This window comes from Methylobacterium indicum, from assembly GCF_001043895.1.
In the GTDB taxonomy this organism is placed as follows: Bacteria; Pseudomonadota; Alphaproteobacteria; order Rhizobiales; family Beijerinckiaceae; genus Methylobacterium; species Methylobacterium indicum.
Window position 1 is genome coordinate 1 of record NZ_JTHF01000127.1, and the last position, 55,603, is coordinate 55,603.

Annotated in this window: 51 protein-coding genes and 2 pseudogenes (1 of these 53 cut by a window edge); 24 read left to right on the forward strand and 29 right to left on the reverse strand. The window is 70.4% G+C overall.

What is annotated here, in order from left to right:
* Positions 1–52: 52 nt before the first annotated feature.
* The 3 genes and pseudogenes from QR78_RS31995 to QR78_RS15670 all read left to right on the forward strand — a co-directional run bounded on the left by QR78_RS31995 (position 53) and on the right by QR78_RS15670 (position 3,806).
* Positions 53–1,615: an FG-GAP-like repeat-containing protein gene (locus QR78_RS31995; protein WP_082171686.1), complete on the forward strand. Its 1,563-nt coding sequence runs from the start codon at positions 53–55 to the stop codon at positions 1,613–1,615.
* A gap of 674 nt (positions 1,616–2,289) precedes the next feature.
* Positions 2,290–2,445: pseudogene (locus QR78_RS36595) on the forward strand (lysozyme); the annotation flags it as partial.
* A gap of 464 nt (positions 2,446–2,909) precedes the next feature.
* Positions 2,910–3,806 carry an ISAs1 family transposase gene (locus QR78_RS15670; RefSeq protein ID WP_053220944.1) on the forward strand — a complete coding sequence of 299 codons (897 nt, stop codon included), beginning with the start codon at positions 2,910–2,912 and terminating at the stop codon, positions 3,804–3,806.
* Positions 3,807–4,007: 201 nt separating this feature from the next.
* Here QR78_RS15670 and QR78_RS15675 read toward each other — a convergent pair whose 3' ends face one another.
* Positions 4,008–4,958 carry an aliphatic sulfonate ABC transporter substrate-binding protein gene (locus QR78_RS15675; RefSeq protein ID WP_048428478.1) on the reverse strand — a complete coding sequence of 317 codons (951 nt, stop codon included), beginning with the start codon at positions 4,956–4,958 and terminating at the stop codon, positions 4,008–4,010.
* Between the two features lie 420 nt (positions 4,959–5,378).
* Between QR78_RS15675 and QR78_RS15680 the strand changes: the two genes are divergently transcribed.
* Complete coding sequence (locus tag QR78_RS15680; RefSeq protein WP_048428479.1) at positions 5,379–6,731, forward strand: LLM class flavin-dependent oxidoreductase; 1,353 nt, start codon at positions 5,379–5,381, stop codon at positions 6,729–6,731.
* Positions 6,732–6,756: 25 nt separating this feature from the next.
* Here QR78_RS15680 and QR78_RS15685 read toward each other — a convergent pair whose 3' ends face one another.
* The 8 genes and pseudogenes from QR78_RS15685 to QR78_RS15720 all read right to left on the reverse strand — a co-directional run bounded on the left by QR78_RS15685 (position 6,757) and on the right by QR78_RS15720 (position 14,971).
* Positions 6,757–7,719: a sulfonate ABC transporter substrate-binding protein gene (locus tag QR78_RS15685; protein ID WP_048428523.1), complete on the reverse strand. Its 963-nt coding sequence runs from the start codon at positions 7,717–7,719 to the stop codon at positions 6,757–6,759.
* A gap of 176 nt (positions 7,720–7,895) precedes the next feature.
* On the reverse strand, positions 7,896–8,117 hold the full coding sequence (locus tag QR78_RS15690) for a hypothetical protein (protein ID WP_048428480.1): 222 nt from the start codon (positions 8,115–8,117) through the stop codon (positions 7,896–7,898).
* A gap of 192 nt (positions 8,118–8,309) precedes the next feature.
* Positions 8,310–9,203: an ABC transporter ATP-binding protein gene (locus QR78_RS15695; RefSeq protein WP_053220947.1), complete on the reverse strand. Its 894-nt coding sequence runs from the start codon at positions 9,201–9,203 to the stop codon at positions 8,310–8,312.
* A 70-nt stretch (positions 9,204–9,273) separates the two neighbouring features.
* Positions 9,274–10,299 carry an ABC transporter ATP-binding protein gene (locus tag QR78_RS35645; RefSeq protein WP_082171685.1) on the reverse strand — a complete coding sequence of 342 codons (1,026 nt, stop codon included), beginning with the start codon at positions 10,297–10,299 and terminating at the stop codon, positions 9,274–9,276.
* The gene (locus QR78_RS15705; RefSeq protein ID WP_048428481.1) at positions 10,299–11,156 is read right to left on the reverse strand and encodes an ABC transporter permease; all 858 of its coding nucleotides are present in this window, start codon (positions 11,154–11,156) and stop codon (positions 10,299–10,301) included. The genes QR78_RS35645 and QR78_RS15705 overlap by 1 nt, the downstream gene beginning before the upstream one ends.
* On the reverse strand, positions 11,153–12,142 hold the full coding sequence (locus QR78_RS15710; protein WP_048428482.1) for an ABC transporter permease: 990 nt from the start codon (positions 12,140–12,142) through the stop codon (positions 11,153–11,155). The genes QR78_RS15705 and QR78_RS15710 overlap by 4 nt, the downstream gene beginning before the upstream one ends.
* 4 nt (positions 12,143–12,146) lie before the next feature.
* Positions 12,147–13,790, reverse strand: a pseudogene (locus QR78_RS15715) (ABC transporter substrate-binding protein).
* A gap of 380 nt (positions 13,791–14,170) precedes the next feature.
* A complete protein-coding gene (locus QR78_RS15720; protein WP_048428483.1) occupies positions 14,171–14,971 on the reverse strand; it encodes a MetQ/NlpA family ABC transporter substrate-binding protein in 801 nt (266 codons plus the stop codon).
* Between the two features lie 394 nt (positions 14,972–15,365).
* Between QR78_RS15720 and QR78_RS15725 the strand changes: the two genes are divergently transcribed.
* Positions 15,366–16,952 (forward strand): ABC transporter substrate-binding protein, encoded by a 1,587-nt coding sequence (locus QR78_RS15725; protein WP_048428484.1) that lies wholly within the window; start codon positions 15,366–15,368, stop codon positions 16,950–16,952.
* Between the two features lie 4 nt (positions 16,953–16,956).
* On the opposite strand, the gene QR78_RS15730 is transcribed toward QR78_RS15725, so the two are convergent.
* Together QR78_RS15730 and QR78_RS15735 are read right to left on the reverse strand one after the other, a co-directional pair.
* Positions 16,957–17,388 carry a YeeE/YedE family protein gene (locus QR78_RS15730; protein ID WP_048428485.1) on the reverse strand — a complete coding sequence of 144 codons (432 nt, stop codon included), beginning with the start codon at positions 17,386–17,388 and terminating at the stop codon, positions 16,957–16,959.
* Positions 17,388–17,816, reverse strand: coding sequence for a YeeE/YedE family protein (locus QR78_RS15735; protein ID WP_048428486.1), 429 nt, complete (start codon positions 17,814–17,816; stop codon positions 17,388–17,390). The genes QR78_RS15730 and QR78_RS15735 overlap by 1 nt, the downstream gene beginning before the upstream one ends.
* Before the next feature lie 275 nt (positions 17,817–18,091).
* Between QR78_RS15735 and QR78_RS15740 the strand changes: the two genes are divergently transcribed.
* The 11 genes from QR78_RS15740 (at position 18,092) to QR78_RS15790 (ending at position 30,765) form a co-directional block, all read left to right on the forward strand.
* Complete coding sequence (locus QR78_RS15740) at positions 18,092–18,298, forward strand: hypothetical protein (RefSeq protein ID WP_048428487.1); 207 nt, start codon at positions 18,092–18,094, stop codon at positions 18,296–18,298.
* A 27-nt stretch (positions 18,299–18,325) separates the two neighbouring features.
* Complete coding sequence (gene cysE, locus QR78_RS15745) at positions 18,326–19,195, forward strand: serine O-acetyltransferase (RefSeq protein WP_048428488.1); 870 nt, start codon at positions 18,326–18,328, stop codon at positions 19,193–19,195.
* Between the two features lie 409 nt (positions 19,196–19,604).
* Entirely contained in the window at positions 19,605–20,996 is a 1,392-nt protein-coding gene (locus QR78_RS36505; RefSeq protein ID WP_048428489.1) for a family 2B encapsulin nanocompartment shell protein, read from the forward strand.
* A complete protein-coding gene (locus tag QR78_RS15755; protein ID WP_048428490.1) occupies positions 20,983–22,917 on the forward strand; it encodes a family 2A encapsulin nanocompartment cargo protein cysteine desulfurase in 1,935 nt (644 codons plus the stop codon). Before QR78_RS36505 ends, QR78_RS15755 begins: the two co-directional genes overlap by 14 nt.
* 96 nt (positions 22,918–23,013) lie before the next feature.
* Entirely contained in the window at positions 23,014–23,445 is a 432-nt protein-coding gene (locus QR78_RS15760; protein ID WP_048428491.1) for a VOC family protein, read from the forward strand.
* Positions 23,446–23,636: 191 nt separating this feature from the next.
* Entirely contained in the window at positions 23,637–24,497 is an 861-nt protein-coding gene (locus QR78_RS15765; protein ID WP_082171684.1) for an ABC transporter permease subunit, read from the forward strand.
* Complete coding sequence (locus tag QR78_RS15770; protein ID WP_082171683.1) at positions 24,494–25,189, forward strand: ABC transporter ATP-binding protein; 696 nt, start codon at positions 24,494–24,496, stop codon at positions 25,187–25,189. Before QR78_RS15765 ends, QR78_RS15770 begins: the two co-directional genes overlap by 4 nt.
* 28 nt (positions 25,190–25,217) lie before the next feature.
* Positions 25,218–26,231 carry an NrtA/SsuA/CpmA family ABC transporter substrate-binding protein gene (locus QR78_RS15775; protein WP_048428492.1) on the forward strand — a complete coding sequence of 338 codons (1,014 nt, stop codon included), beginning with the start codon at positions 25,218–25,220 and terminating at the stop codon, positions 26,229–26,231.
* Positions 26,232–26,266: 35 nt separating this feature from the next.
* Positions 26,267–27,631, forward strand: coding sequence for an NtaA/DmoA family FMN-dependent monooxygenase (locus tag QR78_RS15780; RefSeq protein ID WP_048428493.1), 1,365 nt, complete (start codon positions 26,267–26,269; stop codon positions 27,629–27,631).
* A gap of 10 nt (positions 27,632–27,641) precedes the next feature.
* Positions 27,642–28,886 (forward strand): acyl-CoA dehydrogenase family protein, encoded by a 1,245-nt coding sequence (locus QR78_RS15785; protein ID WP_053220945.1) that lies wholly within the window; start codon positions 27,642–27,644, stop codon positions 28,884–28,886.
* Positions 28,887–29,178: 292 nt separating this feature from the next.
* Positions 29,179–30,765, forward strand: coding sequence for a rhodanese-like domain-containing protein (locus QR78_RS15790; protein WP_048428494.1), 1,587 nt, complete (start codon positions 29,179–29,181; stop codon positions 30,763–30,765).
* 60 nt (positions 30,766–30,825) lie between these two features.
* On the opposite strand, the gene QR78_RS15795 is transcribed toward QR78_RS15790, so the two are convergent.
* Positions 30,826–32,049 carry an acyl-CoA dehydrogenase family protein gene (locus tag QR78_RS15795; protein ID WP_048428495.1) on the reverse strand — a complete coding sequence of 408 codons (1,224 nt, stop codon included), beginning with the start codon at positions 32,047–32,049 and terminating at the stop codon, positions 30,826–30,828.
* Between the two features lie 332 nt (positions 32,050–32,381).
* Here QR78_RS15795 and QR78_RS15800 point away from each other — a divergent pair, with 332 nt between their 5' ends.
* Positions 32,382–33,254 (forward strand): MetQ/NlpA family ABC transporter substrate-binding protein, encoded by an 873-nt coding sequence (locus tag QR78_RS15800; protein WP_048428496.1) that lies wholly within the window; start codon positions 32,382–32,384, stop codon positions 33,252–33,254.
* Between the two features lie 36 nt (positions 33,255–33,290).
* Complete coding sequence (locus QR78_RS15805; RefSeq protein ID WP_048428497.1) at positions 33,291–34,676, forward strand: LLM class flavin-dependent oxidoreductase; 1,386 nt, start codon at positions 33,291–33,293, stop codon at positions 34,674–34,676.
* A gap of 92 nt (positions 34,677–34,768) precedes the next feature.
* Here QR78_RS15805 and QR78_RS15810 read toward each other — a convergent pair whose 3' ends face one another.
* The 9 genes from QR78_RS15810 to QR78_RS15850 are packed head-to-tail and all read right to left on the reverse strand — an operon-like array spanning position 34,769 to position 43,871.
* A complete protein-coding gene (locus QR78_RS15810) occupies positions 34,769–35,320 on the reverse strand; it encodes a c-type cytochrome (RefSeq protein WP_048428498.1) in 552 nt (183 codons plus the stop codon).
* On the reverse strand, positions 35,310–36,533 hold the full coding sequence (soxC, locus tag QR78_RS15815) for a sulfite dehydrogenase (protein WP_048428499.1): 1,224 nt from the start codon (positions 36,531–36,533) through the stop codon (positions 35,310–35,312). The genes QR78_RS15810 and soxC overlap by 11 nt, the downstream gene beginning before the upstream one ends.
* A 13-nt stretch (positions 36,534–36,546) precedes the next feature.
* Positions 36,547–37,311 (reverse strand): ABC transporter permease, encoded by a 765-nt coding sequence (locus QR78_RS15820; protein ID WP_048428500.1) that lies wholly within the window; start codon positions 37,309–37,311, stop codon positions 36,547–36,549.
* A complete protein-coding gene (locus tag QR78_RS15825) occupies positions 37,308–38,138 on the reverse strand; it encodes an ABC transporter permease (RefSeq protein WP_425284138.1) in 831 nt (276 codons plus the stop codon). Before QR78_RS15825 ends, QR78_RS15820 begins: the two co-directional genes overlap by 4 nt.
* Positions 38,135–39,202 carry an ABC transporter substrate-binding protein gene (locus QR78_RS15830; protein WP_048428502.1) on the reverse strand — a complete coding sequence of 356 codons (1,068 nt, stop codon included), beginning with the start codon at positions 39,200–39,202 and terminating at the stop codon, positions 38,135–38,137. The genes QR78_RS15825 and QR78_RS15830 overlap by 4 nt, the downstream gene beginning before the upstream one ends.
* A gap of 28 nt (positions 39,203–39,230) precedes the next feature.
* Positions 39,231–40,277 (reverse strand): PhnD/SsuA/transferrin family substrate-binding protein, encoded by a 1,047-nt coding sequence (locus QR78_RS15835; protein ID WP_048428503.1) that lies wholly within the window; start codon positions 40,275–40,277, stop codon positions 39,231–39,233.
* A gap of 5 nt (positions 40,278–40,282) precedes the next feature.
* Positions 40,283–41,638: an LLM class flavin-dependent oxidoreductase gene (locus QR78_RS15840; RefSeq protein ID WP_048428504.1), complete on the reverse strand. Its 1,356-nt coding sequence runs from the start codon at positions 41,636–41,638 to the stop codon at positions 40,283–40,285.
* 25 nt (positions 41,639–41,663) lie between these two features.
* The gene (locus tag QR78_RS15845) at positions 41,664–42,500 is read right to left on the reverse strand and encodes an ABC transporter ATP-binding protein (RefSeq protein WP_048428505.1); all 837 of its coding nucleotides are present in this window, start codon (positions 42,498–42,500) and stop codon (positions 41,664–41,666) included.
* Between the two features lie 9 nt (positions 42,501–42,509).
* Positions 42,510–43,871 carry an LLM class flavin-dependent oxidoreductase gene (locus tag QR78_RS15850; protein WP_048428506.1) on the reverse strand — a complete coding sequence of 454 codons (1,362 nt, stop codon included), beginning with the start codon at positions 43,869–43,871 and terminating at the stop codon, positions 42,510–42,512.
* A gap of 262 nt (positions 43,872–44,133) precedes the next feature.
* Between QR78_RS15850 and QR78_RS15855 the strand changes: the two genes are divergently transcribed.
* Positions 44,134–44,586, forward strand: coding sequence for an RrF2 family transcriptional regulator (locus QR78_RS15855; protein ID WP_048428507.1), 453 nt, complete (start codon positions 44,134–44,136; stop codon positions 44,584–44,586).
* Here the strand turns inward: QR78_RS15855 and QR78_RS15860 are convergent.
* Positions 44,570–45,571, reverse strand: a complete 1,002-nt coding sequence (locus tag QR78_RS15860) for an FAD/NAD(P)-binding protein (RefSeq protein ID WP_053220946.1) — start codon at positions 45,569–45,571, stop codon at positions 44,570–44,572. The genes QR78_RS15855 and QR78_RS15860 overlap by 17 nt on opposite strands.
* A 280-nt stretch (positions 45,572–45,851) precedes the next feature.
* Here QR78_RS15860 and QR78_RS15865 point away from each other — a divergent pair, with 280 nt between their 5' ends.
* On the forward strand, positions 45,852–47,180 hold the full coding sequence (locus QR78_RS15865; RefSeq protein WP_048428530.1) for an ABC transporter substrate-binding protein: 1,329 nt from the start codon (positions 45,852–45,854) through the stop codon (positions 47,178–47,180).
* Positions 47,181–47,352: 172 nt separating this feature from the next.
* Entirely contained in the window at positions 47,353–48,186 is an 834-nt protein-coding gene (locus QR78_RS32890) for a protein-L-isoaspartate O-methyltransferase family protein (RefSeq protein ID WP_082171682.1), read from the forward strand.
* A gap of 73 nt (positions 48,187–48,259) precedes the next feature.
* Here the strand turns inward: QR78_RS32890 and QR78_RS34190 are convergent, their stop codons facing one another.
* The gene (locus QR78_RS34190; protein WP_125901002.1) at positions 48,260–48,508 is read right to left on the reverse strand and encodes a hypothetical protein; all 249 of its coding nucleotides are present in this window, start codon (positions 48,506–48,508) and stop codon (positions 48,260–48,262) included.
* 170 nt (positions 48,509–48,678) lie between these two features.
* On the opposite strand from QR78_RS34190, the gene QR78_RS15870 reads away from it, so the two are divergent.
* Together QR78_RS15870 and QR78_RS15875 are read left to right on the forward strand one after the other, a co-directional pair.
* A complete protein-coding gene (locus QR78_RS15870; protein WP_048428508.1) occupies positions 48,679–48,978 on the forward strand; it encodes a BrnT family toxin in 300 nt (99 codons plus the stop codon).
* Positions 48,930–49,298, forward strand: a complete 369-nt coding sequence (locus QR78_RS15875) for a helix-turn-helix domain-containing protein (protein WP_048428509.1) — start codon at positions 48,930–48,932, stop codon at positions 49,296–49,298. Before QR78_RS15870 ends, QR78_RS15875 begins: the two co-directional genes overlap by 49 nt.
* A gap of 7 nt (positions 49,299–49,305) precedes the next feature.
* Here QR78_RS15875 and QR78_RS15880 read toward each other — a convergent pair whose 3' ends face one another.
* The 6 genes from QR78_RS15880 to QR78_RS15905 are packed head-to-tail and all read right to left on the reverse strand — an operon-like array spanning position 49,306 to position 54,559.
* Positions 49,306–50,115 (reverse strand): MetQ/NlpA family ABC transporter substrate-binding protein, encoded by an 810-nt coding sequence (locus tag QR78_RS15880; RefSeq protein WP_048428510.1) that lies wholly within the window; start codon positions 50,113–50,115, stop codon positions 49,306–49,308.
* The gene (msuE, locus tag QR78_RS15885; protein ID WP_048428511.1) at positions 50,115–50,696 is read right to left on the reverse strand and encodes an FMN reductase; all 582 of its coding nucleotides are present in this window, start codon (positions 50,694–50,696) and stop codon (positions 50,115–50,117) included. The genes QR78_RS15880 and msuE overlap by 1 nt, the downstream gene beginning before the upstream one ends.
* A gap of 28 nt (positions 50,697–50,724) precedes the next feature.
* Complete coding sequence (locus QR78_RS15890) at positions 50,725–51,645, reverse strand: ABC transporter ATP-binding protein (RefSeq protein ID WP_048428512.1); 921 nt, start codon at positions 51,643–51,645, stop codon at positions 50,725–50,727.
* Positions 51,623–52,654 (reverse strand): ABC transporter ATP-binding protein, encoded by a 1,032-nt coding sequence (locus QR78_RS15895; RefSeq protein WP_048428513.1) that lies wholly within the window; start codon positions 52,652–52,654, stop codon positions 51,623–51,625. The genes QR78_RS15890 and QR78_RS15895 overlap by 23 nt, the downstream gene beginning before the upstream one ends.
* A gap of 1 nt (position 52,655) precedes the next feature.
* A complete protein-coding gene (locus tag QR78_RS15900) occupies positions 52,656–53,558 on the reverse strand; it encodes an ABC transporter permease (RefSeq protein ID WP_244276372.1) in 903 nt (300 codons plus the stop codon).
* Positions 53,559–53,569: 11 nt separating this feature from the next.
* Positions 53,570–54,559 (reverse strand): ABC transporter permease, encoded by a 990-nt coding sequence (locus QR78_RS15905; RefSeq protein ID WP_048428514.1) that lies wholly within the window; start codon positions 54,557–54,559, stop codon positions 53,570–53,572.
* Between the two features lie 134 nt (positions 54,560–54,693).
* Between QR78_RS15905 and QR78_RS15910 the strand changes: the two genes are divergently transcribed.
* A protein-coding gene (locus tag QR78_RS15910; protein WP_048428532.1) for an LLM class flavin-dependent oxidoreductase crosses the window boundary here: on the forward strand, positions 54,694–55,603 show its 5' portion. 308 nt of this gene lie beyond the right edge of the window; only the first 910 of its 1,218 coding nucleotides appear in the window; its start codon is at positions 54,694–54,696; its stop codon lies beyond the right edge, outside the window.

The following is a 55,603-nucleotide window of genomic DNA, read 5'->3' on the forward strand; positions in this document are numbered from 1 at the left end:
CGAATGAGTCAGTGCACTAGGCGGCATCGGGAACGATCTAGTCGATGGCGGTGTGGGTGACGATCTCATCACGGATGGCGGCGCGTCGCCGATTCATACCGGGAACGATACGGTTCTGGGGGGCGTGGGCAACGACACCGTCTGGTATGGCAACGATCTCGATGCCGTGACGATCTCCGGTAACGGCGGCAACGACACGCTGACCGGAGGACAGGGCGCCGACCTCATCTACGGGGACGACGGCTGGGCGCCGGGCCTGAGCGACGGAGCCGACTCGATCCGGGGCGGCAAGGGTAACGATACAATCTACGGCGGCGGCGGCAACGACACGATCCGGGGCAGCCTCGGCGAGGGGGCGGACCTTGTCCACGGCGGCGACGGCGACGATTTCATCTGGTACACCAGCGACGCCTCCCCGTTAATCTTATTCGGCGATGCCGGCAACGACGTGATCGGCGGCGGCGGGGGCAGTGACCTTGTCCGCGGCGGCGACGGCAGGGACATCCTCGTGGGCGGCGCCGGTTTCGACACGCTGACCGGTGATGCCGGCGACGACGGGCTGCTCGGCGGCGACGGCAGCGATCTCATCCAGGGCGGCAGTGGGCACGACATCGCCGCCTTCGCGTTGAGCCGCTCGAACTACGTCGTCACCCAGACCGGCACCCTCACCACCGTGCGCGCCCTCGCCGGCCAGGAGGGCACCGACACCATCGCCTCGACCGAGACCCTGCGTTTCGCCGACCAGGACCTCCAGACCCGCCGTCTGATGGGCGACCTCGACGGCGACGGCCGGAGCGACTTCATCTTCCAGAACCAGGACCGCCTCGGCCTCTGGCTCATGGACGGCATCGACGTCCGCGCGGCCACCGATCTCCCGAACCTCTCCGCCGACTGGACGGTGGTGGGACTCGCCGACACCAACGGCGACCGGCGCGACGACGTGATCCTGCAGAACGGCCAGACCCTCGCTGTCCGTACAATGCACGGCAGCAGCATCGGTGCCGAGGGCATCGTCGGCACCCTGGACAACGGCTGGCAGATCGCCGGCACCGGCGACGTGAACGGCGACGGCAAGGCCGACCTGATCCTACAGAACGGCCAGACCCTGGCGGTGTGGCAGCTCGACGGATCGACGGTCGGCGCCAATGGGATCATCGGCACGATGGGCGACGGCTGGCAGCTGGCAGGCGTGGCTGACCTCAACGGCGACGGCAAGTCGGACCTGCTGCTGCAGAACGGTCAGACCGTCGCCCCATGGTACCTCGACGGGCTCGATATGATCGCCGGAGGGACGCTCGGCACGATGGCTGAAGGCTGGAGCGTGGTCGGGACAGGCGACTTCGACGGCGATCAGCAGGCCGACATTTTGCTGCAGAACGGTCAGAGCCTGGCACAGTGGTTCATGAAGGGCGGACAGATCCAGCCTGGCCCAGTCATCGCAAACATGGGGACCGACTGGGCGTATGCCGGGGTGGCGGATATGACGGGAGATGGACGGTCGGACATCGTGCTGCAGAATGGCTCGCAACTAGCGCAGTGGCAGATGAACGGAGCGCAGATCGTGGGCGGGGGCAACGTCGGAGCTCAACTGGGGACTGGCTGGGAGCTAGTATAGGCTCAAGGCCTGGGCGATCGCCGGTATGTCTGGGATTGCCCCGGATCGGTGGTTCTTGCTCACTTTGCGTGGATGGTGGTGGATTGACTCGGGCCGATGATAGGGTCGCCCGGCTTCCCCATCGTGGGTGGCATGGACTCTCGTCCCGGGTCACGCATCGGCACGAATCGGTCGTGGGCCTGGGGGCTTGCCAGTCATGAAGTTGATGCGTCCGAGCACGCCTGTGCCGTGCTCCCGCGCTCCTACGTCGAGAAGAAGGATTGCATCCTGGCCTGCGTCCGGGATGCAATCCCGGCCCGCCGGTGGGAGTGAAAGGAGCTCCACGCGGTCTATCCTTCCATCCGTAGGAAGGTCTTCGAGCAACTCTTGGACGATGATGACTGGCGCTTTAGCATGCGTTTCGCCTGCTCAGTCGCCGAGGCCGTCGGCATTGATCCCTGGGACGACGGGTCCGCGGTGATCCTGCCGGCACCGGCTCCGCTTCCGACGATCCAGTACGTGCCCGTGCCCGCCCCGCCGCGGCGGCCGCGGAAGGCAGCCCCCTACGCTGGCCAACTCGCCCTGGATCTTGCGGCGTAGCGTACGAGGTCGTCCGTTGCACGGCGCCGGGGCACTCGTGAGCACGTAGCCCCGACACACATTGAACACGGGCCCGGGCATCCGGCGCCTTCTGCAAGAGCTCGGCGGCCCGCGAGTGGAACGCTGGCAACCCCCACGCCGCTTGTGACGCGACGCTGAGGTGGAACAGGGCGGCCGGGGTCGTGATGCCGGGCCTGACCCGTCGCCGCCAGCAGGAGCGCGCCCTTTGCCTACAGGGAGCCGACCTGTGATGGAATGGCTCCTCTCGACGGTGCCGACGGCGGGCCGCACCTCTGTTCCCGGGGGACGCCGAGGGCAGCCTGTCTGCACATCCAAGATTCGATGAGGCGGTGGCTCAGGAGCAGGCGCGCCTCGGGGCTTGAGCTGGCCGGTCCCGGCCGAGTGCCCTCGCCAGGTCGGCCGGGTGCTCGGCCCGCACTAAGAACCTATCTCACTTGGACGCACTGCCGCGCTTCATCTCCTGCGGGGGAAGCTTGGCATTATGACCTACTGGCATAGCCTCTAACCCGGGCCGTCCCCGACCGGACCGCAGGGCGATTGCATACGAGTAGATCGTGCATTGCGATGATGTGCTCGCACGGGTTTGATCGGACCGTTCCACTAGGAGGGTCCGATCATGGTCGAGCAGATCCTAACAATCTTTCGCGAGGTTCGTGATCCGCGCGATTTTATGGCGCGCTACGACTAGGGCGAGATGTTGTTCCTGGTGCTCTGCGGCCTGCTGTGTGGCGAAAAAACCTGTGTCGACATCGCCGACTTCGCGGCGGGACATGAGGAGGAGTTTCGCGAAGTCCTGATCATGCGCCACGGCACGCCGGGCCACGACACCATCTCGCGGGTCCTACGCTTGCTCGACCCGCGCGAGTTGAAGCAGGCCCTCGCAGCCTGCCTGTCCGCCATGGGACAATCTCTGCGCAGCGGCGCGGTGCTGGCCGTGGACGGGAAGGCGCTGCGGCGCGCCTACGAGGCGGGCCAGCGCCACATGCCGCCCCTGATGGTCAGCGTGTTCGATGGCCTCACGCGCCTCTCGCTGGCTCAGACCCGGGCCGGGGCCGGCGGTGAGGCCGCGGCGGCTCGCACCCTGCTCGAAACCTTGTGCCCGAAGGGTTGCACCATCACGGCCGACGCGCTCCATTGTCGGCCCGACACGGCCACGGTCATACGCGAGGCGGGCGCCCACTACGTGCTCGGGCTCAAGACGAACCAGCCGTCGCTGTATGCCAGCGCCGAGGCCGGCTTCACCCGGGCGTCCGACGCCTTGCCGCATCTGACGTGCAGCGAGCATGGGCATGGTCGGCACGAACAGCGCATCGCCAGTGTGGTGGCTGCGCCCGCGGCGGCACGCGCCAAGCTGCCGGGGCTGGTCGCGTTCGGGCGCCCTGTCGCGTGCCTGGGCCCCCGGGCGTCCATGGAGGATGTCCTTAGCCGCCCGCCCCCGGGCTCCTCTGGCCGGCTCCGTGGCACGTCAGGCGCCCGGGCAAATATCTGCCGTGGCGCGGGGCGAAGTTCGCCGATCTCGCACGGAGCGAGCGACTTGATCCCATGTGGAGAAACAAGCCTTCAAGTTCCAGATGATTGCGCTCTGAGTTGAGAAAGACCTTATACTGACCTGAAACGTCATCATTTTCTCAGGCTATCCGCTCGGGTCCGGATTGGCATCGGCTATGACAGGCCCTACGCGCGCAACAGAGAAGACCCGGGCACCATCACGGATTGCTGGGCACACCGTCTCTCTGAAGCACCGTCCGATGCAGGAACGGTTTCTCGATCCGCCCCAGAGACTTCGGACCGGTCAGCGAACAGGGGGCGCCCAGATCCCGAGGGTGGCGGTGTCAACGGCGCGCGGCAACAATCCCTCGGCGCGGAACGCATCGGCGATCGTCTGCTGCTCGGATAGGCTGTCCCGGATGACGGGTTCGACCCGATAGCTGCGATGGGCATTCGCCGCCAGAACGATCTCGGGATCGAGCTTCCAGAGCGTGGCAAGCCGTGAGGCGGCCTCGGCCGGGTTCGCCTTCACCCAGGCCCCGGTCTGCGCCAGCTTGCCGAACAGGAGGCCGAGCACCGGCCCGTTCGCCGCGACGTAAGTGTCGGCAGCGAGGTAATAGCGCTTGTAGAGCGACAGCCCGGCTCCGTCGCGCAGGACCCGCGCGCCGGCCTGCTTCTGCGCCGCCGTCAGGAACGGGTCCCAGGCGGCCCAGGCCTCGACGCCCCCGCTCTCCAGCGCGGCGCGCCCATCGGCCGGGCTCAAATAGGCCGGCATGATGCTGCGGAAGGACAGGCCAGCCTCCCTGAGGGCGGCGAGGACCAGGAAGTGGTTGCCCGCACCCTTGGTGACCGCGATCCGCTTGCCCTTGAGGTCGGCCACGGAGCGGAGGCCTGAGTCCTTCGGCACCAGGATTCCTTGCGCCTCGGGCGAGGCCGCCTCCTGGGCGAAATAGGTGATGCGCGCGCCGGCCGCCTGCGCGAAGACCGGCACCGTGTCGGCGACGTCGGCCGAGACGTCGATCGAGCCGGCGTTCAGCGCTTCCATGATCGGAAGGCCGCTGGTGAACTCGTGCCAGGACAGGCCGACGCCCTGCGCCGACAGGGCCTGTTCCAGGCTCCCGTCCTGGCGCAGCAGCGCGACCAGCGTCGAGGAGCGCTGGTACCCGATGCGCAGCGGCGTGGCGGCACGAGCGGGGCGGCTCAAGGCGGCCGAGGCGGCGAGGCCCGCGAGCACGGTTCGACGGGTGGACGACATCGGATCGAATCCTCGGGCGGCAGTGCCGGGGCGCGAAAGAGCTTACGCCTCGTCATTGTGGTGTCGGCGCCTGTAGATCATGGCCGGTCCCGACATCCAAGGGGGCGCGGGCGAAAATCCTTTGCTTCTCAGAATATATCGTCAGCCTCCTTGGCTTCTCTCGATGGCGAGAGAGCCCTGGAACCCGGAGAACGTCTACGATAGAATTTATTTCTCCTCAGGGCGAAGTGATAAGAACGATTTTTTACTCCAACCTGCGGATTTGGAATGGCCCGATCTCGCGGGCTGGCTCAGTATGGATGATGCATCCTACGCTCGACGGCGGTCGCCCCCGCTTTGGCGCGATCCCGCGCCAGCCCGATGAAGCCGACGTGATACCGTCGAGCGATCTCCCCGCACTCCCGCCGCGCCAGTCGAGCCATGATCCGCTTCAACGCCTTCGAGATGAACTGCGTCGGACATCAGTCACCCGGGCTGTGGCGGCACCCTCGCGACCGCTCTGCCGACTACAATACCCTCTCCTACTGGACCGACCTCGCCCGGCTGCTCGAGCGGGGCTGCTTCGACGGCGTGTTCCTCGCCGATGTGGTCGGCCTCTACGACGTCTATGGCGGCTCGCCCGCCGCCGCCCTGCGGCACGCCACACAGGTACCGGTGAACGATCCGCTCCTCGTCGTGCCGGCGATGGCGGCGGTGACGGAGCATCTCGGCTTCGGCGTCACCGTGAACCTGTCCTATGAGGCGCCCTACCTTCTCGCCCGCCGCTTCACGACGCTCGACCACCTGACGGCGGGCCGCATCGGATGGAACGTCGTCACGGGCTACCTCGATTCCGCCGCCCGGGCGATGGGCCTCGACCGCCAGCGCGCCCACGACGACCGCTACGACCTCGCCGAGGAGTACATGGCCGTTGCCTACAAGCTGTGGGAGGGCAGCTGGGACGACGATGCGGTCAGGCGCGACCGGGCGGCGGGCGTGTTCGCCGATCCGGCCCGGGTCCGGGCGATCCGCCACGAGGGCCCGCATTTCCGGGTCGAAGGAGTACATCTCGGCGAGCCCTCGCCGCAGCGCACCCCGGTGATCTACCAGGCCGGCACCTCGCCGAAGGGGCGCGGCTTCGCGGCCCGCCACGCCGAATGCGTGTTCGTGTCGGGTCCTTCGCCCCAGGTGATCGCCCCGCGTGTCGCCGCGCTCCGGCAGGCGGCGCTCGAAGAAGGCCGGCGGGAGGACGACATCCTGATCTACGCGCTCGCCACCATCGTCGTCGCCGAGACGGACGCCAAGGCGCAGGCCAAGCTCGCCGAGTACCGCGCTTATGTCAGCCACGAGGGGGCGCTCGCCCTGATGTCGGGCTGGACCGGGGTCGACTTCTCGACGCTCGACCTCGACGCCGAGGTCCGGCACGTCGAGAACGATGCCGGGCGCTCGGCGATGGACAACGTCACGCGGGCCGATCCGGGCCGGGTCTGGACGGTGCGAGAGGTGGCCGAGCATGTCGGGATCGGCGGGATCGGCCCAGTCTTCTGCGGCTCGCCCGCCACGGTGTGCGACGCGCTCGAGGCCTTCGTGGCAGCGACCGGCATCGACGGGTTCAATCTCGCCTACGTGGTCGCGCACGAGACCTTCGCCGACATCGTCGAGTTCGTCGTCCCCGAACTGCAGCGGCGCGGGCGCTATCAGACAGCCTATCGCGACGGCCCGCTGCGGCGAAAGCTGTTCGGGCGCGACCGGGTCGAGACGACCCACCCGGCCTCATGGCACCGCCACGCCTGAGGAAAGGCGTGGACGGCGCTTCGCCTCAGGAACGCGCCTGCCGGACGGCGTCCGCCACTTGGATCGGCCGCGGCAGCAGGCCGAGGCGCAGGAACGTGTCGGCGATGTGCTGCTGCCCGGCGATCACCTCGGGGCCGAGCGGGGCGACGCCCCAGCTCTGGCGGGCGAGCGCCTTGGCGAGGATCGGCACCGGCATGCCGACCGCCGGGCTCAGCTCGCGCGCCGCCGCCGCACTGGCCTGTTGATCTTGGACCCCGTTGGTCTCGCGGTCGACGACGGCAATGGCTGCCAGCACCGCGTCGATGGCCTGCGGCTGCGACTCGGTGAAGGAGCGCTCGCCGACGTAGAACTGATGGTTGGCCGCGAGCCCCGTCGCGTCCTGAAGGATGCGGGCGCCGCTCGACACCTCGACGGCGGCCAGGAACGGGTCCCAGATCACCCAGGCATCGACCGATCCGCCGTCGAACGCCGCGCGTCCGTCGGCGGGAGCGAGGAAGACGGGCTGGATGTCCGTATAGGCGAGACCGGCCTCCTCCAGGGCGCGCACGAGCAGGTAATGGACGTTCGAGCCCTTGTTGAGCGCGACCTTCTTCCCCTTCAGGTCGGCGACGGAACGGATCGGGCTGTCCTTGCGCACGACGATCGCCTCGCTCTTCGGGGCGGGCGGCTCGTGGGCGAGGTAGACCAGGGGCGCGCCGGCGCCTTGGGCGAAGATCGGCGGCGTCTCGCCGACGACGCCGATGTCGACGGCCTTGGCGTTCAGTGCCTCCAGGAGCTGTGGCCCGCCCGGGAATTCCCGCCACTCGGCCCGGAAGCCGAGGGGCTTGAGCGCCGTGTCCAGGCTGCCGCGGGCCTTGAGCAGCAGCATCGTGCCGTATTTCTGGTAGCCGACGCGCAGGACGCGGTCGGCCCGGGCCGGGCTCCCCGTCGCGAGCGCCGCGAGGGTCGCAGCCGTTCCAGTGGCGAAGGAGCGTCTGGTGAGCGTCATGTCGTCCTGGTCTTCCAAGAGTGAGGGGTCATGGCAGCCGTCATCCGGCCCGGACGCCTCGCACCACGGATCTTCCGGGAGACCGGGCGCCGGCGCCGGACCAAGCCTGCTTCACCGGAAGGGTGGGCCGCGCAGGTGGTCCTCAATTTCCGTCGAGGGAGAGGGTCGGGACGGGCTCAGCCGATCTGGCCGTCGAGGTCGAACTGCTTGGCGGCTGCCAGCCGTTGCGACCGCTGCCGGTCGTCGTCGGTCGCCCCGTCTCCCCGCCGGGCGCTGCTCCGGTCGCCGGCGGCGGGTTGCCGGGCAGCATCGCCGGGCTTGAGCCCGCCGACGCTTCTGCCTGAAGATGTGTCGACCTGTCCGAAAGTCTGGCGCGACCACAGGCTCATCGCAGTCATTCCTCTTCTCGAACAAGACTGGCGCAGGCTCGCTTTATAGCCATAATAAAATCGAAAAAGGCGCAAGTCGATAGATTTATATTGCTCCATAGGGCGGAATACGGAGGTGATATTTTCGAGGCGCCGTCGTTCCGGGTATTCGCTTTCCCCAGACGCGGCCGCATCGTCAGCATGGCCGCGGTGCGCCCCGGATCACGCCGCGAGAGCGACGTGGTGGCACGCGAGGCTCCCGCTGCCGGCGGCGCGCAAAGGCGGAGCCTCGGCGCGGCATTGCCCGGTCGCCAGGGTGCAGCGGGGCACGAATGGGCATCCCCCCTCCCCGCCCGGTCTCACCTCGTCGTCGCCCGCCTCGCGCGCCTCCTGCCGGCCGCGCGAATGATCGCGATGGCCGGGCACCGCGCCGAGGAGCTCCTGCGTGTAGGGATGGAGCGGGTTCCCGGCGAGCCGCGCCCGCGGCCCGGTCTCGACCAGGCGTCCGCCGAGCATCACGGCGACCCGATCGGCGACGTGGTCGACCACCGCGAGATCGTGGCTGATGAACAGGTAGGCGAGGCCCAGCTCCGCCTGGAGGTCGGCCAGCACGTTGAGCACCTGTGCCTGGACCGAGACGTCGAGGGCCGAGACCGCCTCGTCGAGGATGAGGAGTTGCGGCGCCAGCGCCAGCGCCCGGGCGATGCCGACCCGCTGGCGCTGGCCGCCCGACATCTCGTGCGGGAAGCGCCCGACGGCCTCGGCCGGCAGGCCGACCCGGTCGAGGAGGTCCCGCACCCGGGCCTGCCGCTCGGGCCGGCTGCCGAGCCCATGGATGACCAGAGGCTCGGCGACGAGCCGACCGACCGTCCAGCGTGGATCGAGCGACGCCAGGGGATCCTGGAACACCATCTGGGCGCTCCGGCGCAGCGGCCGCAGGGCGGCGCGCGAGAGCCCGGTCACGTCGGTCCCGGCGAGACGGATCGTGCCGGCGGAGAGCTCGACGAGGCGCAGGATCGCCCGCCCGAGGGTCGATTTCCCGCAGCCCGATTCGCCGACGAGGCCGAGCGTCTCGCCGCGGCGGATCGACAGCGAGACGCGGTCGACGGCCCGCATCCGCCCGTGCGGCGACGCGTAGTCGACGCTGAGGTCGTGCACCTCCAGAATGGTGTCGCAGAGCGTCGGGTCAGGCGCAGGCGGCACGGGCGGGCTCCTCCGGCTCGGTCGTCTCGGCCACGCGGTGGCAAGCGGCTTCGCCGCCGGCCACCGGCCTCGGGCCCGGGCGCAGGGTATGGCAATCGGGCAGGACGCTCGCGCAGCGGGGCGCGAAGCGGCAGCCCGCCGCGCCGCGCTCGGCGAGACCCGGGACCCGGCCCGGAATCTCGGCGAGGCGGGGGCGCGGCCCGGTCCAGCCCGGACGCGGGCGCGCCGCGAGGAGCGCGCGTGTGTAGGGGTGGGCCGGGGCGGCGAAGAGGTCCCGGGCGTGACGCGTCTCGACGGCGCGGCCGGCATACATCACCAGCACCCGGTCGGCGCGGTCGGCGACGACGCCGAGGTCGTGGGTGATCAGGACGAGCGCCGCGCGGGTCTCGCGCTGGATCTCGCCGATCAGGTCGAGCACCCGCGCCTGGACGGTGACGTCGAGGGCCGTGGTCGGCTCGTCGGCCACCAGGACTGCCGGCCGGCAGGCGAGCGCCATCGCGATCACCACCCGCTGGCGCATGCCGCCCGAGAGCTGGTGCGGATAGGCCTCGAGGCACCGCTCGGGCGACGGCAGCCGCACGCGGCGCAGGAGATCGAGGGCCCGTCCGCGGGCGGTTCGCCAGGAGACCAGCTCGTGCGCCCGCACCGCCTCGGCGACCTGCTCGCCGATCGTGAGCACCGGGTTGAGCGCGGTCAGGGGCTCCTGGAAGATCATCGCGATGCGGCCGCCCCGCTGGCGCCGCCAGATCTCCGGCGATGACCGCGGATCGGCGCTCGACAGCTCGGTGCCGGCGATGCGCAGCCGGCGGGCGGTCGCGGCGGCGTTGGCCGGCAGCAGCCCGAGGAGCGCGAGCGCCGTCGCGGACTTGCCGCAGCCGGATTCACCGACGATGGCCAGCGTCTCGCCGGGCCGCACCGCGAAGCCGAGATCCTCCACCGCGGGCAGGCGCGTGCCCCTCGGGCCCGGGAAGGAGACGGACAGGCCGTCGACGTCGAGGACGGGATCCATCAGCGGCGGGTCCGGCGAGGGTCGAGGGCGTCGGCAAGGGCATCGCCGAGAAGGTTGAGGCCGAGCACCACCGCCACGATGGCGAGGCCCGGGAGCGCCGCGACGTACCAGTCGGTGCGCAAGACCTCGCGGCCCGCCCCGACCATGCCGCCCCAGCTCACCACGTTGGGGTCGCCGAGGCCCAGGAAGGCGAGGCTCGATTCGGTGAGGATCGCGGTCGCGACGAGGATCGAGGCGGAGACGAGGACCGGGCCGAGCACGTTCGGCAGGATGTGAAGGAGGAGGATGCGCGCGTCGCCGGCGCCGAGCGCGATCGCGGCCTGCACCATCTCGCCGTCGCGCAAGGCCAGCACCTCGGCCCGCACGATCCGCGCGAGGCTCGGCCAGGCGGTCACCCCGATGGCGAAGGTGATCGTCGTGAGCGAGGGCTGGAGCACCGCGACGATCGCAAGGGCGAACAGGAACGGCGGGATGGTCTGGAACAGTTCGGTCGTGCGCATCAAGGCCTGGTCGAGCCGGCCGCGATAGAAGCCCGCCAGCGCCCCGGCGCCGACGCCGATGCCGAGCGTGATCGCCGTCGCGACGACCCCGATCAGGAGCGAGACGCGGGCGCCGTAGAGGAGGCCCGCCGCGAGGTCGCGCCCGAGCATGTCGGTGCCGAGGGGATAGCTCGATTCGGTGCCGGGCCACAGGAACGGCGCCGCCACCATGTCGAGGGGATCGCCGGGGCGGACGATCTCGGCAGATAAGGCTGCGAGGCCGACGAGGGCGAGGACAACCGATCCGACTGCTCCCGACGGGCGCCGCAGGATCCGCAAGCCGAGCGGGACCCGCGCGGAACTGAACGAACCGCTCATCCCTGGAGCCCGATGCGCGGATCGAGCCTCGCATAGGCGAGGTCGACCGCGAGGTTGGCCAAGCTGACGAGGATCGAGGACAAGAAGAGGATCCCGAGCAGGAGGTTGAGGTCGCGCTGAAACAGCGCCTCGAAGGCCAGCCGGCCGAGCCCGGGCCAGGAAAAAACGGTCTCGACGAGGACTGCGCCGCCGAGGATCGAGCCGACCTGGACGCCGATTGTGGTGACGACGGGCAGCGTCGCGTTGCGCAGGACGTGGCGGCGCGCGATGCGGCCCGAGCGCAGGCCCTTGGCGCGCGCCGTGCGGACGAAGTCGCGGTCCTGCACGTCGAGGACGCTCGCCCGCATCAGGCGGGTATAGGTCGCCATGTAGAACAGGCCCAGCGTCGTCGCCGGCAGGACGAGGTGGTGGGCGACGTCGAGGAGGGTGGCGAGCGCGGACGGGCTCGCCTCGACGCTCCGCATGCCGCCGACCGGGAACCAGTCGAGCCGGACCGCGAACACCACGGTCAGCATCAGGCCGACCCAGAAGACCGGCGTGGCGTAGAACAGCAGGGCGACGCTCGAGATCAGCGCGTCCGCGACACCGCCGGCGCGGCGCGCCGCGAGGAAGCCCAGCGCTCCCCCGACCAGGACCGCGAGCCCGATGCTGGCCACCATCAAAAGCAGGGTCGCGGGCAGCCGGTCGAGGATCAGCACCGCCACCGGCAGGCCCTGGCGGTGCGAGAAACCGAGATCGAAAGTGCCGAGCCGCAGGAGGTAATGGCCGAACTGCACCGGCAGCGGCTGGTCGAGGCCGAACTGATGGCGCAGGGCGGCGAGGTATTCAGGGGTCGCCGAGCCGGATTCGCCCGCGAGCACCTGCGCCGCATCGCCCGGCGCGAGGTGCAGGAGGAAGAAGTTCACGGTCCCGATGCCGAGGACCACCAGCGCCATCTGGGCGAGCCGTCGCGCCCAGAACCGTCGCCCCGTCGTCGCGCGCGCCATCGGCCTAGTTGCTCTTGGGGTCGGTGCCGCGGGCGCTGGTTTCCGTGTCGAACCAGGCGTTCTTCAACGAGCCGTAGATCTGGTCGCCGCGGGTGACCACATCCTTCAGGTTGGCCGCGTGGAGCGAGAAGAAGCGCAGCTCGATCAGCGGGATCGACGGCAGGTCGCGCTGCACGATCTGCTGGAACTGCTTGAAGATCGCGACCCGAGCGGCCGGGTCCGGCTCGCCCTGGGCCTTGGCGATCAGCCCGTCGATCTCCGGGTTGCGGTAGCCCGAGCCGTTGGTCCAGGGCGTGTTCTTGCCGATCCAGCCCGACCAGTAGGCGCGCGTCACCCCGACCTGCGGGTCGGAGAAGGCGGCGAACCACGCGCTCGCGATGTCGAAGTCGCGGTCGCCGTAGACGCGCCTCGTGAAGGCCGCGGTGTCCTGGCTGCGGATGGTCACGTCGATGCCGACGCGCTTCAACGCCTGCTTCAGGTACTCGCCCGTCCGCTTGAAGTCGTCGCCGTAGGGGATGAAGTCGTGGGTGAGCGAGAAGCGGATGCCGTCCGGCCCACGCTTGAACCCGGCCTCGTCGAGCAGCGCCTCGGCGCGCTTCACGTCGAACGGGTATTGCGGCACGCTGTCGTCGTGGAAGGTGGCGAGCGTCGAGGGGACCGGGCTGATCGCCGGCTTGCCGAAGCCGTACCAGACGATGTTGGCGATCGCCCGCCGGTCGATGGCGTGCGCGATGGCGCGGCGCACCCGCACGTCCTTGAGGTGGGGCTCGTCGACGTTGAGGTCGAAGAACAGCCAGGGCGAGAGCCACTCGTAGCCGCGGGTCTCGAGGGCGAGGGTCGGCAGCTTGCGGAGCCGCTCGGCATCCTTCAGCGGCACAGGGCTGAAGGCGGCATACTGAACCTCGCCCTTCTCCAGGGCGGCGGCGCGGGCGGCTGCGTCCGGAATCACCCGGAACACGATACGATCGAGGTACGGCTTGTCCTTGTCCCAGTAATCGGGATTGCGCGTGAGCACGATGTGGTTGCCGCGGCTCTACTCCTTGAACACGAAGGCGCCGGTGCCGACCGGCTTGTTGTTGTAAGGATTCGAGAGCACGTCGGTGCCCTCGTAGAGGTGCTTGGGCAGCACCTGTGCCCCGTTGGAGTTCAGCGAGCTCAGGATGGCGAGGGACGGCTCGGACAGGCGCAGGATCACCGTGTGGTCGTCCGGGGTCTCGACCGCCCGCACGCGCCCGAAGGTGGCCTGGTTGCGCGGGTGGATCGTCTTCCAGACGTTCTCGAGCGTCCACTTCACATCGGCTGCCGTGAAGGGCTGGCCGTCGTGCCACTTCACGCCGCGGCGCAGATGGAACGTGATCGAGAGTGCGTCCGGCGCGACCTCCCAGCTCTCGGCGAGCGCCGGCCGCGGCTTGAGGTCGAGGTCGTAGTCGACGAGGCCGTCGAAGACGTTGCCGCTGATGAAGCCGGTCGGCGCCGCGGTGTTGATCGCCGAGGTCAGCGTCACCGGCTCGGGCTGGACGATGGCGGTGAGCGTGCCGCCGCGCCGGGGCGTCTGCGCCGCGGTGGGGCCCGCGAGCGCGAAGAGGCTCAGCGAGAGGGCGGCCCCGATGAGAAAACGACGCCTCGACATGTCCGTGCTCCCGATCATCCGGGCGGTCCGAAGCGTTCGTCACTTCAAACGGCCGAGGTCTGATTTGCGCCTGAAAGATCTGTGCAAACAGTTGCGCGGTCAACAAGATTGTTCTTTTTAAAGAACAAGATTGCGGAGAGATCTCTTCGCTCAAGGTGGGACGGGCGAGAAGAAATGTCCGGCCGGCGCTGCCTGAACGGCTCTCGCGCCCGACGCCGGCCATCTTGGCGGGAGGCGTGCTGCCGCCCCGGCCGTCGCGAACGAGGTACCCCGAGCAAAGGGCCGGGGATCCCTCCTCGGCTTGGCTGTGCCCGGTCCAGCCCCCGCCCTGCCAGGCCGGCCGCGCGGTCGTCGATGGATCAGCGTGGGTCCTCTCGCGGCGCGGAGGGCGGAGCCGTTCAGCCGCCGTGAACCGGCACGACGGAGCCGCGGTACTTCGCGCGGATGAATGTCGCGACCTCGGGCGAGGCGAGGAGCACCGAGAGGCGCTGCACCCGCGGGTCCTTCGCCAGGGCCTGCGTGGTGACGAAGATGTTGGCATAGGGGTTGTTCTCGGCCTTCTCGAGCGCCAGCGCGTCCTTCGCCGGGGTCAGGCCGGCCTCGAGCGCGTAGTTGCCGTTGATGACCGCGAGCGTCACGTCGTCGATGGAGCGCGGCAACTGGGCCGGGGCGACCTGCACGAGGGCGATCCGCTTCGGGTTGTCGGCGATGTCCGACGACGTCGCGAGCTGGCCGTCCTTGAGGCCGGCTTTCAGGGTGATCAGGCCGTTTGCCTGCAGCAGGTTCAGGGCGCGGCTGAGATTCGTCACGTTGTTGGGCAGGGCCACGGTGGCGCCGGCCGGCACGTCGGCGAGGCTCTTCACCTTGCGCGAGTAGATCCCGAGCGGCTCGATATGGGTGGCGGCGGTCACCGCGAAGGTCGTGCCGAGCTGGGCCTCCTCGGTGCGCAGATAGGGCGCGTGCTGGAAGAAGTTCGCGTCGGCGTCGCCGTTGAGGATCAGGGAGTTCGGCCGGATGTCGCCGGAGATCTCGATGATCTTGATGTCGAGATCGGGGGCGAGCTTCTCCTTCACGAAGCGCAGGATTTCGGCATGCGGCACCGGGGAGGCGACGATCCGCAACGGCGCGGCGAGAGCGGCGCCGGAGAGGAGCGAGAGAGCCGCGGCAGCGAGCAGGGTGCGTCTGGCAAAGGCGAGCATGGTTCCGTCCGGTGGAAGATGTCCGAAGAGCGCCGCGGCCGACCTTCCGAGCCTGCGCAACGCGGGCGTTTCGTTCTTCATAAAGAACAATTGGCCGTGGGCCATGGAGTGGAGCTTGTCGCGGAAAGCGGGTCACGGGACAAGATCACACGGTCAAGAAAGTCATCCGGGGGCAGAAATTGAAAGAAATACGCCGCGTCGATGATCGGGAGAGGGAGTCCGTCTCCCGCTGGCGTGTTCTTCAAAAAGAACATTCTCGTTGACTTCAGGCCGCACCGAAGCCGAGCATGCCGATCCCGGGCCGCGCCCGAGCCCGATGCGCCGGGGCCGCCACGGCCAGCCCCGCACCGGCCGAGCGCACGGCCTCCCGCTCTCCTCAAGCTCCAGGCCACCCATGCCCGATCGCCGCCAAGCCCTCGCCCTCCTGTCCTCGACGCTGCTCCTGCCGCTCGGCGCCCGTCTTCCCCGCGCAGAAGAGGCGGAGCCGCGGCGGGGCGGCACGCTGACGCTCGTCGAGGTCGGCGAGCCGACCACCCTCGTGCCGCTCACCGACTCGAACACCCGCACCCGCAACCTCAGCACGAAGGTCACCGAGGGCCTGCTCCGCTTCGACGCGAACTTCGCTCCGCAGCCGCTGCTGGCGACCGCCTGGAGCATCAGCGAGGACGGCCTGCGCTACCGCTTCTCCTTACGCCCGAACGTCCGGTGGCACGACGGCAAGCCGTTCACCGCCGCCGACGTGCGCTTTTCGCTCCTGGCCCTGAAGAAGATCGGTCCGCGCGGACGCATCACCTTCGCGAACCTCGTCGAGGTCGAGACCCCGGACCCGCTGACGGCGATTCTCATCCTGTCGAAGCCGACCCCGTATCTCCTCAAGGCGCTCACCGCGGCCGAGTCGCCGATCGTGCCGGCCCACGCCTATCCGGGCGAGGCCTACGGTGACAGCCCGAACGGCAGCGCCCCGATCGGGACCGGGCCCTACATCTTCGTCGAGTGGGCGCGGGGCAGCCACGTCGTCCTTCGCCGCAACCCGGATTACTGGCAGCCCGGCCGGCCCTTCCTCGACCGGATCGTTGTCCGCTTCGTCGCCGACACGATGGCGGTCTCGACGGCGCTGGAGGCCGGCGAGGCCGATGTCAGCTACAGCGTGGCGCTGCCGGAGCTGGAGCGGCTGCGGGCGAACCCGCGTCTTACGGTGACGACGGCCTCCGACGACTACCTCAACAACGCGCAGGTGCTGGAATTCAACCTCGACCGGCCGGTCCTGGCACGCCGGGAGGTCCGCCACGCCCTCGCCGCTTCCATCGACCGCCGGATCATCACCGGCACGATCTTCTACGGCCACGCCGAGGCCGCCGGCTCGACGATCCCGGCGGCGCTCAAGGCCTATAACGACGAGGCGCCGTTCGCCTATCCCTTCGATCTCGCCCGGGCGAACCGCCTGCTCGACGAGGCCGGATTGCCGCGCGGGCCGGACGGCACGCGCTTCGCGCTCCGGCTCACCTTCCTGCCCGGGCCGACCTTCAGGAAGACCGCCGAGTACCTGCGCGGCGCATTCTCGCGCGTCGGCGTCAAGGTCGAGATCGTTGACGGCGACCTCGCCACCTTCATCCGCCGCGTCTATACCGAGCGCGATTTCGACTTCAACCTCAACGGCATCAGCCGCCTGTTCGATCCGACCGTCGGCGTGCAGCGGCTCTACTGGTCGGACGGGATCAAGCGCCCCCTGCCCTACCTGAACGCAGCCCATTACAACAATCCGGCGGTCGACGACCTCTTCCGCCAGGCGGCGACGGAGGTCGACGAGACGCGCCGGCGCGAGATCTTCCGGCAAATCCAGGTCATCGTCGGTGCCGACCTGCCGGCCGTGGCTCTGGTCACGATCCCGACCGTCGCGGTGCAGAACGCCCGGGTGCGGCGCCTGTTCAACGGCATCGATCTCGCCGCTGGCGACTTCTCGGAAACCTGGCTCGCGCCGTAAGGGGCTACCGGGACGGCAGCCCGCGGCGCAGGGCGCCGTGCGCCGCCATCCCGACGAGCATCGCGGCGACGAACACGATGACCGGCCTTAACCCGGTGGAGAGCGCCGCCACCGCCGGCCCGGGACAGAAGCCCGACAGGCCCCAGCCGATGCCGAACAGGGCGGCGCCGAGGACGAGGGGCCGGTCGATCCGGGTCCGGGTCGGCCAGTCGAACGCGTCTGCCAGGAACGGCCCGCGCAGGCGCCGCGCCAGCGCGGTGCCGAGGCTCGAGGCCGTGACGGCCCCGGCGAGCACGAAGGCGAGGGTCGGATCCCAGGCGCCGGTCACGTCGAGGAAGCCCCGCACCCGGGCGGGATCGAGCAGGCCGGACAAGGCGAGCCCGATCCCGGACAGCAGGCCGGACAGAAGGGCGGCGGCGAGGCGCAACATCGGCATCACGCCAGCACCCGCCCGAGGGCGACCGTCAGCATCCCGCTTCCCAGGAACACCGCGACCGCCACGGCCGAGCGCGGCGACAGGCGGGCGAGGCCGCAGACCCCGTGGCCGGAGGTGCAGCCCGAGCCGAGCCGCGTACCGAAGCCGACGAGCAGCCCCGCGAACGCCAGCACCGGCAGGCTCGCCTCGATCCACATCACCGGCCAGCCACCAGCGAGCAGCGCGAAGACCGGCGGGCCGAGGACGAGGCCGGCGAGGAAGGCGCATCCGGTGCGCCAGGCTTCTCCAGCAGGCCCCTCACCGGCCGGCCGGGCGAGACCGGCGACGAGACCGCTGATCCCGGCGATGCGGCCGTCGAGGAGGAGGAACAGGGCGGCCGAGAGGCCGATCTGGAGCCCGCCGGCGAAGGCGGAGGCGAAACTGCTCATCAGGGGATCCGGGGTCGGGACGACGGCGCTGCCGGACCTCCGGCGGCAGCACGCCTGCCGTCGCGGAGGGAAAACAGCTGAACAAGGCTTGCGGCCCACGGTATTTTCGTAGAATATCAATTGAAATCAACAGCTTAGCGAAGCAAATGCTCTTGTCTGCGCCGTTCGCGATCATGGCCTTCTCCGGCCTGGCCGGAAACGAGGGAGGTTCTTCCCACCCGGTGGCCCGCGGCGCACGGCAGGCCTCTTTGCAAGACCCATCGGAGGATCACGCCATGGCTTCAGCGACGATGGCCCGGGGCGACGAGGTGGTGTTCGACCGGCTCGACCTCGCGGATGCGTTGGGGATCTGGCGCAACGCCAAGGGGCGGGTCGTCGGCATCCACGGCCAGAACGGCCGCACGCCGACCATCGACGTCGCGTTCGACGGCCACGAGACCCTTCGGCGCTACCTGCCGGACCTCTTCCGGCGCGTGCAGTAATCGTCTGTCACGGAGGTTCCCCTCGACATGGATTCGGTCCTGCCGCCCGCCCTGCGGGCGAGCGCCTCCGCGTTCCGTCCCACTCCCTTGCGGGTGACGAGCCACAGCACGACGGAGGCCGACCTCTGGGCCGAGCTGCGCGCCGAGGCGGAGGCGGCCCTGATCGAGGAGCCGCTCTATGCCGGGATCATCCAGGCGACGATCCTCGACCAGCGGGGTCTCGCCCAGGCGCTGGCCTACCGCCTCGCCCACCGGCTCGGGGACGGCGACCTCGCCCGGCTGGCGATGCGCGACCTGTGCCTCGCCGCCTTCGAAGCCGACCCGCAGGCCGGCGCCCACGCGGTGCGCGACCTGATCGCGATCCGCGAGCGCGACCCGACCTGCCGGCGCTATCTCGACCCGTTCCTGTTCTACAAGGGGCTGGCCGCCCTCGAAGGCTACAGGGTGGCGCACTGGCTGTGGCACCAGGGCCGGATGACGCTGGCCCTCCACGTCCAGAGCCGGATCTCGGAGGTGTTCGGCTGCGACATCCACCCGGCGGCCCGGATCGGCTCGGGCGTGTTCATCGACCACGCCACCGGGGTCGTCATCGGCGAGACCACGGTGATCGCCGACGACGTGTCGATCCTGCAAGCGGTGACGCTCGGCGGCAATGGCAAGGAGAGCGGCGACCGGCACCCCAAGATCGAACGCGGGGTGCTGCTCAGCGTCGGCGCCAAGGTGCTCGGCAATATCCGGGTCGGGGAAGGCGCCAAGGTCGCGGCCGCGGCGGTGGTGCTCCACGAGGTTCCGCCCCACACCACCGTGGCGGGCGTGCCGGCCCGGGTGGTCTCGCGCATCCCACGCAACGAGGAGCCGGCCCTGACCATGGATCAGTTCTTCGGCGACGGGATCTGACCGGCGTCGAGAAGTCTGTTCCGGAGACGGTTCGTCGCGCGGGCGCGGCAAGACCACGATCGTCTAGAATTAGATTCTCCATCCTTTGCAAAAAGGAGATTATTTTTATTTTTTAGATTACGATAGGAAAATCTGAATACATTTGTACATAGATAAACAGAAAAATATTCTATTGACCCCCGCGCCCGACAACCGGTATCGCTACGTCAGCGAGACGGCAGAACGGTTTGGCACTCCTCAGTGACCGCCGCGCTCGCTGATGTAGAGATGCTGCGCCGGGCAAGACCGTCGACCGACGATGTCTTGCTACGACTTGCCGTCCTGTGAGGGTGGCGATGATTGCCGGCGTCTCTCTGTGCGCAATGCCGGGCCGCGATCAGGTCCTACGGCAACACGGAGACGAAACACGATGAGCGGACCGGGTTTGAGCGTCAGCGCCTCAGCCGCACGCAACCTTGCCACCGCGACCGTCACCTCGGTCCAGAATGCGGCCAACACGCCGCGCTTCCTGCTGCGGCTCCTGCCCTTCGTCGACGTCGCCGGCGGCGTCTACCGGGTCAACCGCCGCGCCGTCGTGCTGGCGAAGGCCGGCCGCATCGACCTCGCGACCGAGGGCGACACCCGTTCGGTCAAGGCCGGATCCCTGCGCGCCGTGCCGCTGTTCAGCCGTCTCGGGGACGCCGAACTGGCGGCTTTGGCGGGCAAGTTCACGCAGAGCCGCCACCAGGCCGGCGAGGTCATCGCCGAGGAGGGCTCGACCGGGCGCAGCCTCGTCGTGGTCGCCGACGGCACCGTCGAGCTGACCCTGTCGGGCCCCTACAAGGGCCGCCTGCGCCAGGGGCTCGCCACCCGCGGCGACCATTTCGGCGACGGCGACCTCGTCGGCGAGCCCGGCCCCGCCCCGGCCGTCAAGGCGCTCTCGGCGGTGACCCTGCTCACCCTCGACCGCGCGGCGATCGAGGACGAGGCGATCGCCTCGCGCATCGCCCAGCACCGCGAGGAGCGCGACCGGCTGAAGGGCCACACCAATTCCCACGGCGAGCAGGGTATCGAATTGCTGGCGGTCCATGCCGGCGAACCGCGCCTGCCGACCACCTTCGTCGATTACGAGATCGATCCGCGCGAGTACCACCTCTCGACGATCCAGACGATCCTCAACACCCATACCCGCGTCACCGACCTCTACTCCAACGAGATCGATCAGCTGCGCGAGCAGATCCGCCTCACGGTCGATGCCGTGAAGGAGCGCGAGGAGTGGGAACTGCTGAACAACTCGCAGTTCGGCCTGCTCCACGAGGTGGCGCCGCGCCAGCGCATCCCGACCCGCGGCGGCCCGCCGACCCCGGACGACCTCGACGAGCTGCTGACCCTGGTGTGGAAGAAGCCCGCCTTCTTCGTCGCCCATCCCCGCGCCATCGCGGCCTTCGGCCGGGAGGCGACCCGGCGCGGCGTGCCGCCGGTGGTGGTCCACCTGTTCGGCGCGCCGTTCATCACCTGGCGCGGCGTGCCGCTCGTCCCCAGCGACAAGCTGCCGATCGACATCGACCCGGTGACCGGGGCCCAGACCACGTCGATCCTGCTGCTCCGCGTCGGCGAGGGCGAGCAGGGCGTGGTCGGCCTGCACAAGTCGGGCGTGACCGGCGAGATCGAGCCCGGCCTGTCGGTGCGCTACATGGGCACCAACGACCACTCGATCGCCTCGCACCTCGTGACCCGCTACTTCTCGGCCGCGGTGCTGGTCGAGGACGCGATCGCCCGTCTCGATAACGTGCTGCTCGGCAACTACCATGACTACGCCTGAGGTCGGCTTCCCCTCCGGGACGCCGGCCGAGCTCGCCCATGCGGATCTCGTCGGGCGCCTCGCCCGCGAGATCTACGGGCAGGGTCAGGCCGCCAGCGCCCCCGTCGCGCCGGCTTTGCCGGCGGGACCTCAGGTCCCGCAGGCGCTCGACGCGTTCCCCTCCGCTCCGGCTTCGGCCGGGGCCACCCCGTCGGGCATCGAGCCCGGCCTCTCGGCCCTCGGCGCCCGCTCCTTCGGGGCGCCGCCGGTCGGCCTGCCGGGCGTGAGCGGTCCGTCAGTCGCCAAGCCGCTCGGCGCCAATTCAGGCCCTGCCAGCGCGAACGTCCTCGATCTCGGCGCCATCGCGCCGGTGCATCCGCTGAGCGACCCGCTGCGCCCCAAAAGCCTGCCGGAATACGCGGTGCCGAGCCTCGCCGAGGTCGCCGCCGGCCTGCCCGGCGGCACCGACCTCTACCGGCAGATCGCCGCCGACCATCCGCGCGCCACCGCCTTCGCGCAGGCGGTGGCGCCGGCGCTGTTTTCGGCGGATCCGGTGCGGGCCGGCGGGACCGTGGTGCCGTCCACCCCCTCGGCGGAGTCCGATTATTACTTCCTGAACCCAGCCCCGGCGCGCGGCGGCAAGCCAGCGGCCCGGCCGCGGGTCGAGCCGTCGCGGCACGACGGCCCGGCCCCGCGGGCGCTCGCCCTCGGTTCGAGCCCGGTTGCGGCGCCCTTCGACGTCGAGCGCGTGCGCCGGGATTTTCCGGCCCTGCACCAGAGCGTCAACGGCCACCGGCTGGTCTGGCTCGACAACGCCGCCACCACCCACAAGCCGCAGAGCGTCATCGACGCGACATCCGAGTTCTACGGCCGCCACAACTCGAACATCCACCGGGCCGCCCACACGCTGGCGGCCCGCGCCACCGACCTGTTCGAGGGCGGCCGCGAAAAAACCCGCCGCTTCCTCAACGCGCCGAGCAAGGACGACATCGTCTTCCTGCGCGGCACCACCGAGGGCATCAACCTCGTCGCCAACTCGTATGGCCGGGCCCATATCGGCCCGGGCGACGAGATCATCGTCTCGACGATCGAGCACCACGCCAACATCGTGCCCTGGCAGTTGCTGGCGCAAGCCACCGGGGCGACGATCCGGGTGATCCCGGTCAACGACCGCGGCGAGATCATCTTCGAGCAATACGCCGCCCTTCTCTCGGGCCGCACGAAGATCGTCTCGGTGACCCACGTCGCCAACGCGCTCGGCACGGTGAACCCGATCGCTGAGATCATCGCGCTCGCCCATGCCTACGGCGTGCCGGTGCTGGTCGATGCCGCGCAATCGACTCCGCACATCCCCATCGACGTGCAGGCGCTCGACGCCGATTTCCTGGTCTTCTCCGGCCACAAGGTGTTCGGGCCGACCGGCATCGGCGCGCTCTACGGCAAGAGCCACCTGCTGGAAGCGATGCCGCCGTGGCAGGGCGGCGGCCACATGATCGAGGACGTCACCTTCACGCGGACCGTCTACAAGGGCGCGCCGGAAAAATTCGAGGCCGGCACCCCGGACATCGCCGGCGCCGTGGGGCTCGGGGCCGCCCTCGACTACCTGGAAGGCGTCGGCCTTCCGGGCATCGCCGCCTACGAGCACGACCTGCTGGACTATGCCCAGGAGGGGTTGTCCGAGGTGAAGGGCCTGCGCCTGATCGGAACGGCGCGGGAGAAGGCGAGCGTGATGTCGTTCGTGATCGACGGGTACGAGAACGAGACGGTCGCCCACCATCTCGACCGGCACGGCATCGCGGTGCGCTCGGGCCACCATTGCGCCCTGCCGGCATTGCGCCGCTTCGGCGTCGACCAGTCGATCCGGGCCTCGCTCGCCTTCTACAACACCCGCGAGGACGTCGACGTGTTCCTCAAGGCGCTGCACACCCTGCCGCGGCGCTGAGGCGTCGCGTCGCCCGGTCGCTCGCGCGGCGACCGGGCGACGCTCCGGGGCGCGATGCGAGACCATCGCCGATCCTCGACAGCGAAAGGTGCGGCCATGACCGGGAATCTCTACCGCAGCCCGATGTATCGCCGTGTGAACGACACGCGGGGCAGGCCGACCCGGACCTTGATACGCGTGTTCGTTTCGCCGGGATCCCTCCCGGCCACGATCGCATACTACGAGCGGCTGCAGGGGCTCGCGCACGATGCCTTCTTCCCGTTTCCGCAAGTCGGCCTCTACCTCGCGATGGTCGGCTCGTTCCTGATCATCGAAGGCTCCAACGAAGACCTCGCCCCGTTCCGGCAGACGACGGGAACGCTTTTGGTCGATGACGCCGAGCCGTACTACGCCAGGTTCCTGGCCGAGGGCGCGGAGATCCTTTGGCCGATTCGCGACGTTCCCACCGGCCGGGCGTTCAATGTCCGCCATCCCGACGGCAGCGTCATCGAGTACGTCCACCACCGGCCCGATCGCGAGGGGCGCTGACGCAAACGGGCCAGCTGTCGCGGGCTCGCCGGGCGGCAACTCGTCGCTCCACGATGCCAAAGGCCGACCTCTCCTCTCGCTTTTAGTTTACAAAATCGATCTACTAAGTTACCAGTACGCCATGTTCGGGTGCGGCCGACAGGCCGCAAGCCGCGCTGGTCGCCGAGGGCGCAGGCGCGAAGCGAGGTTCCATGGCAATCGACTTGTCCACCCGGGCGCCTCGGACCGTGCCGAGCGGATATCGGGCAGGACACCTCGCAAGGGGCCCACGGTCCTGGAGCGCGCGCGAGCTGCTCGTCCTGTCCTGGCTCGCGCCCCTCCTGTTCGCCCTGGCCTGGGAGGCCGTGTGCCGGTTCGGCGGCATGAACGAGCAGGTCATGCCGGCCCCGAGCGCGGTGCTCGCCACCGCCTGGACCCTCGTCAAGGACGGCTCGCTGTTCGTGCATCTCGGCTACAGCCTGCTGCGCGCCGCGACCGGCTTCCTCATCGGCGGCGGCATCGGCTTCGGGCTCGGCCTCATCGTCGGCTTCTCGCGCCTCGCCGAGGCGCTGCTCGACCGCTCGATCCAGATGATCCGGGCGATCCCCTTCCTCGCGCTGCTGCCGCTCGTCATCGTGTGGTTCGGCGTCGACGAGGCCGGCAAGATCTTCCTCGTCTCGCTCGGCGTACTCTTCCCGATCTACATCAACACCGTGCTCGGCATCCGCCAGGTCGACCCGAAGCTTCTCGAGGTCGCGAAGGTCACGGGGCTCAGCCTGCGCGGGCGCATCACCAAGATCATCCTGCCCGGCGCGATGCCGTCGATCCTGACGGGCGTGCGCTACGCGCTCGCCGTCGCCTGGCTGGCCCTCGTCATCGCCGAGACCATCGCCACCACGAAGGGCATCGGCTTCCTGGCGATGGACGCGCGCGAGTTCCTGCAGACCAACGTCATCGTGCTGACCATCGTCATCTATGCGGCGATCGGCGTGATCGCCGACGGGATCGCCCGGGCCCTGGAGCGCCGGCTGCTCGCCTGGCACCCGAACTACGCCAGGGAGGAACGCCGATGAGCGCCGCCGTCACCGTCCGGGCCTTGCGCCGCCGCTACGGCGAGCGGGTCGTCATCGAGGGCCTGGATCTGCGGATCGAGACCGGCGAGTTCGTCGCCATGCTCGGCGAGAGCGGCTGCGGCAAGACCACGTTGCTGCGGGCGCTCGCCGGCCTCGACCCGGTCGACGGGGGTCGGATCGACGGCCCGGCCCAGCCGGCGGTGGTGTTCCAGGAGCACCGGCTTTTGCCCTGGGCCCCGCTCTGGCAGAATGTCGCCCTCGGGATCGAGACGCCGGAGGCGAAGCCCCAGGCGGTCGCGGCCCTGCGCGAGGTGGGGCTGGCCGGTCGCGAGAACGATTGGCCGCGCAACCTCTCGGGCGGGCAGTCCCAGCGGGTGGCGCTCGCCCGCGCCCTCGTGCGCGAGCCGCGGCTCCTGCTCCTCGACGAGCCCTTCGCGGCCCTCGACGCGCTGACCCGCATCAAGATGCACGCGCTGATCAAGGACCTGGTAGCCCGCCACCGTCCCGGCGTCCTCCTCGTCACCCACGACGTCGACGAGGCCATCGCCATTGCCGACCGCATCCTGGTGATGCGGGCTGGCCGGATCGCCGCCTCCTACGACGTCGCGGCCGAGACCGAGGCCGGATCCGATCGCCTCCGCGGCAAGCTCCTCGGCGAACTCGGCGTCACGCTCCACGACCGCGCCGCCTGATCCCCAGAACATACAGGACGTCCTCGTCATGACCCGCTCAGACGTTCCCGGTCTCGACCGGCGCCGGCTCATCCAGGGCGCCGGGCTGGCGCTCGGAGCCGCCACCCTCGGCCTCGACCCGGCCCGGGCGCAGGGCCCCGGCACTCCCGGGACCCGCAACACCGACACCGTCCGCCTCGGCTGGGGACGCGGCGGCCTGCCGCTGATCGCCCGCGAGCGCGGGGAGTTCGAGAAGGGCCTTGCCGACCAGGGCATCACGGTGAAATGGGTCGGCCCGTTTCCCAACCACGCGCCCTCGCTGCAGGCCGTGGTCGGCGGCAGCGCCGATTTCGGCTTCTGGGGCAGCACCACCCCGGCGCTCGCCGCCATCATCGCCGGCTCGCCCCTCGTCTTCACCAATTACAACGTCTACGCGCCGCGCTCGACCGCGATCATCGTCAAGAAGAAGTCCGGCATCGACTCGGTCAAGGACCTCGCCGGCAAGAAGGTGGCGGTGAACCGCTCGGGGCTGGGCGAGTTCCTGCTGGTCGCGGCGCTCGAGAAGCACGGCGTCGACCGCAAGAGTGTCGAGTTCGTGTACCTCAACCCGCCGGACGCCTCGCCGGCCTTCGGCCAGGGCCGGGTCGATGCCTGGTCGATGTGGACCCCCGCGGTCGACATCGCCCGCGACCTCTACGACGCCAAAAACATCTTCTTCGAGGGCACCGACCTCGATTTCCTGATCGACTACTCGTCCCTCGTCAGCTTGCGCGACTTCACCACCAAGAATTCCGCCGTCGTGCGCGCGGTGATCGACGCCTATGGCCGCGAGGGACGGTGGATCAGCGACAACCCGGTCGAGGCCGAGACCATCGCCCAGAAGGAGGGCAAGTACGGCGACGCGGTGCGCGACCACCTCGCCGGGCTCAAGCGCCAGAACCGCTTCTACGAGGCCGACGACGCCGTCTTCCTCGCCGGCTTCCAGAAGGCGGCCGACTGGCTCGCCGACCGGGCGATCCTGCCGAAGCGGGTCAAGGTCGCCGACCATTCCGTCCGGGTCTGACCCAACTCCTCCCCTTCTCCGCCCGGAGCGCGCCCATGCCCTCTCCAAAACCCGTCCGCCTCGGCGTCAACGTCCTCGCCTCCGGGCGCCACGACGCCGCCTGGAAGACGTTTTCGGACCCGGCCTCGTTGTCCACCGACATCGACGCCTTCCTGCGCATCGCCAGGGTGGCGGAGAAGGGCAAGATCGACGCGCTCTTCCTCGCCGACGGGCCCGGCGGCCTCGTCGACGAGGCCTTGCACCGGCCCTGGCGCGCCCTCGACCCGGTAACGCTGCTCGCCGCCCTGTCGCAGGCCACCAGCCATATCGGCCTCGTCGCCACGACCTCGACGATCTTCGGCCATCCTTACGCGGTCGCCCGCCAGATCGCCTCGCTCGACCACATCAGCAAGGGCCGGGCGGCCTGGAACATCATCACCAGCCAGACCCCGGTGGCGCTCGCCGCCTACGGGCTTCCGCACGGCTTCGACCAGGACGAGCGCTACCGGCGCGCCACCGAGTTCGTCGAGATCGTCACCGGCCTGTGGGATTCCCTGCCCCGGGAGGCGGTCGTCGCCGACCGCGACCGTCACGTCTTCGTGGACAAGGCGCGGGTTCGACCCATCGCCATCGAGGGTCGCCACTTCAGCGCCCGCGGCGCGTTGTCGGCCCCGGTCGGGCCGCAGGGGCGGCCGGTGATCTTCCAGGCCGGCCAGTCGGAGGACAGCAAGGCCTTCGGGGCGCGGTATGCCGACGCCCTGTTCACCGGCCAGCGCCTGATCGGGCCCGCGAAGAAATTCTACGCCGACGTGAAGGCGCTCGCCCGCAGCCACGGCCGCGATCCCGACCAGCTCCTCGTCATGCCGGGCCTGTTTCCGATCGTCGGCAGCACGGAAGCGGAGGCCCTGCGGCGCAAGGCCGATCTCGATGCCGGCCTCGACATCGCGTTCCTGCGGGCCGAGCTCGCCCGGCACTTCGCCCTCGATCCCGACGACCTGCCCCTCGACGCCCCCCTGCCCTACGCGCTCATCGAGGCGGCGGAGCCGCGCGTGCCGATCGCCTCGCGCTGGCCGCGCAAGCAGATCCTCGCCGAGGCGGTCGAGCACGGCTGGACGGTGCGCCAGGCCGCGCTCAGCAACATCGTCGGTGGCCACCGGATGATCGTCGGCCCGCCGGAGGTCATCGCCGCCGACATCCTGCACTGGCTCGATAGCGGCGCGGCCGACGGGTTCAACCTCAACATCGACGTCCAGACGAGCGGGCTCGAGGACATCGTCGACGCGGTGCTGCCGCTGCTGCGCAAGGCAGGGCGGTTCCGCGACGAGTATACCGGCCGGACCCTGCGCCACCATCTCGGCCTCGATCCCTACCTCGACCCGCGCGACGCCGCGCCCCTGCCCCGCACCGGCACCGGCCGATAGGAGTTCCGCGATGATCCAGGGACGGACCCCCGATCCGGCCGCCGCCACGCGGCCGGACTGGAGCCCCATCACGCGCCGCCTCGACCTCGACGCGCTCTTCTCAGGGTTCGCCGAGGGCGCGGCCGCCCGCGACGTCGCGCGCCGCCCGATCGTCGCCGAGACGGCGGCGCTGAAGGCGCGCGGCTTCGGCGCGGTGCGGCTCTCCCGCGAGGCGGGGGGCGCCGGCGTGAGCCTGCCAGAATTGTTCGCGCTCGCCCGCGACCTCGCCAGCGCCGATCCCAACATCGCCCACGTCTTCCGCAACCACTTCTTCGCTATCGAGCAGCACCGCAAAACGCCCGACGCCCCCTTCTCGGCCCGCATCCTGGCGCTGGCGGGCGAGGGCCGGATGTTCGGCAACGCCGTCTCCGAGGCCGGCGGAGGACCGGCCGGCAGCCGCAACCAGGTGCCGGGCGCGCGGCTCACGCGCGACGGCAACGGCTACCGGGTCTCAGGCCGCAAGATCTACTCGACGGGCAACCTCTACGCCGATCACCTCTTCGCCTCGGCTTTGGACGAGACGAGCGGGCGGACCGTGCAGTTCCTGGTCTCGACCAAGGCGCCGGGCGTGACCCTCGACGACGACTGGACCGGCTTCGGCCAGAAGCTCACCGGCTCGGGGACCACGGTGTTCGAGGACGTGGCGGTGTCGCCAGGGGATCTGTTCGCGCTGCCGGAGCGGGCCGAGGGCGGGCCGCATCTCTACGGCTTCACCTTCCACCAGGTCTACCTGACGGTGGTGATCTCCGGCATCGTCACCCGCATCCTCCAGGACGCCCTGGCGCTGGTCCGGGGCCGGTCGCGCAACTACTACCACGCGCTCGCCGAGCACCCCTCGCACGAGCCCGAGATCCAGGCGGTGATCGGCCGCATCGCCGCCCACCGGGCCGCGATCCTCGCTGTGACCGACCGGGCGGTCGACGCGCTCGATCGTGCCTGGGCGCGGGCGGCGGAGCCCGACGCCGAAGCACTGTCGATCGCCGCCAGCATCGCGGCGGCCGAGGCCAAGATCGTGACCGACGAGGTCGCGGCGACGCTGGCGAGCCTGCTCCTCGACGTCGGCAGCGGCAGCGCCGTCGCGACCGAGCGGGCGCTGGACCGCCACTGGCGCAACCTGAAGGTCATCGCCGCGCACAACCCGCGGATCTACAAGGAGCGGGTGGTCGGCGACCACTACCTCAACGGTGCCCTGCCCCCGACCGGGGCGTTCTTCTGAAGTTTCAGTATTCCCCTCACCGAAAACTGCACCCGGCATCCTACCCGCGCACCTCATCCTGAGGTGTTAGCCGATCAAGGATCGGCCGACCTCGAAGGAGGGCCCCAGAAGTCTCGCGATTCCTGGAGCCCTCCTTCGAGGCCCACTGATGTGGGCACCTCAGGATGAGGCCGTGGGCGGGATTCGGGATCGAAACCGCGTACAGACCGCTCACGTTGCTCGCCCGGACGATGCCAGTCCCGCCGGACGGCCTGGATCGCCGTCGATCACGCCACCACGAGACCCCGACTCCATGACCAGGACCATCACCGCGCGAGAGCTTCGCGCCCACTGGGCCGAGGGCCGCGAGATCGCTCTCCTCGACGTGCGCGAGGAGGGTCCGTTCGCCGAGGCGCATCCGCTCTTCGCCCTCAGCGTGCCGGTGAGCGAGATCGAGACGAGCCTGCCGGCCCTGGTGCCTCGCCTCTCGGCCCCGATCGTGGTCTACGATGCCGGTGAGGGCTACGCCGCGCGGGCAGCCAGGCGCATCACGGCGCTCGGCTACCGCGACGTCGCGGTCCTGGAAGGCGGGCTCCAGGCCTATGCTCGCATCGGCGAGGTCTATCGCGATGTCAACGTGCCCTCGAAGGCCTTCGGCGAACTGGTCGAGGCGATCCGGCACACGCCGTCCCTGCCGGCGGCCGAAATCCGGCGCATCCTCGACGAGGAGACGGACGTGGTGGTGGTCGATGCCCGCCGCTTCGAGGAATTCTCGACCATGAGCATCCCGGGCGGGCGCAGCCTGCCGGGCGGTGAACTCGTCTATCGCATCCGCGAGGCCGCTCCCTCCCCCGACACCCTGGTGGTCGTCAATTGCGCCGGGCGGACCCGCAGCATCATCGGCACCCAGAGCCTGGTGAATGCCGGCCTGCCGAACCGCGTCGTGGCGTTGCGCAACGGCACGATCGGCTGGACCCTGGAAGGGTTTTCCCTGGCGACGCGCCGCACCGAGCAGGTCGCACCGCCGTCCGAGGAGACGCGCGCCTGGGCCCGCGAGCGCGCGGCAGCATGGGCCACCCATGTCGGGGTGACGGTGATCGGGGCGGAGGATCTGGCCCGGTTCCGCGCCGAGGCCGAGACGCGCACGCTCTACACCCTCGACGTGCGCGACCCCGCCGAGCACGCAATCGGCCACCCGGCGGGCTTCGCCTCGGCACCGGGCGGGCAGCTCGTCCAGGCGACCGACGAATGGCTCGGCGTGCGCGGCGCCCGCGTCGTGCTCTACGACGACGACGGCGTGCGCGCCCGGATGGCGGCGTCCTGGCTCGTCCAGATGGGGTGGGACGCCAGCGTCCTGGCGGAGGGTGTGGCACTTCCCGATGCCTTCCCGGTGCCGGCCTCCCCCCGAGTGCTCCCTCCGGCGGAAGCCGCGCTGACGCCGGACGACCTCGCGGGCCTGACCGACGCGACCATCGTCGATCTCGCCCGCAGCCCGGCCTATCGCCGCGGCCACGTCCCGGGCGCCTGGCACGTTTCCGGGCCGGCGCTGGCCCGCGATCTCGCCGCCCTGCCGGGCGACGGCCCGATCGTCCTGACGTCACCGGATGGGCGGGTCGCGGCGGCCAATCTCATGGATGCGCGAAGAGCGACGACCCGCCCGGTGCTGCTGCTGGCCGGCGGCACCCGGGCATGGACGGAATCGGGGCGACCGCTCGTGACGGACGGGCGCTTCGTGTCGGAGCCGATCGACGTCTACAAGCGGCCCTACGAGGGCACCGACAACGCCCGGGCCGCCATGCAGGGCTACATCGACTGGGAGTTGCAGCTCGTGGCCCAGCTCGCCAATGACGGGATTGCGCGGTTCCACGTCGCCCGTGCGCCCGACGCGCCGCGGGCGTAGCCGACCGACGCCCGCCCCCGCAGCCCGTCGCGCCCGTGACCGGGCGCGACGACGGGCGTCTCACGCCTCGCCGACGCGATACTGCCGCGGCGGGGCCGCGCCGTTGACGGCGAAGTCGCCGACGGTGCGGTCGCGGTAGATGCGGGGGTTGTGCGTCGCGATGGTGCGGGCGTTGCGCCAGTGCCGGTCGAGGGCGAGACCGCGCCGGGTCGACGACGCGCCGAGCGCGTCGAAGAGCTGCGTCGTGGCGTCGAGCACCAGCCCGGTCACCACCGTCACCGCCTGGTTGACCTCGACATCGGCCACCGTCGCGGCGACGGCCGCCCCCTCCGCGTCCCCGGCCCGATCGGCCTCCCACACGCGCTGAAGCGCCTCCGCCGCCTTGAGCGCGATGGCGCCGGCAGCATAAGCCGCACCGCGCACCCGGCCGACCACCTGGAGCACCTGCGGGTCGTCGGCGGTGCGGGCGGCATTGCCGTGGCTGTAGACACGGGTGCGCTCGGCGACGAGGCGGGCGACGTCGCCGGCCGCAGCCCGGCCGATTCCGGCCAGCGTCGCGAGGTGGACGAGCTGGTAGAATGCCACGGCGTAGCGGAACCGGCCGGGATCCGGGTTCACCCAGGCCGCCTCCACGTCGACGCCAGTGAACTTGGCGGTGCCGCTCGCGGTCAGGGCCTGGCCGAAGCCGTCCCAGTCGTCCAGCACCTCGACCCCGGCGGCGCGCCGCGGCACCGCGGCGCCGACCGGCTGGCCGGCCTCGTCCACCGCCGCGAGGTGGATCCAGTCGGCGAAGAGCGAGCCGGTGGTGTAGAACTTGGTACCGTCGAGGACGTAGGCGTCGCCGCGCCGCTTGAGCACGGTCTCGAAGCTGCCGACCTTGGCGGTACCGGTTTCCGACACGCCGCTGCCGACCGTCTCGCGCGCGGCGATCCGTGGCAGCCACTGGCGGCGCCAGTCCGGATAGGGTGAGTTCAGCACGTCCTCGGTGAAGCCGAAATGCGCCCGCAGCGCGTTCGTGATGTTGGGATCGCCCTCGGACAGCTCGATCAGGAGCCCGAACAGCTCCGGCAGGCTCGCGCCGTGCCCGCCCTCCTCGGGCGGCAGTCGCAGGGTGGTGAAACCCGCCTCCTTCAGCGCCGCGAGTTCGGCGTGGGGCAGGCGTCGGTCGTGGTCGCGCGCGGGCGCTCCCGCTCGGATCTCGCGAAACACCGGCCGGAAGCGCTCGGCCAGATCCTCGTAGCGGGCGCTCGGGCCTGCACCCCACCCGGCCTGGATCTGCGTCATGACGGTCGTCCCATCCTCTCGGCCGGCGCTTCCCATTCGGGGCCCCGTCACGCCGAACTCTGTGCCGACGCCCTCCACATCCGTTCTTTTAAGAGAACGAACTGCGGGCGATCGGCCCTGCGATAGGGACCTTTTCGCCGGAAGTGGCGCGCCAGACAAGCATTCATGGCCGATTGCCCGCGCATTCTGGTGTATTCGAAACAATCATGCTGCGTCTGGGCGACTACGAAGAAGCCTTCCTCCGATCTTGTAGTTCTACAAAAAGAACATTCTCGTTGACAGGGACCGGGGCACGGCCGAGCCTGTCGCCTCTCCCCTCACCGGACCTCACGATGACCGCCGATCCGCCCTCACACCGTCCGCGCGGCCGTTCCCTCGTTGCCGCTCTTCTCGGGCTGGTTGCCCTGCTCGCGACCGCCGCCGCTCCGGCCCTCGCCCAATCGGGCACCCCCATCAAGGCGTCGATCGAGAAGCGCGACCTGCGGGTCGGCTTCACGCCGGGGCCCTACGAGGACGCGTTCAAGGCCGGTGCCGCGCCTGTCCTTGGCGCGCAGGGCTACCGCATCGCCTACGCCCATTTCAGCACCGGGCTCGAGGTCAACAAGGCGGTGGCCTTCGACGAGATCGACGCCAACGTGATGCAGCACAGCGTCTACCTGAAGGCCTATAACGAGCGGAACGGCACCGATCTCGTCGGCATCGTGCAGGTGCCGACGCCGCCGATGGGGCTCTACTCGCGCAAGCACAAGACGCTCTCGGCCGTGCGCCCAGGCGCGACCGTCGCGGTGCCGAACGATCCGGTGAACCTGGAGCGGGCGCTCAAGATCCTGCGCGATGCCGGCTGGATCGGGCTCAAAGCCAACGCCAACCCGGTCGACGTCACCGAACTCGACGTGATCGCGAATCCGAGCGGCATCCGCATCGTGCCGCTGGAGGCCGCCCAGGCGCCGCGCGCCCTCGACGACGTCGATTTCGCGGCAATCCAGGGCAACTTCGCGATCTTCAGCGGCCTCAAGCTCACCGAGGCCCTGGCGCTCGAAAAGATGACCGCGCCGTACATCAACGTGGTGGCGGTCCGCCGGGGACAGGCGGAGACGCCGTGGGCGAAAGCCATCGTAGCGGCCTACCGCTCGGACGCGTTCCAGGCGGCGATCCGAGCCGACCGCTTCTACGACGGCTTCACCCTGCCGGACTATTTCCGCTGACCCCGCGCCGGTGATCCCGCACCTGGAGGCCTCACCATGACGAAGCCGATCCGCGTCAACGGGTTCGCGATCCACAGCCCGGTCCATCTCTCGCCCGGCCTGTGGACGCACCCGCGCGACCGCTCGCTCGAGTTCAACACGCTGGGCTACTGGACCGACGTGGCCCGGCTCCTCGAACGCGGCCTGTTCGAGACCCTGTTCATCGCCGACGGAATCGGCATCCACGACGTCTATGGCGGCACGGCCGCGGCGGCCCTGCGCCGCGCCGCGCAGGTGCCGAAATACGATCCGATGCTGCTCGTCTCCGCGATGGCGGCGGTGACGGAGCATCTCGGCTTCGGCATCACCGCCTCGGTGTCCTACGAGCCGCCCTTCACCCTGGCGCGGCGCTTCTCGACCCTCGACCATCTGACGGAGGGGCGCATCGCCTGGAACGTCGTCACCGGCTACTCGGCGGCGGCCTCGCGGGCGGTGGGCCGCCCCGGCATCACCGCCCACGACACCCGCTATGACATCGCCGACGAGTTCCTCGACGTGGTCTACCGCCTCTGGGAGGAGAGCTGGGAGGACGGCGCGGTGTTGCGCGACCGGGAGCGCGGCCTGTTCGCCGATCCGGAAAAAATCCACCGCATCGAGCACGCGGGCGAGCATTTCCGGATGGAGGGCATCCACCTCGTCGATCCCTCGCCGCAGCGCACGCCGTTCCTGTTCCAGGCCGGCGCCTCGAATCGCGGCCGCGACTTCGCCGCCGCGCATGCCGAGGCGGTGTTCCTGAGCGACCCGTCGAAATCCGCCATCAAGGCGACCGTGGCCGACACCCGCCGCCGCGCCGCAGCCTGCGGGCGCGATCCAGCCGGGATCCTGTTCTTTGCTTTGATGACGGTGATCGTCGGGCGCACCGAGGCGGAGGCGCATGACAAGCATCGCGACTACCTCGCCCACGTCGATCCGGAAGGCGCGCTCGCTCTGTTCTCGGGCTGGACCGGCATCGACCTCGCGCCCTACGACCTCGACGATCCGTTCCCGGTGATCCGCAAGGAGAACGCGATCGCGTCGCTGGTCGAGTCCTTCGCCCGGCCGGAAAAGGCCTGGACGATCCGCGAGATCGTCACCCACAACGCCATCGGCGGGCGTGGGCCCGTGCTGGTCGGCTCGGCCGCACAGGTGGCCGACGCGCTCGAAGCCTGGATGGACGAGACCGACATCGACGGCTTCAACCTGAGCTACGCGGTGACGCCCGAGGGCTACGGCGACTTCATCGACCTCGTCGTGCCGGAACTGCAAAGCCGCGGCCGCTACAAGACCGCCTACGCGCCCGGCCCCTTGCGGGAGAAGGTTTTCGGGGCTGGCCGCAGGCTGCTGCCGGCGAGCCATCCGGCGGCGCGGTTCCGGCGGGGGGTGGAACGGGGAATCGAGGCGTAGGTCGTCGAAGACCCCCAGAGGGAAGGACAGCGTCACGGCCCGAGCCGTGACGCTGTCTCGTGCCGTCGGCTTCGCGCCGTTCACCGCGCCCTTCAAGGCCTCTGCACGTCCGGCCGGGCATCCGGCACGAAGCCGACCCGGTTCGGCATCGCCACGGCGGGGACGCTCCTCGCGTCGAGGACGGCATCCGCGGGCACGATTCCGTTGAGGTGCAGGAGGTAGGCCGAGACCGCGTAGACCTCGGCGTCCGACAGGGATTGCGGCGCGTCGAACGGCATCGCCCGGCGGACGTAATCGAACAATGTCGTGGCGTAGGGCCAGAAGCTGCCCACCGTGCGCACGGGCTTCGCGGTGGCGAGCGTGCCCTGCCCGCCGACCAGCCGGTCGGCCGCTCCGCCCTGGCCGGTCTCGCCGTGGCAGGCGGCGCAGCGGGCGGCGAAGACCGCGCGTCCCTCCGCGACGCTGCCGTGGCCGGGCGGCAGGCCGGCGCCGTCGGGGCGCACGTCGATATCCCACGCCGCGATCGCGTCGGGCGTCGCGGGCCGACCGAGGCGATGGGGGCCGAGGGGATCGGCCGAGGCCGGGCCGGCGAGGATCAGGCAAGCCGCGAGGCCGGCAGCTCCCAAGATCATCTCACGCCACATGCCGCACGCTCCCACCGGCCGCGACCTGCCAGCCGTAGATGCCGTTGAAGTGGTAGATCGAGTTCGTGCCGCGGGCCGCCACCAGCGCCTCGCGGCTCGGCTGGCGATAGCCGGTCTCGTCGGTGGCGCGGCTCTGGATCAGGGCCGGACCGCCGTCCCAGGACCAGGGCAGGCGGAAGCGGGTGAGGCAGCGCGACAGCACCGGCTCCTGCAAGGTGGCCGGGCGCCAGGAGGCGCCGCCGTCGACCGAGACCTCGACACCGGTGATGCGCCCGCGGCCCGACCAGGCGAGGCCGGAGATCTCGTAGGCGCCGGGTTCCTTGAGCTGGTGCCCACCGGACGGCGTGGTGACGACGGACTTCGCCTCCATGGTGAAGGTGAACTGGCGCGCCGTGCCGTCGGGCATCAGGTCGGTGTATTTCGAGGTCTCCTCCCGGGTCTGGAACGGCCGGTCGCCGAGCTTGATCCGGCGCAGCCACTTGATGCTGAGGTTGCCCTCGAGGCCGGGCAGGAACAGCCGGAGCGGATAGCCCTGCTCCGGCCGCAAGGCCTCGCCATTCTGGGCGTAGGCCAGGATCGCGCCGTCGAGGGCCGAGAGCGGCAGGCTGCGGGTCATCGCGGCGGCATCCGCTCCTTCCGCCAGCAGCCAGGCGGCTTCCGGCCTGACGCCGACCTCATCGAGGAGCGTCGCCAATTCGACGCCGGTCCACTCGGCGCAGCTGAGGAGCCCATGGGTGTCCTGCACCGTCCAGGCCGGGTTGGTTTTCTGCCAGGCCGGGGTGTTGCCCGAGCATTCGAGAAAGTGCAGCCGCGACACGCTGGGGAAGCGGGCGAGGTCGTCCATGGTGAGGATCAGGGGCCGTGCGACGAGGCCGTGCATCACCAGGCGGTGCTGCTCGGGATCGATCGCTGGGACCCCGCCGTGGTGGCGCTCGAAATGCAGCCCGTTCGGGGTGATCGTGCCGTGGAGGTGCTGGTGCGGCGTGCCGGTCGAGGCAGCGCCCGGGAAGGCCGGGGGCGTGCGCGGCTTGCGGGCGAGCCGCTCGAAGGACGAGGGCACGCCGTAGCCGGGGCTCGCGACGCCCCTGCCCGGCTCGCGGGTCCAGGCCGGCACCTGCAACGGACCCTCGGCGGCGAGCGCGCCACCGCTGACGCCGAGCGCCCCGGCGAGGAAGCTCCGGCGCCCGAAGAGCGGGACGGAGGATGGTGGCATGGGAAACGTTCCTTCAGGCGGTGCGCCAGCGCAGCGCGCGGGCGGCGAGCGAGGCGGCGGTGGCATTGAGCAGGAAGCCGACGAGGCCGAGGATCACGACGCCGAGCATCACCAGATCCATCTGGAAGCGCTCGCGCCCGGCGATGATCAGGCCGCCGATGCCGGGGCCGACCGCCATGAAGTATTCGGCCCCGACAGTGGCGAGCCAGGAATAGATCAGCGCCAGCTGGAGGCCGGTGGCGATCGAGGGCAAAGCGGAGGGCAGGAACACCCGCAGCAGCATCTGCCGGCGTGAGAAGCGGAGCGCCCGGCCGACCTCGACGAGCTGCGGCGAGGCACTGGCGACGCCTTCTTTCGTGTTCACCACCACCGGCACGAAGGCGGCGAGCGCGATGAACACCACCTTGGCGCTCTCGGCGAAGCCGAACCAGATCGAGATGATCGGGATCCAGGCCAGGACCGCGATCTGCTTCACGGCATGGAACGTCGGCCCGAACAGCCGGGCGGCGAGCGGCGACAGGCCGAGCAGCGCCCCGAACGCGGCGCCGGCGCTCGCACCGATGGCAAAGCCGAGGAGATCGCGGGCGAGGCTCGCGGCGAGATGCCGGACGAGGCCGCCGGAGCGGATCTCGGTGAGCGCCGTCGAGAGAATCGCCTCCAGCGGCGGCAGGAAGCGCGGATCGACGAGGCCGGTGCGGCTCGACGCCTCCCAGGCGACGAGCAGCAGGAGCGGCAGGACGAGGCCGCGGCGCAGGCGGGTGACGGAGGATGTCGTCATCGCGCGTCGATCCGCCAGAGCTGGAGCCGCGCCTCGATCCGGGCGAGGCCCGCATCCATCGCCACGCCGACGAGGCCGATCAGCGCCATCGCGACGATCATCGTGTCGAGCCAGAACATCTGGCGGCCCCAGACCAGGAGGTAGCCGAGCCCCTCCGCCGAGGCGAGGAGCTCGACGGCGACGAGCGCGGTCCAGGCCTTGGTCAGGCCGTAGCGGATGCCGGTGAAGACCGGCGGCACGCTCGCCGGCAGGATCAGCCGGCGCAGGGTCTGCACGCGGGTGAAGCGGTAGGCCCGGGCGACCTCGCGGTAGCCCTCGGGGATCGCCCGGATGCCGGAAGCCGTGTTGAGGGTCACCGGCACCAGGGCCGCCTTGGCGATGACGACGATCTTCAGGGTCTCGCCGATGCCGAGAAACAGCATCAGGAGCGGGATCCAGCCGAGGGTCGGCACCTGGGCGAGCGCCGTGAACAGCGGCTGGACAGTGTCCTCGACCCGACGCGACAGGCCCATGGCGGCGCCGAGGAGGAGACCGAGGCCGGCCCCTAAGGAGAAGCCCGCGAGCACCCGCAGCCCGCTGATCCCGGCATGCTGGGCGAGCTCGCCGCTGCGGACCATCTCGACGAGGGTCTCGGCGACGATGCGCGGCGCGGGCAGGATCTGCTCGGGCAGCCAGCCGGACGCAGCCGCGGCGGCCCAGGCGACGAGGAGCCCGAGCGGCACGACGAGGCCGAGGGCGATCGACGCCAGATGGCGATGCACGCGGCGATGGAGAGAGGCGGCGAGGCCGCGGGCGGGCCAGGCGATGGCAGTCACGGGCGCCGTCACGACAGCGGCTTTCCGTCCGGCCCGAGCCGGGGCCACCGGGTTTCGAGGCCGAGTTCCTTGAGCGCCCGGTCGAGGTAGCGCGGCTCGAACCAGCCGGCGACGTCGACGTCGCGGCGGATCAGCCCGTAGGCGCGGGCCTGGCGCGCCTGAACCCGGTACTGCTCGACCAGGAAGGGATCGATGATCGGCGAGTTGCGGGTGCGCAGCGGCTGGTCGGCATAGTCGAAGCGGTAGACCGAGTCCGGCGTGCCCGAGCGCGCCCAGATCGCCAGGACCTTGTCGCGGTTGGCCTCGTCGGAGGCGAAGTGCGAGGCCTGGACCAGGGCCTTCACCACCTTGGCGACGAGATCGGGATGCGCCTTCTCGAAGGCTTCCGTCACCAGCACGCCGGCCTGACGCTCGAAGGCCGGGTCGTCGCCCTTGGTGGAGTAGACGATTCTCGCGCGGCCCTGCTGCTCCAGCGAGATCAGCCCGAAATTGCCGAAGGCCGCGTCGATGTCGCCCGAGGCCAGGGCGGCGTTGGTGGTGGCGACGTCCATGTTGAGCACGCTGAGATCGCGCTCGGTCAGGCCGTTGGCGGCCAGGACTTTGACGGCCGCCAAGTGGTTGTTGGTGCCGCGGAAGATCGAGACCTTCTTGCCCTTGAGATCCTTGACCGAGCTGATGGTCGAGTTCGGCGGCACCGCGAGGTAGAGCGGGGCGTGGGCGCCGGTGGCAAGCACGATCTTCGTCTTCAGACCGCTCGCCCGGCCGATCACGGAAGGCAGGTCGCCCTGGAAGGCGAAGTCGAGCTGGCCGTTGGCGAAGGCCTCGTTCACCGCCGGCCCCGCTCCCTTGAAGAACGACCACGCGACCGTGACGCCGGGCTCGTCCTTCAAGGCTTCCTCGACATAGTGCTCGGAATGGGCGAGCGCCGCGGCGCTGCCGCCGGCGAACGGGCGGTTGTCGGTCCCGATCGACGCGAAGCCGAAGCGGATCGTCACCGGCTCGGCCCGGGCGACCGCCGGCGCGAGCGCCAGGGCGAGCGTGACGGCCGCGAGGGCGCGGCGGGTGAAGCGGATCATCGGGCGTGCTCCGGTCGTTGCGGTCGTGTCAGGAGCCGAGGGGCCGGCCGTCGGCGCCGTAGCGGGTCCAGGTGCCGGCGAGACCGAGGTCGCGGATCGCCGCATTGAGGTATGTCGGCTCGAACCAGCCGGTGACGTCGACGGCGCGGCGCACGAGGCCCAAGTCGCGGGCCCGCGCCGCCTTCTCGCGGTAGGTGTCGATCAGGAGGTCGTCGATCAGCGGCGACAGTCGCTCGGCGAGGCGCTGGCCGTCGTAATCGGCCCGGAACACCGCCGCGGGCGTGCCCGACTTCTCCCACAGGGCGAACACCGCCTCGCGGTTGGCATCATTGGAGGCCCAGGCCGCGGCGCGCACGCTCGCCTTGACCACCCGGGCGACGAGGTCGGGATGGGCCCGCTCGAAGGCGCCCGCAACGAGCAGGTGGTTGCTGGGGCCGGCGCGGGGATCGCCCTTCGAGCTCCAGGCGACCCGCGCCTGGCCGCGCTCGACCAGGGTGAGGAACAAAGCCTTGCCGAGCACCGCCTCGACGTCGCCGGCGGCGAGCGCCGCCAGCGCCGAGGCATCGTCGAGGGCGTAGACCTGAAGGTCGCGGCTGGTGAGCCCGGCCCGCCGCAGGGCGCCCTCGCTGGCGAGATGCGTGCTGGTGCCGCGGAACTGCGCCACCTTGCGGCCCTTGAGGTCGGACAGACCTTTGATCGATGAGGCCGGGGTGGTGACGAGATAGAGGGCGTCGCGGGCGTTGGTCGCCATGACGATGCGGGTGTCGAGGCCGGCGGCCCGGCCACTCAGCGACGGCAGGTCGCCCATGAAGGCGAAGTCGAGCTGGCCGCCGGCGAGCGCCTCGTTCACCGCCGGGCCTGCGCCCTTGAAGAACACCCACTCGACGGCGAGGTCCGGGTCGCCCGCGATTTCGCGCTCAATGTAGCGCTCGGCCGCGACGATGCCGGCGAGACCCGGGACGTAGCGGGTGCCGCCGGGCGCGGGGCCGGCATAGCCGACCCGGATGGTGAGCGGAGCCGCCGCTGCCGGCAGCGCGGAGAGCAGCAGGAGGGCGAGGCAGGCGAGGAGGCGCATCGTCCTCACTCCGCCGCTTGCCGGGCCGGAGCGCGCGGCGCCCGGTGGACGGGCTTGGGCAGCCCGAGATGGTCGCGCAGGGTCCGGCCCTCGTAGGCTTCGCGAAAGAGGCCGCGCCGGCGCAGTTCGGGCACGACGTGGGCGACGAAGTCCTCGAGCCCGCCGGGCAAATAGGGCGCCATCACGTTGAAGCCGTCGGCGCCGCCGCTCCGAAAACGCTCCTCGAGCTGGTCGGCGATCTGGGAGGCGGTGCCGACCACCTGCCAGTGGCCCCGCGCCCCCGCGATGGCGAGAGTGAGTTCCCGGATCGTCAGGTTGTCGCGCCGCGCCCGCTCAATGAGGAGCTTCTGGCGGCTCTTCGGCCCGTTGGTCTCAGGGAGTTCCGGCAGCGGACCGTCGAGGTCGTACCCGGTGAGGTCGGCGCCGCCGAGGGTGGTGGAGAGGAGGCTGAGGCCCACCACCGGGTGGATGCGCTCCTGCAGCACCGCGAACTTCTCCCGCGCCTCCTCCTCGGTGCGGCCGACGACCGGGAAGATGCCCGGCATGATCTTGAGATGGTCGGGATCGCGGCCGTAGCGCGACAGGCGCCCCTTCACGTCGGCGTAGAAGTCCTGTGCTTCCTCGAGCGTCACCTGCGCGGTGAAGATCGCCTCGGCGGTGGCGGCGGCGAGTTCCTTGCCGTCCTCCGAGGAACCGGCCTGGACGACGACCGGATGCCCCTGGGCCGAGCGCGCCACGTTGAGGGGGCCGCGGACCCGGAAGTGCCGGCCGTGATGGTGGAGGGCGTGGAGCTTGTCCGGATCGAAGAACCGGCCGGATTCGGGATCGCGCAGGAAGGCATCGTCCTCCCAGGAGTTCCACAGGCCGGTGACCACCTCGGCGAATTCCCGCGCCCGGTCGTAGCGGTCGGCATGCGCCGCGTGACGCTCGAAGTTGAAGTTCTGCGCCTCGGATTCGCTCGACGAGGTGACGAGGTTCCAGCCGGCCCGGCCGCCGCTGAGGAGGTCGAGGGAGGCGAACTTGCGGGCGAGGTTGAACGGCTCGTTGAAGCTCGTGGATGCCGTGGCGATGAGGCCGATGCGCTCGGTCACCACGGAGAGGGCCGAGAGCAGGGTCAGGGGCTCGAAGCTCGCCGCCCGCGAGGTGAAGCTCAGCGAGGCGGGGTCGGTGTTCCGCACGCCCGAGGAGTCGGCGAGGAACACAGCGTCGAAGGCGGCCGACTCGGCGAGGCGCGCCAGCCGCACGAAATGGTCGAGGCTGACATGGGCGTCGGGCCGCCCGTCCGGATGCCGCCAGGCCGCCACGTGGTGGCCGTCGGTCATCAGGAAGGCGCCGAGCTTCATCTGTCGGGGTTGGGCCATGGCACGAGGCTCCGGGAGGGAAGGATCAGGCCGAGCGGGCGGCGAGCGGCAGGGTGGCGGCGGGACGGCGCCCCGCCTCCCGGGCGGTCGCGGTCTGCGGCTGCGCGGCTTGCGTCGCCTCCAGCCGGTCGAGGATCGCGTGGCGCAGGGCCGCCAGCACGGGATCGCGCCGGTCCCGGGGCTTCGAGGCCGAGACGTCCAGGATCTCGGCGATCCGGCCGGGGCGCGGAGCCATCACCACCACCCGGTCGCCGAGCAGTAGGGCCTCGTCGACGTCGTGGGTGACGAGGAGCGCCGTGATGCCCTCGTGGGCGCAGATCCGCTGCAGCTCGTCCTGGAGCCGCGCGCGGGTGAGAGCGTCGAGGGCACCGAACGGCTCGTCGAGCAGCAGCAGGCCCGGCCGGTTGACGAGCCCGCGGGCGATGGCCGCGCGCTGGGCCATGCCGCCGGAGAGCTGGCGCGGATAAGCGTTCTCGAACCCCGACAGGCCCACCAGCGCGACGTGCTCGGCGACGAGCCGCGCCCTCTCCGCCGCACTTAAGGGGGCGTTCTCGAGCCCGAGGCCGATATTCCCGGCGACGGTGAGCCAGGGGAACAGCCGCGGCTCCTGGAAGACGATGCCGCGCTGAAGGCTCGGTCCGGTGACCGGGCGCCCGTCGTGGCGCACCTCGCCGTCATGGGCGGGATCGAGCCCGGCGACGATGCGCAGCAGCGTCGACTTCCCGCAGCCGCTCGCCCCCACGATGGTGACGAACTCGCCCGGGGCGACCGTGAGGTCGATGCCGTCGAGGGCCCGCAGGGGCCGGCCGTCGACGGAAAAGTCCTTCGCCACGCGGGCGATCTCGATCCGGCTGTCTGGCATGGCGCCCTCTCACTCCGCCGCTTCGCGGGCAGAGGCGGCGTGAACGCGGTGGGGCGGGCGGGCGAGCCCCAGATGCTCGCGCAGGGTCCGGCCGGCATACTCGGTCCGGAACAGGCCGCGGCGCTGCAACTCGGGGATCAGCAAAGCCGCCACGTCGTCGAGCCCGGTCGGCAGGATCGGCGGCATGATGTTGAAGCCGTCGGCGCCGTAGGCCTCGAAGCGCTCCTGGAGCGCGTCGGCGACATCCTCGGCGGTGCCGACGAGCGTCCAGTGCCCGCGGGCTCCAGCGATGCGAAGATAAAGGTCGCGGATCGACAGGTTCTCGCGTCGCGCCAGCGTCACCAGCAGCGCCTGCCGGCTCTTGCCCCCGTTCGTCTCCGGCACGTCCGGGACCGGCCCGTCCTCGGGGTAGCCCGTAAGATCGATGCCGAGCATCCGCTCGAGGAGCGAGCGGCCGACCACCGGATGGACCAAGGCCTGCACGGAATCGTACTTCGCTTGCGCCTCGCTCCGCGTGCGGCCGAGGAACGGCATCGCGCCCGGCATGATCTTGAGGTCGTCCGGCGCCCGGCCGTGGCGGGAGAGCCGCCCTTTCACGTCGGCGTAGAACGCGACCGCGTCCTCCAATGTGACTTGTGCGGTGAAGATCACCTCGGCGGTGCGGGCGGCGAGCGCCTTGCCGGCCTCGGAGGAGCCGGCCTGCACCACCACCGGGTGACCTTGCGGGGGGCGCGGGACGTTGAGGGGGCCGCGGACCGAGAAATGTTCCCCGCGGTGGCCGAGCACGTGGAGCTTGTCCGGATCGAAGAACAGGCCCTCGCCCTTGTCGCGGACGAAGGCGTCGTCCTCGTAGGTGTCCCAGAGCCCGGTGACGACGTCGACGAACTCCTCCGCCCTGGCGTAGCGGCGGGCATGGGCGAGGTGGGCGTCGCGGCCGAAATTCCACGCCTCGCGCTCATCGGCCGAGGTCACGAGGTTCCAGCCGGCCCGGCCGCCGCTCAGGTGATCGAGGGAGGCGAATTTGCGCGCGACGTGGAACGGCTCGTTGTAGGTGGTCGAGGCGGTGGCCACGAGGCCGATGCGCTCGGTCACCGCCGAGAGGTGCGAGAGCAGGGTCAGCGGCTCGAACTGGCCGACGTAGCGGGTCGCCGTGCGGCTGAGCGCGTCGATGTCGTCGCCCCGGATGCTGACGCCGTCGGCCAGGAAGATCAGGTCGAACTTCGCGGCTTCCGCGACCTGGGCGAGGCGCCGGTAATGGCCCGGGTCGATGCCGGCATCGGCCTTGGCATCCGGGTGGCGCCAGGCGGCGACGTGGTGGCCGCCCGGATACAGGAAGGCGCCCAGATGCAGGGTGTCGTCGCGACGCGCCATGTCGTCAGCCTCGTAAGCCGTCAGCCTCGTCCGAAAGCGGCGGATCGCACCCGCCGGTCGTCCCGGTCTCGCGGTTTCATTCTATTTAATCAATCATTTTTATGTACTATAGCTGGGAGCGAAGGCCGCCGTCATCCTCCGGCCTGCCGCGCCGGCATCACCCTGGGAGGAAGTCTACCGAGCCAGTCGACAAAACCTCATCTCTCCGGCACCGCTTGCCGGCCCGCCTCTTCCGCAGCCCCCCGCAACACGCAGGACGACGATGCTGACCAACAAGGGCAAGTACGGGCTCAAGGCGATGGTCCACCTCGCAGGCCTGCCCCCGGGCGCCCGCATCGGCGTCGCCGAGATCGCCGAGGCGCACCGGATCCCGAAAAAGTTCCTCGACGCGATCCTGGGCGACCTGCGCAATGCCGGCTTCGTGCACAGCAAGAAGGGGCCGGGCGGCGGCTACGCCCTGGCGCGCCCGGCCGAGGAGATCCGCATCGGCCACGTCGTGCGCGCCCTCGACGGCCCGCTCGCGCCGCTTCCCTGCGCCAGCCGCACCGCCTACCGCCCGTGCGAGGATTGCGCCGACGAGGCGGCGTGCTCGGTGCGCCTCACGATGCTGGCGGTGCGCAACAGCATCGCGGGCATCCTCGACAACCTGACGCTCGAACAGATGCGGGCGATGCCGCAGGCGGAGGCCGAGGCGAGCCTCACCTACCACATCTGAGCGCCGCATCCTCGCGACCCGGGCTCGGCTGCGCCTCCGCCGATGCAACGGCCCCCTCCCCGACGCGTCCGGCATAGGCGACGCGCCCGGCGAGCCAGGCGCAGGCGGCGTCGAGGTCGAGGAGGCGAGGCGTCGCGTAGGGCATCAGGTCCGTCGGATGCCCGGCGAAGAGCCGGTCGGCCGCCCCCGGTGCGACGGTAAGGCCGCTGGCACGGGGCAGCAGGAGGCCACGCCCGACGAGGTCGCGCAGGAGGGCGCTCGGCCTCAGGCCGTCGCGGCGCGTGACCGGGCCGTCCGTCCCGCCGCCGAGAATCCGGTCCCACACCCGTCGGCCGTGACGCAGCAGGCGCTCGCGCGCCTCGTCGGGCAGATCGTGCCAGAGGGCGGGGGCGCTCAGGCGCAGGCCCGCCACCGCCTCGTCGAGGCCGACCCCGCGGTCTCCCGCCTCCCGCACCAGCGCCCGTAAGGAACGCACCAGGACGGCGGCGCCGGTTCCGAGCGGCAGGTCGGCCGGGTCGAGCCGCAGCGCGCGGATCGCGGCATTCCTCTCTCGCGGCGGAGACCCCGCCGCCGGCGGTTGCAGGGGAAAGGCCAGCACCGCGGCGCGCCCGAGATAGGTGGTCCCGTCGGCCGTCCGCGCCGCCACGCCCTGCGGCGTGGATGCGACCGACAGGCAGGTCGTCTCGGCGACGTGGAGACGCCCCCCATGCTGCCGCAATGCCTCGACGAGGTGCAGGGGCTCAGCCGGCAGCTTTCCGGTCTCTTCGGCCAGCAAGGTCGCGAACTCGGCCCGGCGCAGGCGGCGACAGCGGGAGCCCGATGTCTCGATTACGGTCACCTGCACCCGCGCCTCGCGGCGCAGCAGGTGGGAGGCCAGCCCCAGGCCGCTTGCGCTCGCCCCGATCACCAGGACGTGGCGGCCCCGCGCGGCCGGTGCGGGCCCGGCATTCGGACGACCGGCTCCTGTTTGCTGCGTATCGGGCATCGCTCGTTCCCCGCGCGGTTGGGCAGGCTCTTATGGATGTCAGTCTCTGCGCACCGCGCTGGCCGGTCAACGAGAATGTTCTTTTTATAGAACGAGCAGCGAAGAAATTCTCTGCTGTTTCCAGCGCTCCGCATAGGACATATTGAGCCTTGTCGCTTAGATCAGCTTGTTAGGGCAAGCAACTTGATTGCGTGTAGCTCAACAGGATCCTGGCCCGCTGCGATTTGTTCGTTTAAAAGAACAAATCGCCAATTCCTACTTATTCCGGAGCGCCCGCGTCATGTCCCTCACGCGCCGCCATGCGACCCGCCTGCTCCTGAGCGCCGCCGCGGGCGCCGCCTTGCCGGCGATCCCGTCCGGCTCCCCGCTCCTCGCCGCCCCGGCCGAGACGCCGGTCCGCGGCGGCACCCTGAACTGGGTGTTCTTTCCCGAGCCGCAGGCGATCATCGCCATCAACACCACCTCGGGCACCGGCCAGACCATCGGCAGCAAGATCAACGAGCGCCTGCTGCGCTACGCCACCGACATGACCCCGCTGCCGAACCTCGCGACGGAGTGGGCGATCAGCCCGGTCGGGCTGCGCTACCGCTTCGCCCTGCGGCGCGGGGTGACCTGGCACGACGGACGGCCGTTCACCGCCGCCGACGTGGCGTTCTCGCTCCTGCGCCTGCGCGAGGCGCATCCGCGCGGGCGCATCACCTTCGCCAACGTCGCCGACGTGCGAACGCCCGATCCCCACAGCGTCGAGATCGTGCTGTCGCGGCCGGCCCCGTTCCTGATCAGCGCCTTCGCGGGGGCGGAATCCCCCATCGTGCCGCGCCACATCTACGAGGCGATCCGGCCGGAGGCGAGCGCGAGCCTCGCGCAGACCATCGGCACCGGGCCGTTCGTGCTCAAGGAATGGGTGCCGGGCAGCCACCTCCTGTTCGAGCGGAACCCGCATTACTGGGACGAGGGCAAGCCCTGTCTCGACCGGATCGTGATGCGGATCATCACCGATCCGGGCGCCCGGGCGGCGGCGTTCGAGGCCGGCGAGGTCGATCTCGGCGGCAACCCGGTCCCGCTCGCGGACCTCGCCCGCCTGCGCGCCCTGCCGAAGCTCGTGGTCGACACCACGACCTACGCCTATTCCGGACCCCAGACCCAACTCTTCTTCAACCTCGATACCGGCGTGCTGCAAGACTTACGGGTGCGCCGGGCGGTGGCGCACGCCATCGACCTGAAGGCGCTGCTGGCGGCGGTGTATTTCGGGCACGGCGCGGTCTCGCCGACCCCGGTCAGCGTCGTGCATCCGACGTTTCACGATTCGAGCCTCGGGTCGGTGCCGTTCGACGTGAAGCGGGCCGAGGCTCTGCTCGACGAGGCCGGCCACCGCCGCGGTCCGGGCGGCACCCGCTTCCCGCTCCGGCTCACCCTCAACCCGTTCCTGGAAGGGCGCTACGGCGACTTCATCCGCCAGGCGCTGACGCGGATCGGCATCGCGGTCGACTTCCAGCGCCTGGATCTCGCGACCTACCTCACCCGGGTCTACCGCGACCGCGCCTTCGACGTGACCATCGGGTCCCTGTCGAACACCTTCGATCCGACGATCGGGGTGCAGCGCGCCTAGGGTCAAAACCCAATCAGCTTGGCCATGTGAGGGTCTGCTTTCGACCCACTGCGGGCCCTGGAAAGGTCCGCTTCCGGGGTATCGGTGAGGCAGAGATCTGCGAATGGGTTAGGGGTTTGCAGTTTGATGGCTTTAGGGCAAGGTCGCCAAGGAAGCAGACATTGAGCGCCCTATGGACAAGCATACCACCGTCGACGAGGTGCGCGCATTCCACGCGAGGCTCATGGCCGTTGCTAGCGGCTCCGATGATCCGCGGCTCGAACGTGCCTTTGAACTTGTTCCGCGAGAGGCATTTCTTGGTGCTGGGCCGTGGAAGATTATGGTCAATAAGCACTACGTCGAAACACCGAGCGCCAATCCTCTCTTCGTCTACCAGAACTGCGTCGTTGCTCTCGATGCCGCAAAGGGCATCAACAACGGCGAACCATTTCTGCACGCGCGCTGGATCGGAGCGGTTGCTCCGAAGAAGGGGGAGACCATCGTCCACATTGGAGCGGGCGCCGGATATTATACCGCTCTCCTGTCGATGCTGGCCCTGCCGAGCGGCCACGTGCATGCCTTCGAGATCGAACCGGCACTGGCACGCCGCGCATCCGACAACCTCGCGCCATTCGAGGGCGTGACTGTCGTGCAGGGCGATGCCACAGAACTCACTCTGCCGAACTGCGATTTGATCTACGTCAACGCGGGCGTCGTTTCACCGCCCGGTCCTTGGTTGAAGGCGTTGCGGCCCGGCGGTCGGATCATCTTTCCTTGGCGGCCCTCGAACCAGCTAGGGGTCGCTTTGATGATGACGCGACTGGAAACGAGCTTCAAGGTTCGGCTCTTGGGACCAGCGTGGTTCATCCCCTGCGTCGGCGCGTCGGACCCAGCAGGCTGCGTTAAGTCCCCAAGCCCATTGCAGGCACGCTCCATCAGCGCCGCGTGGCTGGTCGAAGACCGAGCGCCGGACGATACTGCTACAGCCGTATGTCGGGATGTCTGGTTCTCGGATACACCAGAATAGAACTGGACAACCTATCTGGGTTGGAAACGGAACGTCTGCTCTCGGGCGTCTGGGTAGGGTCCGCTCCCCACCCTCAGCGGCCATTCATGAGGTCAAGCTGATTGGGTTTTGACCCTACTGGTCGAAGAACTTCAAGCTCGGCCTGCCGTTCTCGAACGCCGCGCATTACGCCGACCCGGAGGTCGACCGCCTGCTCGAGGCCGCCGCCATCGAGCCCGACGAGGCGCGCCGCCGCGGCCTGTTCGTCGCCTTCCAGCGCCGCATCCGGGCCGACCTGCCGTCGGTCGACCTGATCGCGCCCTCCGGCATCATCGTGGCGCACCGCAAGGTGAAGAACTTCGCCCCCGGCGCCGAGGGGATCACCGGCAACTTCGCCGATCTGTACATCGACCCGCGGGAGGCGTGAGGAGTGGGCATCGACCGGGCTGCGGCGATTGCGCTCTGAGCGTAGTGCCCCGGTTCGTGTAGGATGAGGCGCACCCGTGGGGCGGCATGATCTTCGAGTGGGACAACGAGAAGAGTGCAGCGACCCTCTCAGCACGCGGCTTCGATTTCGCGCACGCATCGCGCATCTTCGAGGGCCTCACCCTCCAAACGCAGGATCTGAGGCGGATATACGGTGAGATGCGGGTGAGTGCGGTCGGCGAGGTCGACGGCGATATAATCCAGGTCGTCTTCACAGATCGAGTGAGCGGGCGCCGAATCATCTCGGCCCGCACGGCAAGCCGGAAGGAGCGAAGGGAATGGCACGCGTTAGTCTTGAAGACCTCCGCAAGGTTGCCGCCCCCGTAGACCGGGCAAAGATCGACGCGACGACGGAGGAGGACATCCGCCGCCACATGATCGAGGACGGCGAGGATCCCGACGAGGAACCGACCGGTTATCGCCTCGTATGGCCGATCGCGGCGATCCGATCGCGGCTCGGCATGACCCAGAGCACCTTCGCGGACGCCCTCGGCGTGCCGGTGGCGACCTTGCGCAACTGGGAGCAGGGCCGGACGCAGCCGGACCCGGCGGCCGTGGCCCTGCTGCGCATCGTGGAGCGCGAGCCCGAGGCCGCCTTCCGGGCCCTCGGAGTCGCGTATCCGGCACCGGCCGAACAGCAGGGCTGACGCCCCGCTACCACGCCGGCTCGAGAAACCCGCCGTAGCGGTCGAGCAGGAACTGCTTCACCTCCGGCGAGCGGTAGGTGGCGATGAAGGCGGCGAGCCGGGGGTCGTCGCGGTTGTTCGGACGCGCCACGAAGCTCAGCGTGTAGTGCTTGTCGCCGGCCCCGTCTGTGATGAGGGCGGTCTTCGGGTCGCCGCCGGAGGCGATCAGGTAGGTGAAGCTGATCTGGGCCAGGGCCACGTCGTCGAGGACGCGGGGGAGCTGCGCGGCATCGAGTTCGAGGATGCGCAAGCCCTTCGGGTTCTGCACGACGTCCGCCACGGTGACCGCGTCGCCGAGGCCCGGCTTGAGGGTGAGAAGGCCGGCCTTCTCGAGCAGGTGCAGGCCGCGGGCGGCGTTGACCGGGTCGTTGGCGATCGCGACCGAGGCGCCCTTCGGCACGTCCTCCAGGCGCTTGACCGATGTCGAGAACAGCCCGACCGGCAGGATGATGGCCGGCGCCACCGGCACCAGGGCGTAGCCCCGCGCCTTGATGGCGCTGGTGAGGAAGGGCACGTGCTGGAACAGGTTGGCGTCGAGGCTGCCGGTCGCCACCGCCTCGTTCGGGGTGACCCAGTCGGTGAACTCGACGATCTCGACGCTCTGCCCCTGCGCCTTGGCGAGCTTGGCGGCGACGTCGAGGGTCTGGGCGACCGGACCGGCGGTGGTGCCGATGCGCAAGGGCACCGCGGCCCGGGCGGGACCGACGCGAACGCCTCCGAAGGCGGAAGCCGCAAGCGCGGTGCCGAGGAGGGCCCGGCGGGTGAGAAAGCGGGTCATCAGGCGGCCGCCTGAACCGAGGCGCGGGGCGTGCGGTGCGCCAGGGCCTCGACGAGCTGGCCGGCGGCCTGGCCGATCCGGGCCTCCAGGGCGGCGTCGGCGGGGCGGCCGTCGCTGAACTCGGAATCGCTGGCATAGACGGAAGTCGCCACCGTGTGGGCGCCGAAGAACCCGAAGAGCGGCCGCAACTGGTGCTCGACGACGAGGGCGTGGCGGTGGCCGCCGCCGGTCGCCGCGACGATCACCGGCCGGTCGGCCAGCGCCGCCGGGTCGATGAGGTCGAAGACGTGCTTGAACAGGCCGGCATAGGAGCCCTTGTAGACCGGGCTCGCCACGATCAGGGCATCGGCCTCCGCGATCGCCCGGACCAGGGCGGCGCTGCGGGCGCTCAGGTCGTTCGGGGTGTAGGCGGCGCCGAGTTCCGGCCCGCCATCGAGGATGTCGAGGAGCTGGACGTCGACGGGCCGGCGCGCGGCCACCGCCTCGGCGATGGCCCCGACGAGGGCCCGCGACTTCGACGGCCGGTGGGTGTTGCCGCTGAAGCCGACGATGCGAAAGCGGGCGGTCTGGCGCAGGGTCATGGACGTGTCCTTGTGCGGGAGGGAAGCGTCAGGCGTGGTGGCAGGCGACGGCGTGGGCCTCGGCGACCGGGCGCAGGGCCGGATCGTCGCGGCGGCAGAGGTCGGTCGCGAGCGGGCAACGGGGGTGGAAGCGGCAGCCGGCCGGCACGTCGGCCGGGCTCGGCAGGTCGCCGCCGAGCGGCGGCGCCTGGCGCTTTCGCGAAGGATCCGGCACCGCCGCGATGAGGGCGCGGGTATAGGGGTGGCGCGGAGCGGCCCACAGGGCCGCGGTCGGTGCGCTCTCGACGATGCGGCCAAGATACATCACCAGCACCCGGTCGGCGACGTGCTCGACCACCGACAGGTCGTGCGAGACGAACAGGTAGGCGAGACCGAGTTCGCGGCGCCTCGCGGCGAGCAAGTTGAGGATCTGCGCCTGGACCGAGAGATCGAGGGCCGAGACCGGCTCGTCGCAGACGACGAGATGCGGCTCGACCACCAGGGCGCGGGCGATCCCGATGCGCTGGCGCTGGCCGCCGGAGAATTCGTGCGGATAGCGCGTCGCTGCGGTCTCCGGGAGGCCGACCTGCTCGAGGGCGCGGGCGACCCGGGCGCGGCGCTCGTCCCGGCCGCCGAGACCGTGAACCTTGAGCGGCGTCTCGAGGATGTTGCCGATGGTGTGGCGCGGGTTGAGCGAGGCGAAGGGGTCCTGGAACACCATCTGCGCCCGGCGGCGATAGGCGCGGAGATCGCTGCCGCGGAGCCCGCGAACCGGCACCCCGTCGAAGACGATCTCGCCGGCTTCCGGTTCGACGAGGCGAAGGAGGCTCTTCGCCAGGCTCGACTTGCCGCAGCCGGATTCGCCGACGAGGCCGACGGTTTCCCCGCGCGCGACCGTCAGGCTGACGCCGTCGACCGCCCGCACCCCGTCATAGGCGGTCGTGAGGTCAGAGACCGAGAGCAGCGTCATGACGATGGCCGGGAATGCGGGGAGGAAGAGCGGGACGGGCGATCGCGGTCGTGACCGGGCAGGCGACGATGCGCCCGTCGGGCCGCGCCACGGCCGGCGGCGGGGCGGCGCGGCAGCGGGCTTCGGCCAGCGGGCAGCGGGGCGCGAAGGCGCAGCCGGGCTGGCCCTGCGCCGAGGCGATCGAACCCGGGATCTCCGGCAGGGCCTCGCCGCGCCGGACCTCACCGTGGAGAGCAGCACGGCCGCGGGGCGAGGCGGCGAGGAGGCCGCGCGTATAGGGATGAAGCGGATCGTCGAACAGCGCGTCCGGCTCCGCCTCCTCGACCCGGCGGCCGGCATACATCACCACCACGCGGTCGGCCCATTGCCCGACCACGCCGAGGTCGTGGGTGATGAGCAGCACCGCCATCCCGAGGTCGCGGCGAAGCGAGTCGATCAGGTCGAGCACCTGGGCCTGGATCGTCACGTCCAGCGCCGTGGTCGGCTCGTCGGCGATGAGGAGTTTCGGGGCGCAGGCGACCGCGACGGCGATCATCACCCGCTGGCGCATGCCGCCGGAGAGCTGGTGCGGGTAGGCATCGACCCGCCTGTGCGGATCGGGGATGCGGACGCGGTCGAGGAGGTCGACGGCGCGGGCCCGGGCGGCGCGGGCCGAGAGGCCCTCGTGCCGGCGCAAGACCTCGGCGATCTGGACGCCGACGGTGAGCACCGGGTTCAACGCCGTCATCGGCTCCTGGAACACCATCGCGATCTCGCGCCCGCGGATCTCGCGGAACCGGCGCTCGCTCAAACTCCCGATGTCGCGGCCGTCGAACCGGATCGTGCCGGATTCGATCCGGCCGCGCGGCGGCAGGAGGCGCATCAGGGCGAGCGCCGTGAGCGACTTGCCGGAGCCCGACTCGCCGACGAGGGCCACCGTCTCGCCCGGACCGACGGTGAAGCTCAGGTCCTGCACCGGCCGGGCCCGCGGGAAGGCGATGCCGAGGCCGTGGACGTCGAGGAGCGCCATCTCACGCCTCCCCGGCGAGACGCGGGTTGAGGGCGTCGTTCAGCCCGTCGCCGACGAGATTGAGGGCGAGCACGCTGAGCACGATCGCGACCCCGGGAATCGCGGTCAGGTACCAGGCGCTGCGCAGAACCTCCCGGCCCGAGCCGATCATGCTGCCCCAGCTCACGACGTTCGGGTCGCCCAGCCCCATGAAGGACAGGGCCGATTCCATCAGGATGCCGGATGCGACCATCACCGAGGCGGTGACGACGATCGGCGGCAGGGCGTTGGGCAGGATCTCGGCGAACACGATCCGCACCGGCCCGTAGCCGAGGCCGCGGGCGGCGGTGACGAAGTCCTTCTCGCGCAAGGAGCGGAACTCGGCCCGGGTGAGCCGGGCCACCGTCGGCCACGAGGTCGCCCCGATGGCGAGCGTGATCGCCGGGATCGAGGGCTGCGCGATCGCCACCAGCACCACCAGCAGGATGAAGGACGGGATGGTCTGGAACAGGGCGATCACGCGGCCGAGCGCCCGGTCGATCCGCCCGCCGGCATAGCCGGCGGTGGCGCCGACCAATACGCCGACGGCAAGGCCGGTGGCGGCCGCCGCGAAGCCGACGAGGAGCGAGATCCGGGCGCCGTGGGCGATCCCGGCGGCGACGTCGCGGCCGAGGGAATCGGTGCCCAGCGGATAGGCCGGATCCTGGCCCGGCCACAGGAACGGCTGCGCCACCATGCCGAGCGGATCGTCGGGATAAGCGAAGGGCGCGGCCAGAGCCGCTGCCGCGATCACGCCGAGGATCGCGAGGCCGGACAGGGCCGTCGGGTTGCGCAGGAAGGCCCGCAAGGCCCGGCGCGGCGCGGGTGCCGGCAGCGCGGCCCCACGGTCCACGGCGGCGGGGGCCTGCACGAGAGGCAGGGTCATCGGCGAGGAGGTCATGAGCGCACCGCGATGCGAGGGTCGAGGATCGCCTGGATGAGGTCGACCGCCACGTTGGCGACGAGGACCAGGAGCGAGGAGAGCAGGAGCACGCCGAGCAGCACGCTGAAGTCGCGCGCCATCACCGCCTCGAAGGCGAGGCGCCCGAGGCCGGGCCAGGAATAGACCGTCTCGACCACCACGGCGCCGCCGAGAAGCCCGCCGACATGCATCCCGGCCACCGTGGTGACCGGCAGCAGCGCGTTGCGCAGGACGTGGCGCAGGGTGATCGCCAGCGGCGACAGGCCCTTGGCGGCGGCGGTGCGCACGAAGTCCTGGGCCCGCACCTCCAGCATCGCGGCGCGCACGAGGCGGGCGTAGATCGCGACATAGAACAGGGCGAGCGACAGGCCGGGCAGCACCATGTAGCGGAGCTGGTCGACGAGTGCCGCGACGCCGGTGAGCCCCTGCCCGATGGTGCGCGCGCCGCCGCTCGGTAGCCAGCCGAGCTTCACCGAGAACAGCACGATCAGCATCAGGCCGATCCAGAAGCCCGGCACCGAGTAGAACAGCAGCACCGCCACCGAGAGGACCCGGTCGAGGATCCCGCCCGGGGCCCGGGCCATCAGCGCGCCGAGAGCGAGACCGGCGAGCAGCGCGAGGGCGAGCGCCAGGCCCATCAGCATCAGCGTGCCGGGCAGGCGCTGCCCGATCAGATCGGCGACCGGCATGTTGTAGCGCGGCGAGAAGCCGAGGCTCAGATGGGCGAGGTTGTTCAGGTAGGCCAGGAACTGGTCGAGCACCGGCAGGTCGAGGCCGAAGCGGCTGCGCATCGCCGCGAGCGTCTCCTCGGTCGCAGCCCCCGCCTCGCCCGCCATCACTTCGGCGGCGTCGCCGGGCGCGAGGCGCAGGAGGAAGAAGTTCACCACTAGGATCAGGAGAGCCGTCGGCACCGCATCGGTGAGCGCCCGTCCCAGCACGGGGAGCAGACGGCGTGTTCGGTCCATTGCGGGTCACTCCGGCGTGAGGCCGCCGGGCCGCGGCGACGGCGCTAAATTCATATTGTCGATCTATTTTGTCAACTATAGGATGGCGCCATCGAATGGGCCCGCGGCCCATGACCTCCCGGGCGAGCCTCGTCATGACCCTGATCCATCCTCCGGGCGCTCTCGTCGGCAAGTCCCGCCACGGCAAGTCCGGTTTCGCGAGCCCGACGGACTTCCCGGACAGCCCGCTGTCGCGGGCGCTGGCGGAGCCGCTGCTGCTCGGCCTGTTCCTGCCGATCCAGGCCGGCGGCTGGACCGCCTCGACCCTACCGCGCACCACCGACTGGAGCTTCGACTACAACCGCGACCTCGTGCTGGAGGCCGAGCGGCTCGGCTTCGACCTCGTCTTCGCGCTGTCGCAATGGCTGCCGAAGGGCGGCTATGGCGGCGTGCTCGACGGGCAGGCCCTCGATTCCTTCACCAGCATCGCGGCCCTGTCGGCGCTGACCCGCCGCATCCTGCTGGTGGCGACCATGCACGTGCTCTACGGGCCGTGGCACCCGCTGCACCTGGCCAAGTTCGGCGCCACTCTCGACCACATCTCCGGCGGCCGCTTCGGCTTCAACGTCGTCACCGGCCACCGGGCGGTGGAGCACGAGATGTTCGGCTGGCCGCGCATCGAGCACGACCGGCGCTACGCGCTCGCGGCCGAGTTCGTCGAGGTGGTGCAGCGCCTGTGGCAGGACGACGAGCCGTTCTCGTTTACGGGCGAATCCTCGTGGCGCCTGGGCGAGGGATTCGTGACGCCCAAGCCCCGCTACGGCCGCCCGATCCTCGTCAACGCCACGGGCTCGGAAGCGGGGATCGCCTTCGCGGGGCGCTATTCCGACATCGTGTTCGTGACGAGCCCGGCCGGCGCCGACATCGACAGCGCGCTTCAAGCGCTGCCCGACCACACCGCCCGGGTGAAGGCGGCGGCGCGCGGGTTCGGGCGCGAGGTCCGCACGCTCATCAACCCGCTGGTGATCTGCCGCGAGACGGAAGCCGAGGCCTGGGCCTATGCCG

Excerpts from the sequence above, each read along its gene's own strand:
- QR78_RS15670 (WP_053220944.1), top strand. The coding sequence starts at position 2,910 with ATGTTGTTCCTGGTGCTCTGCGGCCTGCTGTGTGGCGAAAAAACCTGT.
- QR78_RS15675 (WP_048428478.1), bottom strand. The coding sequence starts at position 4,958 with ATGTCGTCCACCCGTCGAACCGTGCTCGCGGGCCTCGCCGCCTCGGCC.
- QR78_RS15680 (WP_048428479.1), top strand. The coding sequence starts at position 5,379 with ATGATCCGCTTCAACGCCTTCGAGATGAACTGCGTCGGACATCAGTCA.
- QR78_RS15685 (WP_048428523.1), bottom strand. The coding sequence starts at position 7,719 with ATGACGCTCACCAGACGCTCCTTCGCCACTGGAACGGCTGCGACCCTC.
- QR78_RS15690 (WP_048428480.1), bottom strand. The coding sequence starts at position 8,117 with ATGACTGCGATGAGCCTGTGGTCGCGCCAGACTTTCGGACAGGTCGAC.
- QR78_RS15695 (WP_053220947.1), bottom strand. The coding sequence starts at position 9,203 with ATGCGGGCCGTCGACCGCGTCTCGCTGTCGATCCGCCGCGGCGAGACG.
- QR78_RS35645 (WP_082171685.1), bottom strand. The coding sequence starts at position 10,299 with ATGGATCCCGTCCTCGACGTCGACGGCCTGTCCGTCTCCTTCCCGGGC.
- QR78_RS15705 (WP_048428481.1), bottom strand. The coding sequence starts at position 11,156 with ATGAGCGGTTCGTTCAGTTCCGCGCGGGTCCCGCTCGGCTTGCGGATC.
- QR78_RS15710 (WP_048428482.1), bottom strand. The coding sequence starts at position 12,142 with ATGGCGCGCGCGACGACGGGGCGACGGTTCTGGGCGCGACGGCTCGCC.
- QR78_RS15720 (WP_048428483.1), bottom strand. The coding sequence starts at position 14,971 with ATGCTCGCCTTTGCCAGACGCACCCTGCTCGCTGCCGCGGCTCTCTCG.
- QR78_RS15725 (WP_048428484.1), top strand. The coding sequence starts at position 15,366 with ATGCCCGATCGCCGCCAAGCCCTCGCCCTCCTGTCCTCGACGCTGCTC.
- QR78_RS15730 (WP_048428485.1), bottom strand. The coding sequence starts at position 17,388 with ATGCCGATGTTGCGCCTCGCCGCCGCCCTTCTGTCCGGCCTGCTGTCC.
- QR78_RS15735 (WP_048428486.1), bottom strand. The coding sequence starts at position 17,816 with ATGAGCAGTTTCGCCTCCGCCTTCGCCGGCGGGCTCCAGATCGGCCTC.
- QR78_RS15740 (WP_048428487.1), top strand. The coding sequence starts at position 18,092 with ATGGCTTCAGCGACGATGGCCCGGGGCGACGAGGTGGTGTTCGACCGG.
- cysE (WP_048428488.1), top strand. The coding sequence starts at position 18,326 with ATGGATTCGGTCCTGCCGCCCGCCCTGCGGGCGAGCGCCTCCGCGTTC.
- QR78_RS36505 (WP_048428489.1), top strand. The coding sequence starts at position 19,605 with ATGAGCGGACCGGGTTTGAGCGTCAGCGCCTCAGCCGCACGCAACCTT.
- QR78_RS15755 (WP_048428490.1), top strand. The coding sequence starts at position 20,983 with ATGACTACGCCTGAGGTCGGCTTCCCCTCCGGGACGCCGGCCGAGCTC.
- QR78_RS15760 (WP_048428491.1), top strand. The coding sequence starts at position 23,014 with ATGACCGGGAATCTCTACCGCAGCCCGATGTATCGCCGTGTGAACGAC.
- QR78_RS15765 (WP_082171684.1), top strand. The coding sequence starts at position 23,637 with ATGGCAATCGACTTGTCCACCCGGGCGCCTCGGACCGTGCCGAGCGGA.
- QR78_RS15770 (WP_082171683.1), top strand. The coding sequence starts at position 24,494 with ATGAGCGCCGCCGTCACCGTCCGGGCCTTGCGCCGCCGCTACGGCGAG.
- QR78_RS15775 (WP_048428492.1), top strand. The coding sequence starts at position 25,218 with ATGACCCGCTCAGACGTTCCCGGTCTCGACCGGCGCCGGCTCATCCAG.
- QR78_RS15780 (WP_048428493.1), top strand. The coding sequence starts at position 26,267 with ATGCCCTCTCCAAAACCCGTCCGCCTCGGCGTCAACGTCCTCGCCTCC.
- QR78_RS15785 (WP_053220945.1), top strand. The coding sequence starts at position 27,642 with ATGATCCAGGGACGGACCCCCGATCCGGCCGCCGCCACGCGGCCGGAC.
- QR78_RS15790 (WP_048428494.1), top strand. The coding sequence starts at position 29,179 with ATGACCAGGACCATCACCGCGCGAGAGCTTCGCGCCCACTGGGCCGAG.
- QR78_RS15795 (WP_048428495.1), bottom strand. The coding sequence starts at position 32,049 with ATGACGCAGATCCAGGCCGGGTGGGGTGCAGGCCCGAGCGCCCGCTAC.
- QR78_RS15800 (WP_048428496.1), top strand. The coding sequence starts at position 32,382 with ATGACCGCCGATCCGCCCTCACACCGTCCGCGCGGCCGTTCCCTCGTT.
- QR78_RS15805 (WP_048428497.1), top strand. The coding sequence starts at position 33,291 with ATGACGAAGCCGATCCGCGTCAACGGGTTCGCGATCCACAGCCCGGTC.
- QR78_RS15810 (WP_048428498.1), bottom strand. The coding sequence starts at position 35,320 with ATGTGGCGTGAGATGATCTTGGGAGCTGCCGGCCTCGCGGCTTGCCTG.
- soxC (WP_048428499.1), bottom strand. The coding sequence starts at position 36,533 with ATGCCACCATCCTCCGTCCCGCTCTTCGGGCGCCGGAGCTTCCTCGCC.
- QR78_RS15820 (WP_048428500.1), bottom strand. The coding sequence starts at position 37,311 with ATGACGACATCCTCCGTCACCCGCCTGCGCCGCGGCCTCGTCCTGCCG.
- QR78_RS15830 (WP_048428502.1), bottom strand. The coding sequence starts at position 39,202 with ATGATCCGCTTCACCCGCCGCGCCCTCGCGGCCGTCACGCTCGCCCTG.
- QR78_RS15835 (WP_048428503.1), bottom strand. The coding sequence starts at position 40,277 with ATGCGCCTCCTCGCCTGCCTCGCCCTCCTGCTGCTCTCCGCGCTGCCG.
- QR78_RS15840 (WP_048428504.1), bottom strand. The coding sequence starts at position 41,638 with ATGGCCCAACCCCGACAGATGAAGCTCGGCGCCTTCCTGATGACCGAC.
- QR78_RS15845 (WP_048428505.1), bottom strand. The coding sequence starts at position 42,500 with ATGCCAGACAGCCGGATCGAGATCGCCCGCGTGGCGAAGGACTTTTCC.
- QR78_RS15850 (WP_048428506.1), bottom strand. The coding sequence starts at position 43,871 with ATGGCGCGTCGCGACGACACCCTGCATCTGGGCGCCTTCCTGTATCCG.
- QR78_RS15855 (WP_048428507.1), top strand. The coding sequence starts at position 44,134 with ATGCTGACCAACAAGGGCAAGTACGGGCTCAAGGCGATGGTCCACCTC.
- QR78_RS15860 (WP_053220946.1), bottom strand. The coding sequence starts at position 45,571 with ATGCCCGATACGCAGCAAACAGGAGCCGGTCGTCCGAATGCCGGGCCC.
- QR78_RS15865 (WP_048428530.1), top strand. The coding sequence starts at position 45,852 with ATGTCCCTCACGCGCCGCCATGCGACCCGCCTGCTCCTGAGCGCCGCC.
- QR78_RS32890 (WP_082171682.1), top strand. The coding sequence starts at position 47,353 with ATGGACAAGCATACCACCGTCGACGAGGTGCGCGCATTCCACGCGAGG.
- QR78_RS15870 (WP_048428508.1), top strand. The coding sequence starts at position 48,679 with ATGATCTTCGAGTGGGACAACGAGAAGAGTGCAGCGACCCTCTCAGCA.
- QR78_RS15875 (WP_048428509.1), top strand. The coding sequence starts at position 48,930 with ATGGCACGCGTTAGTCTTGAAGACCTCCGCAAGGTTGCCGCCCCCGTA.
- QR78_RS15880 (WP_048428510.1), bottom strand. The coding sequence starts at position 50,115 with ATGACCCGCTTTCTCACCCGCCGGGCCCTCCTCGGCACCGCGCTTGCG.
- msuE (WP_048428511.1), bottom strand. The coding sequence starts at position 50,696 with ATGACCCTGCGCCAGACCGCCCGCTTTCGCATCGTCGGCTTCAGCGGC.
- QR78_RS15890 (WP_048428512.1), bottom strand. The coding sequence starts at position 51,645 with ATGACGCTGCTCTCGGTCTCTGACCTCACGACCGCCTATGACGGGGTG.
- QR78_RS15895 (WP_048428513.1), bottom strand. The coding sequence starts at position 52,654 with ATGGCGCTCCTCGACGTCCACGGCCTCGGCATCGCCTTCCCGCGGGCC.
- QR78_RS15900 (WP_244276372.1), bottom strand. The coding sequence starts at position 53,558 with ATGACCCTGCCTCTCGTGCAGGCCCCCGCCGCCGTGGACCGTGGGGCC.
- QR78_RS15905 (WP_048428514.1), bottom strand. The coding sequence starts at position 54,559 with ATGGACCGAACACGCCGTCTGCTCCCCGTGCTGGGACGGGCGCTCACC.